Origin of the sequence: Paenibacillus nanensis, assembly GCF_003583765.1 — a bacterium.
Lineage (GTDB): Bacteria > Bacillota > Bacilli > Paenibacillales > Paenibacillaceae > Pristimantibacillus > Pristimantibacillus nanensis.
The window spans coordinates 1-57,671 of sequence record NZ_QXQA01000014.1; the positions used below are offsets into that span (position 1 = coordinate 1).

A 57,671-nucleotide genomic window follows, 5' to 3' on the forward strand; every position below is an offset into this window, starting at 1 on the left:
ACTACACACTAGAGTGCGTTGGCAGCGTCAGATGTGTATAGGAGACAGATGTGTATAAGAGACAGGGCTGCGCCCCTCTGGACACCTGCCGGAAGAACGCAGGAATGACAGAGGCGCGTTCATGATGTTGAGGAGGGCGGTTGCCCCTGAGGGGCAACTTGACCGAGTTACTGCGGGCAAGAAAACGAATGAGTGATACGAAACAAGCGTTTTGATCGTCTTAAATGTCTCTGAATGGGCAAAATGAGGAAAATAGGGCGTTGATTTGCGACTTATCGAACTTGTTTAAGGGAGGCAATCGGAATGGCTATTACTCGAAAGAAGATTACGGTTGTGGGGGCAGGATTTACAGGGGCGACGACGGCGCTTATGCTTGCGCAGAAGGAGCTTGGGGATGTGGTGCTGGTTGATATCGCGCCGCTTGAGAACCCGACAAAAGGCAAGGCGCTGGATATGCTGGAAGCGACTCCGGTGATGGGCGTCGACGTCAACATTGTCGGCACCTCGAACTATGAGGATACCCGAAATTCCGATGTGGTCATTATTACGGCGGGCGTTGCGCGCAAGCCTGGCATGAGCCGGGACGATCTGGTCAATACGAATGCCGGCATTGTAAAATCCGTCTGCGAAAACGTGAAGGCGACGAGTCCGAACGCTTATGTGATTATTTTGAGTAACCCGGTTGACGCAATGACCTATGTGGCGTATCAGACGCTAGGTTTCCCGAAAAACCGCGTGATCGGCCAATCCGGCGTGCTTGATACCGCCCGTTATTGCACATTTATCGCGCAGGAGCTGAACGTGTCGGTGGAAGACGTTCGCGGCTTTGTGCTCGGCGGACATGGCGACGATATGGTACCGCTCGTTCGTTACTCCAATGTGGCGGGCATTCCGATCGAGAAGCTGATTCCTGCTGACCGCATCGATGCGATTGTGCAGCGCGCCCGCGTCGGCGGCGGCGAAATCGTGAACCTGCTAGGCAACGGCAGCGCGTACTATGCGCCTGCGGCTTCCTTGGTTCAAATGACGGAAGCTGTACTGAAGGATAAAAAACGGATTATCCCGGTCATTGCGTACCTGGAGGGCGAATACGGCTACGACAGTCTGTTCATGGGTGTGCCTGCTATTCTCGGCGGCGACGGCATCGAGAAGGTTATCGAGCTTGAGCTGACGGCCGAGGAGAAAGCGGCGCTCGATAAGTCCGCTCAGTCTGTCCGCAACGTCATTCAAATTGTAACAGCGGGACAATAGCTATCGGCACAGCCGATGAAAGAGGACGGGAGGACCCTGACAGTACGCTGCCAGGGTTCTTTCTGTTTAGAGAAAGGAGGCGGATCAATCGATGGACAAGGCATTAAAATTGTTGAAAGACATCTATGGCTACGATTCGTTTCGAAAAGGACAAGAGGACATTATCGCCGGCATTGTAGCCGGCCATGATACGCTGGCGATTTTGCCGACGGGAGGCGGGAAATCGATTTGTTATCAGCTTCCCGCGCTGCTGCTTCCGGGAACGACGCTTGTGATTTCACCGCTTATTTCCTTGATGAAGGACCAGGTGGACAGTCTAAAACGGGTAGGCGTGCAAGCGGCATTCCTGAACAGCTCGCTTGGAGCGGCGGAATACCGCGAGGTACTCCGAAACGCGCTGCAGGGCGAATACAAGCTCCTGTATGTCGCTCCGGAGCGGCTCGACGCCCCCATGTTTCAAACGCTGTCGGAGCAGCTGCACATTCCTCTGATCGCCATAGATGAGGCGCATTGCGTATCGCAGTGGGGGCACGATTTTCGTCCAAGCTATAGGCAGCTGGCCGGGTGGATCGGCCGAATGCCGAACCGGCCGCTTGTGGCGGCCTTTACGGCGACGGCAACGGAAGAAGTAGCCGATGATATTGTGAAAATGCTGCAGCTAAAAGAGCCTCGCCGCTATGTCACGGGCTTCGCCCGGCCCAATCTTTCGTTATCCGTCGTCAGCGGGGTCGACAAGAAGCGGTTTCTCAAACAGCTGCTGAAGGAGCGAAACGATCAGTCGGGCATCGTATATGCCGCTACGAGGAAGGAAGTGGAGGATGTCTGCTCGATGCTTCAGCAGTTCGGAGTGGAGGCCGGCAAATACCACGGCGGCTTGTCCGATACGGAAAGAGCGGAGACGCAAGAGAAGTTCCGCTTCGATCAAATTCGCGTCATGGTCGCTACGAACGCCTTCGGAATGGGCATCGACAAACCGAATGTGCGGTTCGTTGTCCATTATCAAATGCCGGGCGACCTGGAGTCGTATTATCAGGAGGCCGGAAGAGCGGGGCGCGACGGCGAGGAGAGCGACTGCGTGCTCCTATTTGAACCGGCGGACATGCAGGTGCAGCGTTTCTTAATTGAGCAAGGGGCAGGCGATGCCGAACGGAAGTCCATCCAAATGTCGAAGCTGCATACGATGATGAACTACAGCCGGACACAGCGGTGCTTGCAGCAGTTTATCGTCGATTATTTCGGCGAAACCGGCGTTCAGCCTTGCGGCAAATGCAGCAGCTGCTTGGACAAAAGCGAAACCGTCGACCGGACCGAGGACGCGAAGATGGCGCTCTCCTGCGTCGGCCGGATGAAGGGACGCTTCGGCGTCACGATGGCGGCGAAGGTGCTGAAGGGCTCGCGCGATAAGCGCCTGCTGGAATTCGGACTCGACCGGCTGTCGACTTACGGGCTTATGCGCCATCTGCCGGAACGCGATATTGCGGACTGGTTATACTGGCTGGTAGCGGAAGGATATATGCGGCTTAGCGAGGGACAGTATCCGACGGTTTCGCTGACGGCGAACGCCCTTCCGGTGCTCGAAGGCAAAGCGTCCATCACGCAGCGCGTTAGAGCAACCGTTAGACAGACAAGCGAAGGGACGTCCTCCGGAGCATCCCCGCTCTTCGACGCTTTGAAGCAGTGGCGGCGCGAGGCGGCTTCCAAGGAAGGCGTACCGCCGTTTATGATCTTTTTTGACGCGACCTTGCGGGATATCGCGAACGCCAGACCTTCCAGCATCGATGAATTGCTTGAGGTAAAAGGCATAGGCACGGCGAAAGGCAACAAATACGGCCAGGATATTATTCGCATTATTTCCGATTATGCAGGGCAAGGGGACTCGGGCAGCCAGCCTCCCCGTTCGCCAATGCCTCCATTAAAATCGAAAGCGACAGCCCAAATAAGCAATAGCGGCGAGCAGGCCAGCCATCTCGTATCGCTCGAAATGTTCAATCAAGGAATGTCGCCAGCGGAAATTGCCGGGGAGCGCGGTTTCAGCCAAGTTACCGTGGAAGGCCATATTATTCGGGCGGCCGGGGAAGGGCAAGAGGTGGATTGGGACCGTATCATACCTCCGGGTCAGGAGTCACTGATTCTGGAAGCGATCCAGAAAGTTGGCGTTGAGAAGCTTAGACCGATCAAAGACGAGCTTCCGTCGGAAGTGACGTATTTCTCCATTCATGGCGTACTGTGCAAGCATGGAATGACAATTCGATAAAAAGACGTTCCACCGCCTGCCGGGCATCCCGGCAGGTTATCTTTTTTTTATGGCAAATGAGCGGGTTTGTGATCTTTTTTACAGTGGTTTGCACATGGGAGTGGTAAGCTGAAATCAACTTAAATCCATTTAAGTGAAAAAAATCACGTAGTAAGACGGAGGAGAACGTTTATGCTTGAAATATCGCTGACGGGATTATTGCTTCGTTTTCTATTTGGCGGTAGCGCGGTAGCTGCGGCTTCTCTCATCTCCAAACGGGTCGGCGGGCCGATCGGCGGCATATTTGCCGCATTTCCCGCCGTGTTCCTCGCAGCGCTGATGAACGTGAGGCTTGATCATACTGGGAACGAGCTCATTATGAAATCGATTGATTTGACACAAGGCGCAATGGCCGGGATGGCGATCAATGTCATATGCGCAGCAATGGTTGGCGTGTTAAGCGCCAAGAAAGGGTGGAAGAAGGGGTTAACCTTTTCGGTGCTGGGCTGGCTTATCGTGTCGGTTTTTGTATCTTATGTAATGTTTATGGTGTAGGGAGGTCTGATTATGAAAACGAAAGAGCTGCTGCTTCGTTTTTTGTTAGGCGGAGCATCTGTCTCGCTTAGTTATATAGCTTCCGTCTGGATACCTTGGAAAGCGCTCGGCGGGATGTTCGCCGCTTTCCCTGCCGTGATGATCGCAGCCGTCTTCATGGTTGGCGTTACGCAAGGCTCCGAGAAGGCGTCTGCAATCGCGAAAGGTTCCGTTTACGGTATGGCAGGCTGCGCGATATGCGTCCTCGCCGTATTGTTTATTTTGCAAGCGACGGGAGATTGGTGGTTGAGTTTAGGCATTGGCGTAATCGCTTGGTTCGTCAGCGCCGTTGCGATGTTGAAGCTGCGGGTGACAATCCAATCGAGAGTTAAAAATCGTACCTAATCGACGGATCATTCCATTTTGGAGGTGCTTAATCATGAAAGAAATGATGCAAAAACCAACATTGCTGGAGCCTTATCATTCGGCGCGTCCCAGCGTATATATGCAGTTTTTTATGCGGCTGCAGTCGGAGCATGAAGGCTTGAAACAAAAATGCGAAGAGTTGAGCGAGCTTAGCAGCAGAGCGGCTACCACATCCGGCTCCTTCGGCGCTCAGCATTCGCTTCACGAGCTGGTTGGTAAAGCAAAACATTTGCTGCGGGAGCTGGATTCTCATGTGAAATGGGAGGATGAAGAATTGTTCCCGTTGTTTTCGCGGTATTACAAGAGAAAGCTCGAGCCGACCATTCTGCCGTCCTTGTGGGTGCTTGAGAAGGATCACGAGCTTGCGCTGCAGTTTTTCGAATCCTTCTTACAAATGAGCAACGAGCTGCACGCGATGCTGCTGCTGGATACAAACCGCCAGGAAACGAAGTTTCGGGACAAAATGAAAGCATGCTGCGATTGTTTGACGCAAGGCTGTCTGATCTTAACGAGCCACTTCCAGATGGAGGAAGAGCTCATCTACCCGCTGGCGGATGAAATTTTGACAGATATGGACTACTTGTTTTCATAGGAAACAAATGAGAGGCCTGTTGTGCGATAGATCACAGCGGGCCTTTTGCTTCGCCTATACAATAAAACACGAGCAACCCGAAAGAATCCTCGCTGCCGTTAGCTTACGAAGCAGGTTTTGCTCCACAAAACCAAGCGAATGCTTACGAAGCAGGTTTTGCTCCACAAAACCTTTAAGGAGTGAAAAGTGTGAACTATCATAACAAAGATGAAGCCCCAAAAGACACCGACACCGTCACGCGTCAAGAGGAAACGTCCTTGAAGGGAACGTTCGTCAGCGTTATGCTGCTTGGCGCATTTATCCTCGTGACTTGGGCTCTAGTATTTGTTTTGTATATCGAGCGGCAATAGAACCGGAGGGAGAATTCAACCAATGCACATTCATCGATTAGAAAAAGTATGGCTGGCCATCGGCATTGCAATGCTGTTTGTCTTTTTAGGCGTTATCGGCATCTCCGCTTTTGCGCTCGGAACGCAGCCGCCAAGCGAACATCATCACATGATTGATCCGACTAAAGTGAAAGAAATCGCGCCGTTCGACCAGCCCGGCATTCACCAAGTGGGGCGGAAGGAATACGAGGCCGTTATTATATCCTTCGCTTTCGGCTATACGACAGGGCCGAAGGAGCAGCCTGTCATGAAGGTTCCGGCCGGTTCCACCGTCCATTTCACGGTAACCAGTACGGATGTTGTTCACGGCTTCGAAATTCCGGGTACGAACGTCAACATGATGCTTGTGCCGGGCGAAGTCAGCCAAGTGACCCATACGTTCAAGGAAAAAGGCGAGTATTTGATATTGTGCAACGAATATTGCGGTATTGCTCATGAAGCGATGATGACGAAGATTATCGTTGAATAACCTACATGAAAAGGAAGATGCTCACCATGAAACAAGGCTTTATTAGACAGCTCGACCCGAAAGACGGCGCGCTCGTTATGGCTCATATCCTGTTCGCCTTTTTCGCGCTGCTGCTCGGCGGGATCGCCGGCATGCTGCAAAGTGTCGTTCGCGGCGGGATGTATACGCTGCCTGGAGGCATCGGCTACTATCAGCTCTTAACAGCGCATGGCATACTGATGGCGATTGTGTTCACGACCTACTTTATTATCGGCTTCTTATATTCCGGCATTGCCCGCACGATGGGGGGAGCGCTGCTTCCGATGACGCGGCGTCTCGGCTGGGCGGGGTTTGCGCTGATGACGGGCGGAGGCCTGGTTGTTCTGGCTATGATTCTGCTTGATAAAGCAAGCGTGCTCTATACGTTTTACGCGCCGATGAAGGCGGCGCCGCAATTTTATTTTGGACTGGCATTTGTTGTCATCGGCAGTTGGCTGAGCGGCTTCGGTATCTTCTATCAATATAGAGATTGGAGAAAGACGCATCGCGGCAAGCTCTCTCCGCTGTTCGGGTTTATGGCCGTCGTCACGATGCTGCTGTGGCAAATAGCAACGATTGGCGTCGCGATTGAAGTTATCGTGCAGCTGATTCCTTGGTCCGTCGGCTGGACGGAGACGGTTAACGTCATGCTTAGCCGCACGCTATTCTGGTACTTCGGCCACCCGCTCGTTTATTTCTGGCTGCTTCCGACCTATATTTGCTGGTATGTGATCATTCCGGAAATAATCGGGGGGAAAATATACAGCGACGCGCTTGCGAGACTGTCCTTCATCCTGCTTCTGCTGTTCTCGATTCCCGTCGGCTTCCATCACCAATTGATGGAGCCGGGGGTAAGTCCTCTTTGGAAATATATCCAGGTCGTGCTTACGTTTATGGTTGTCATTCCATCGCTGATGACGGCCTTCTCCCTGTTCGCGACGTTTGAACAGAACGGACGCTTGAAGGGGGCGAAGGGATTGTTCGGCTGGCTGAAGGTGCTGCCGTGGAAGGATGTTCGTTTCTTTGCGCCGTTCATGGGGATGCTCGCCTTTATTCCGGCAGGCGCGGGCGGCATTGTTAACGCAAGCAACCAAATGAATGCAGTTGTCCATAACACCCTGTGGGTGACAGGCCATTTCCACCTTACGGTTGCGACGAGCGTTGCGCTGACGTTTTTCGGCATTACCTATTGGCTTATTCCGGTCATTACGGGAAGGGTGCTGACGAAGCGGGTGAATAAACTAGGCATCATTCAAACCGTGCTCTGGCTGGTCGGCATGCTGTTTATGTCCGGCTCGATGCATACGGTCGGTCTGCTTGGATCGCCGCGCCGCACAGCTTATACGACATACCAAGATCACACGGATGCCATTTTGTGGATGCCCTATCATGTCGCGATGGCAATCGGCGGTATTATTTTGTTCGTTGCGCTTGTCTTGATGATTATAAACGTGGTTGCGCTGCTTCGAGCGCCAAAAGGCGAAACTCTCTATCCGCTCGGGAAATCGAGCGCTCCGGAGGAAGCGACGCCGCGTTTCCTGGAGCGGTGGGGCGTATGGATTTCGCTTGTCGTCTTGCTCATCTTGTTTGCGTATACGATCCCGGTAATGGATATGCTCGGTCCTGATACGTACGGGGCGCCAGGCTACAAAACATGGTAGTCCTTTTCGAGCCTCCATTATGAGGCGCTATTCTCCGGCCAAACGTTCCATAGGACTTGTGCGGTTGCTTTTAGCCGTTTTAGCCATTGTAGCAGCGGAGAAATAAAGTGTTCGCATGTGAGAAATGTCATCGATTGCTAATTTGTATTCCCGTATGATGAGGTCAACAGGGAGATCAGCTTCTAAATCCGTCTCCTAAGGAGGAGAAAACGATGGCTGTAAAAGAGAACAAATTAGCAGCAGAACAGTCCGCTCAAACCGAAGTGAATTTGTTAGTCGCCCGTGCCAGGGCAGCTCAGGAAGCGTTCCTGATGATGAATCAGGAGCAGATTGACCGTATTGTGCAGGCGATGGCCCTAGCCGGACTGGATAAGCATATGCTGCTTGCCAAGATGGCGGTCGATGAGACAGGACGCGGCGTTTACGAAGACAAGATCACCAAGAACATTTTTGCGACGGAGTATATTTACCACAGCATTAAGCATGACAAAACGGTCGGCATCATCGAAGAAAACGCGTTTGAAAATTATAAGCTGGTCGCAGAGCCCGTCGGCATTATCGCCGGGGTAACGCCGGTGACGAATCCGACCTCCACAACCATGTTCAAGGCATTGATTGCAGCAAAAACGCGTAACCCCATCATTTTCGCATTCCATCCTTCCGCGCAAAGAAGCAGCGCGGCTGCGGCGCGGACGCTGCTTGAAGCGGCTGTCGCAAGCGGAGCGCCCGAGCATTGCATGCAGTGGGTGGAGACGCCGTCTCTGGAGGCAACGCAGCTGCTGATGAATCACCCGGACGTGGCTCTCGTGCTGGCTACAGGCGGCTCGGCCATGGTGAAGTCGGCTTATAGCACCGGCAAGCCGGCGCTCGGCGTAGGTCCAGGCAATGTGCCTTGCTTCATCGAGCAATCCGCCGATCTTAAACAAGCGGTAACGGATCTGATCCTGTCCAAGACGTTCGATAACGGCATGATTTGCGCATCCGAGCAGGCAGTTATTATCGAAGAAGCGGTTTATGATCAAGTCCGCAAGCTGATGAAGGATAACGGCTGCTACTTCCTGAACAAAACGGAAACCGAAGCGGTATCGAAGCTGGTTATTAACAGCGAGAAATGCGCCGTAAACGCTGTAATCGTCGGGCAGCCTGCTGTGAAAATCGCCGAAATGGCGGGCATCCAGGTGCCGCAGGATACGAAAATGATTGTGGCGGAGCTGGGTGGCGTCGGACCAGCGTTCCCGCTGTCGGCCGAGAAGCTGAGTCCCGTACTCGCATGCTATAAAGTGAAGACGGCGGAGCAAGGCATTGAGCGTGCGGCGGAGGTCGTCGCTTTTGGGGGCATGGGTCATTCTTCGGTCATTCATTCGAACAATGATGCCGTCATCCGCCAATTCGCGAACCGTCTGCAGACAGGGCGGGTTATCGTCAATTCGCCGTCTACGCACGGCGCGATCGGCGACCTGTACAATACGAATCTGCCGTCGCTGACGCTTGGCTGCGGCTCTTACGGGCATAACTCGACAACGTCGAACGTAACGGCAGTCAACTTGCTGAATATAAAGCGGGTCGCTTATCGGACCGTCAATATGCAGTGGTTCAAAATGCCGCCGAAGGTGTATTTCGAAAAAGGCTCCACGCAATATCTGGAGAAAATGCCGGACATCTCCCGCGTGCTGATTGTGACCGACGAAATGATGGTGAAGCTGGGGTATGTCGCGAAGCTGGAATATTATTTGCGGAAACGCGAATTGCCGGTCGCCATTGAAGTATTCTCTGATGTCGAGCCGGACCCTTCGGTTGAGACGGTTGAACGCGGCACGAAGCTGATGAACCGTTTCCAGCCGGACTGCATCATCGCCCTTGGCGGGGGATCGCCGATGGACGCTGCGAAGGCGATGTGGCTGTTCTATGAATACCCGGACACCAGCTTCCATTCGCTGAAGCAGAAGTTTCTCGATATCCGCAAACGTGTCTATAAATATCCGAGGCTCGGCGAAAAAGCGAAGTTTGTAGCGATCCCGACGACATCGGGAACTGGCTCGGAAGTCACTTCATTCGCGGTTATTACAGATAAGAAGGATGGACATACGAAATACCCGCTGGCGGATTACGAGCTGACGCCGGACGTCGCAATCATCGATCCGGAGTTTGTCTACAGTTTGCCGAAGACGGCCGTCGCGGACACAGGGATGGACGTGCTCACTCACGCCATTGAGGCGTACGTATCGGTGATGGCGAGCGATTATACGGATGGCCTTGCGCTTCATGCGATCCGTCTTGTGTTCCAAAACCTAGAAAAGTCGTACCATACGGCGGACCCTGTTGCCAGAGAGAAGATGCACAACGCTTCGACCATAGCGGGCATGGCTTTCGCGAATGCTTTTCTTGGCATTAACCATAGTTTGGCGCACAAGTGGGGCGGCGAATATCATACGGCCCACGGCAGAACCAATGCGGTCTTAATGCCGCATGTGATTCGTTACAACGCGCAGAAGCCGACGAAATTCGCTTCGTTCCCGAAATATACCCACTTTGTTGCAGATGTGCGTTATGCGGAAATCGCCCGCATGCTGGGACTGCCTGCGCGCACCGCAGAAGAAGGCGTGAACAGCCTGATAGAGGCTGTCCGCAAGCTGAACGCATCGCTCGGAATTCCAGAGAAGTTCCAGGAGCTTGGGGTTGATCCAGGCGATTTCGAAGCGAAGGTCGATTATTTAGCCGACCGGGCCTTCGAGGATCAATGCACGACTGCGAATCCGCGCATGCCGCTTGTGACGGAGCTTGCGGAAGTCTATCGCAATGCGTATTACGGCAAATTTTAACACGGAAGCTGCTAGAAATCTGCCGTTCAACCGATCGGCAGATTTTCTTTTTCTTCATTCAAGTCAATTGGAAAGGAGTGTTCCGTATGTTGTCCGGCGTTATATTGGCAGGAGGCGCTCACCGCGGCATGAAGGGCGACAACCGGGCTTTTCTCGTTGTGGACGGGCAGACCTTGATCGAGAGACAAATTCGAGAAATGAAAACCTGCTGCAGCGAAATTACGATTGTGACGAATGAGCCGCAGCTATTTCTCAAAACCGTTGACAGGGATATTCGCATCATCACTGATTATTATGCGGGCAAAGGATTGCTGAGCGGCATGCATGCAGGACTTGCTTTGGCAAAAAATCGCCATGTGTGGCTGCTAGGCTGCCATTTGCCGAGCCCCTCTGCTCAAGCGGCGAAGCTTCAGCTATCGTATATGCAGGAAGGTACGGATGCGGTTCTCCCTTTCATAAAGGAGACGGTCTATCCTCTTCATGGCATTTACGACCGATCCAATGCGGAGCGAATCGGCAGGCTGCTGGACGGCGGGATTACCGACGTCTCGTTATTTTTACGGCAGATTAACCGCACTCAGCTTGCCGAGTCGCATTTTGAGGAGCAAGGGATTAACCGGGAATTCGTCCGCTCGATCCATACTCAGGGAGACTTTCGAAACTCGGCGACACTGTGATGAAAGTCATAGCCGTAATTTTGTGAAAAAAGTAACATGGGAGTATAAACGGAGGTGTTCATGATGGCAATGACAGAAAAAGAAAGAGCCGACCTGACGAGCGTCCTCGATGCTTGGCGCGGGTTCGCGGACGGAAAATGGAAAAAAACGATTGACGTCAATTCCTTTATCGAACGCAACATTACGCCTTATGAAGGAGACGATCGTTTCTTGGCCGGGCCAACGGACGATACGGCATTGCTGTGGAAGCGCGTCAGCCAGCTGCTGAAAGAAGAGCGCGAAAGAGGCGGGGTACACGATATTGACGTGAATACGGTTTCGACGATTACCTCGCATGCTCCTGGCTATATTGATCAAGCCAAAGAAAAAATTGTTGGCCTTCAAACAGACGCCCCGCTCAAACGTTCCGTTCAGCCGTTCGGCGGCATACGAATGGCGGTGGATGCTTGTGAGGCTTATGGATATAAGCTTTCCCCGGAAATCGAAGGACTATTTAAGGAAATTCGCAAGACGCATAACCAAGGCGTATTCGATGCCTATACAACGGATATGCGCGCCGCTCGAAGAGCGGGTATCATTACCGGTCTTCCGGACGCGTACGGACGCGGACGGATTATCGGCGACTATCGCAGAGTCGCGCTGTACGGGGTAGACCGGCTGATCGCCGGCAAGAAGGCGGAGCTGCTCCAGCTCGAGGTCGATGCGATGAGCGAGGAAGTCATTCGGCTGCGCGAGGAGCTGTCCGAGCAAATTCGCAGCTTAAGCGAACTGAAGCAAATGGCGGCATCTTACGGCTTCGATATTTCCGCTCCGGCCCGCACGGCTGCCGAGGCGGTGCAATGGCTGTATTTTGCCTACCTTGCCGCTATTAAAGAACAAAACGGAGCGGCAATGAGCTTAGGGCGCGTCTCCAGCTTCCTCGATATTTATATCGAACGCGATCTGAAGGAAGGAAAGCTGACGGAAATGGAAGCGCAGGAGCTGATCGACCATTTTGTCATGAAGCTGCGCATTGTGAAATTCCTTCGCACGCCGGACTACAACGAGCTGTTCAGCGGCGACCCGACATGGGTGACGGAATCGATCGGCGGCATGGGGCTTAACGGCAAGACGCGAGTGACGAAAAACTCGTTCCGCTTCCTTCACACCCTGTACAATCTCGGTCCTGCGCCGGAGCCAAATCTGACGGTGCTGTGGTCGAAGCAGCTGCCTGAAAATTTCAAGACGTTCTGCGCGCGCGTATCGGCTGAAACCAGCTCGATCCAGTACGAAAATGACGATCTTATGCGGCCTTACTTCGGCGACGATTACGGCATCGCTTGCTGCGTATCCGCTATGCGGATCGGGAAGCAGATGCAATTCTTCGGCGCGCGCGCGAATTTGGCTAAAGCGCTGCTGTACGCCATTAACGGCGGTGTGGATGAGAAGCTAGGGGTTCAGGTCGGACCTGCCATCGCGCCGATCACATCGGATGTGCTCGATTACGAAGAAGTGCAAGCGAAGTTCGAAATCGTGCAGGATTGGCTGGCTAAGCTGTATATGAACACGCTGAATGTGATTCATTACATGCATGATAAATACTGCTACGAACGGATCGAGATGGCGCTTCATGACCGGGATATTCTCAGAACGATGGCTTGCGGCATCGCCGGCTTATCGGTCGTAGCGGACAGCTTAAGCGCCATCCGTTACGCGAAGGTTCGTCCGATCCGCGACGAGAGGGGCATTGCCGTTGATTTCGAAATCGAAGGCGATTATCCGCAATACGGCAATAACGATGACCGCGTAGACCAAATGGCCGTTCAGCTGGTCGACGGCTTTATGAGCCGTCTGCGCAAGCATAAGGCATACAGGGGCGCGACTCCGACGTTGTCGGTGCTGACAATTACCTCGAACGTCGTCTACGGCAAGAAGACGGGCAGCACGCCTGACGGCCGCAAGGCAGGGGAGCCATTCGCGCCAGGCGCGAATCCGATGCATGGCCGCGACCGCAAAGGCGCGCTCGCGTCGCTTGCGTCGGTCGCCAAAATTCCGTACGAGAACAGCCTGGACGGCGTTTCGAATACGTTCTCGATTATTCCAAAAGCGCTCGGCAAAGAAGACGGCGCGCGTTTCAGCAATCTTGCCGCATTGCTTGACGGATATACGGCAAGCGGCGGTCATCATCTGAACGTGAACGTCTTTAACCGCGAACAGCTGCTCGCGGCGATGGAGCATCCGGAGGACTATCCGCAGCTGACGATCCGCGTGTCGGGTTACGCCGTCAACTTTATTAAATTGACCCGGGAGCAGCAGCTGGACGTCATCAACCGCACGTTCCACGGTGAAATGTAACGACAACGAGATCTTCGCAAGCTTAGAGAGGAGCGTGGCCCGCATGAAAGGCCGAATTCACTCGATTGACACCTTCGGTACGGTGGACGGACCGGGCATCCGCTTCGTCCTGTTCATGCAGGGCTGCGCGCTGCAATGCCAGTTTTGCCATAATCCGGATACCTGGGATACGACCGCTGGCCGGCAAGTTACGGTGGATGAAATCTTAAAGGAGATAGAGCCGTATTTGCCCTATTACCAGGGTTCGGGAGGCGGCATTACGGTGACGGGCGGGGAGCCTACGCTTCAGGCTCCTTTTGTCGCCCAGCTGTTTAAAGCCTGCAAGGAGAAATTCGGGCTGCATACCGCGCTGGACAGCTCCGGCTTCTGCGATCCGACTCATATCGGCGAGCTGATGGATGATACGGATCTTGTGCTGCTTGATTTAAAGCAGCTGAATAAGGAGAGGCACGTAAAGCTGACGTCCCGGCCCAATGACCGGATTCTCCACTTTGCGAAATGGCTTTCGGAACGCGGGAAGCCTGCATGGATCCGGCATGTGCTCATCCCTGGCGTAACGGATCATGCGGAGGACTTGGCGTTATTAGGCGATTTTATCGGCAGGCTCAGTCATGTGACCAAGTTTGAATTGCTGCCGTATCATCGGATGGGCGTCTATAAGTGGCAGCAGCTTGGCAAGGCCTATCCGCTTGATGGTGTCGAGACGCCTACGGAGAAGGAGATTGAACGCGCCAAGAGCTTGATCGAGGCAGCGCGGTTAAGGGCGGAACCTGCCAAATGCGAATGACCCTGAGCCTACTCTCAGGGTATTTTCTTTCGGCAAGTGATTTACCTCACAGGAAATAGGGGGATTCCACCCGCAATAAATCCGTGCAGTCCCCGATGTTCCGATTCTGTCTGCCGGGTTATGATGAAGACAGAAGAAAGCTCGGAAGGGGATTACGAGAAATGGGAATGACACCTAACCAAATGGACGGAATTGTACCGGTATTGTCGCAGGATAGCTTTGAGAAGCTTGAAAGCATTATGTATAGGAAGCATGTCGAGAGAGGCAACTGCCTTTTCTGGGAAGGCGATGCGGCGGATAAAATGTTCTTTATTTTCGAAGGCCGGGTAAGAACGACGAAAACATCCGACAGCGGCCGTACGTTAACGCTTTATCTGCACCAGAAAGGCGATTTGATCGGACAAATGGATCCGTTCCAAGAATCGCAGCACAGCTTCACGGCGGAAGTAACCGAAGACGCGAAGGTCGGCGTCATCCAACGCAAAGACCTTGAGGTGCTGCTGTGGCAGCATAGCGACCTGGCGCTGGAATTTATGAAATGGATGGGACTCATGCACCGTCTGACGCAGACCAAATTCCGCGATTTGATGATGTTCGGAAAAACCGGAGCGCTTTGTTCGCTGCTCATTCGTCTTAGCAACTCGTACGGTAAAGAAAAGGATGGGGGCATCTATATCAGCCTGAAAATAAACAATACGGAAATGGCGGATATGATCGGCGCAACGCGCGAGAGCGTAAACCGGATGCTGAGCGACCTGAAGAAGGAAGACGTTATTGCTTACAAGGACGGACATTTTATCATTCATAACCTTCGTTATCTTCAGGACGTGTGCCATTGCGAGAATTGCCCTAAAGAAGTATGCCGCATGTAACCAACGGGATCCCCCGACCGCATCTTTGCGGTCGGGGATTGCTGCTATAGACCTGATTGATCCGGTTGATAACCAAATGATGATATAAGTCACTGCCCCGAGCCCAAACGGAAGGTATACTTCTGTACATAGGAGGGGAGTTCGTATGAGCTACACCAATCCATCGGAAATTACGCAAATGGCCGTTATGGCCGGGGTAAGGAAGGCAACGCAGCCGGTACGCAAACAAGTTTTGCTTGGCTTCGCCGCAGGAGCGTTTATCGCATTGGGCTTCATGCTGGCGATCAAGGTGAGCGCCGGCGTTCCCGCAGCTTGGGGCGGAATGAACAATTTCATCGGAGCCTTGGTGTTCCCGCTTGGTCTTATTCTATGCCTGGCGGCTGGGGGAGAACTGCTAACCGGCAACATGATGGCGGTTCCGATCGCTTGGTATGCCGGGAAAATAAACCTCCGTCAATGGAGCGTGAATTGGGCGGTTATTACGATCGGCAACATGGCGGGGGCGATATTCGTCGCTTATGTTTTCGGTCATTTAGCCGGTATAACGGAGCACGGCGAAGAGCTGGCTAGAACGGTTGCGCTTGCTTCGGCCAAGCTGGATGAACCGTTTCACGCCGCTTTTATATCCGGGATCGGCTGTAATTGGCTGGTCTCCCTTGCGGTATGGATGTCATATGGCGCTAAGGACGGGACGGGGTTTGCGATGTCGGTCTGGTTCCCGACAATGGCTTTTGTAGCGCTTGGCTTTCAGCATGTCGTAGCGAATATGTTCCTTGTGCCCGCCGCTATATTCGCAGGAGAGGCGAGTTGGTCAGCTTTTTTGGGAAATTTCGTGCCAGTCTTTTTAGGTAACGCTGTGGGGGGCGGCTTGTTCGTAGGGGGACTGTACGCTGCCGTATATCTTAAACATCAATAATGTACTGGAACGGGTAGAGAGGAGGAACGGCATTGATAGCCTCACGCAGGAAGGATCAAATGACGCAGATGCTCGAGCATCTTGGACGACTGAGCGCGAGCGATTTTGCCGCGCTGGCAATGCGCGCATCCGTATACAGCAAGCTGAAGTGGGACGTCATGGTCGGCAGCCGCAGTGAACGAATCGGCCAGATGATGCTGAAGCCCGGTATAGGGCTTGGAGGGATGGCGATCCGCCATGGCATCCCCTATCGCGCGAATCGGTTGGAGAATCCCGCTATGCTGACGGAATGTCCTGTCATGCTTGCCGAAAAGCTTGTATCCGGCGTCGCAATCCCGCTTGCCCTCGTGACGGCTGGCGGCATGGGCGGCGTTCTGCTGCTGGGCAGAAGAGAGGGAATGCCGTACGCCAACGAGGAGATGGGGATGATCGAGTCGTTTATTCCTCATTTTGTTGAAATCATGAATGCTGAGGCGTTATGATGTGGGAAACGTTTGTCGGAAATGAACGGAGGGTTACGATGATCAAGCTAATTATCGTGGATGATCATGCGATGGTCCGGTCCGGGCTGCGAATGCTGCTCAGCAGCAAAGAAGATATTGAAGTTGCGGCCGAAGCATCCGAAGGGGATGAAGGCATTCAAGCCGCGCTGGAGTATCGTCCGGATGTCGTGCTCATGGATTTAAGCATGCCGCACGGAAAAGACGGGCTTACAGCCGCATCGGAGCTCAAGCAGCAGCTTCCCGATGTGGCCATTCTTATTTTGACGATGCATGACGATGACGAATATTTATTCCGCGCCATTCATGCCGGCGCTTCCGGTTACGTGCTCAAGAACGCGCCGCATGAGGAGCTGCTTACCGCAATACGCTCGGTCGCAAAGGGCGACGCTTATTTGTACCCGACGGCAACGAAGCGGCTCATGAATGAATACGTGGACCGGTTAAGCCGGGGTGAAAGCACCGACCAGTACGATACGCTGTCGGAGCGGGAGAAGGAAGTGCTGGAGCTTGCGGCAAAGGGTTACTCGAACAAAGAAATAGCCGAGCAGCTGATCATCAGCGTGAAGACGGTCGAAACGCATAAAAGCAATGTGATGGAGAAGCTGGGCTTGAAATCAAGACCGGAGCTGATCAAATTCGCGATGAAGAAAGGGCTGCTGCAATTTGAATAACCTACCTCGTTCTTCGGACAAGGAAGTGATCGCCGCACATGTTGAGGCGCTATTGGCCCAAATGGATAAGCATGTGGAAGACGAACGGTTTAAGCATGACTTAAGAACATCGTTAAAGCAGCTGGCGGATGTTAAGTTTGCGCTCGACGAATCCTCGATCGTCGCGATGACCGATAGCAAGGGCAAAATCCAATATGTAAACGATAAGTTTTGCGAAATATCGAAGTACGATCGGGATGAGCTGATCGGCAAGGATCATCGGATCATCAATTCCGGGCATCATCCAAAGGCTTTTATGAAAGAGCTGTGGACCACCATCTCTTCAGGCAAAGTATGGAGAGGCGAATTGAAAAACAGGGCGAAGGACGGCACCTACTATTGGGTGAATACGACCATCGTGCCTTTTGTCGGGGAGGACGGCAAGCCGTATCAATACCTTGCCATTCGCAACGAGGTAACCTGGCTGAAGAAGGTGGAGGAAGAGCTGCAAGAAACGCTCGTCAAAGTGATGACGATCCAAGAGGATGAGCGGAGGAAGTTTTCAAGGGAGCTGCATGACGGCATCGGGCAAAGCCTCTTCTCCTTGCTCATTCAGCTCGACCGCGTCATTTCGGCGCCAAGCCCGGAGCGTGAGGAGCTTCAATTTATTCGCGACAATGTGTCCGGCATTATCGAAGAAGTCCGCGGACTCGCTTGGGAGCTGCGGCCTTCCGTCCTGGACGATATGGGCATCGTGCCGGCCATTCGGTCGTATATTGACAATTACTCCTCCCATTACGGGATTAAAGTCAAATTCGAGTGCCGTCTCGGAAGACGGCTGGATATTCAAGCGGAAACGGTCATCTACCGCGTCATTCAAGAAGCGCTTACGAACATTGCGAAATACGCGGATGTGGCCGAAGCCAAGGTAGCCATACAAGAAGACGAGACGGAGGTGCTTGTGCAAATCGCCGACCAGGGGGCAGGCTTCGATCCGCAGGTAAGCGCCAAAGGCGTTGGAAGGTTCAGCATGGCGGAGAGGGCGCGTATCGCCGGCGGGAGCTTGGACGTGAAATCCGCTCCTGGGGAAGGCACAACGGTCACGCTAGTTATTCCTAAGAAATAAAAAGATTGTCCAATTGTGATGTTTGTCACTTCATTCCTCCTTCTTGGCTAGTAAAATGGGAATCAAGAAGGAGGTTGAAGACCATGAGCGAAAAAGCTTTTGTCATGATCAAACCGGACGGCGTAGAGCGAGGCTTGGTCGGCGATATTCTATCTCGATTCGAGAAAAAGGGGCTGCGCCTTATAAAGGCGGAGCTGAAACGGATATCAAAAGAGACGGCTGAAGAGCATTACGGCCATCTGAAGGCAAAGCCATTCTTCGGCGAGCTTGTCGATTACATCACTTCAGGACCGGTGTTCGCCATGATCGTGGAAGGCGAAGCGGCCGTCCGGAACGCAAGAAGCTTGATCGGACCAACGAATCCCGCTGAAGCGGCCCCGGGTACGATACGCGGCGATTATGGAACGGGCGTGGAACGCAACGTCATTCATGGCTCCGATTCACCGGAAAATGCGTCGCAAGAGATCGAAAGATTTTTCAATTAATAAATAGCAACTGTGATTTACCTCACAGAAAAGCATCGGAAAAAAGGTTATCATAAAGATGTAGAAGGAAAGCAAGCAAGGGAATATAAAAAAAGCACGATTAACCTCCAGTGCAGGCGTTCCTCCTACAAATGTTTGTGAAATAATTCACATTAATAAACTGAGGAGTGAAAAAATCATGATGAAATTTCTTCGTGAAAATGTGTATGCGGCCGGTTTGCTGGTAATCATTAGATGGGTTGTCGGGCTTGCGTGGATTGAAGCGGGATTCCACAAGTTGAAGGACGGATTCGATGCCGCGGGATTCCTCAAAGGCGCAATCGCCAATCCGGTCTTGGATAAAGCGACAGGCGAGATGGTTTATCCGAACTTCGTGAACTTCATCGAGCATTTCGCTCTGCCGAATGTGAAGCTAATCAACTTTTTAATTCCAGTAGGCGAGCTGCTAGTAGGGATCGGGCTTCTTGTCGGCGGTCTAACGGCAATCGCGGCGTTCTTCGGGCTTCTGATGAACTTCATGTTCCTCTACGCGGGCACCGTAAGCACAAACCCGTGGCTGGTCATGCTGGGCGGCATCGTCATGATGGCAGGCGCTAACGCGGGCAAATTCGGTCTCGACTACTACCTGCTGCCGCTGCTCCGCAAAACCTTCGCTCGCATACGCAAAGGCGGGACCGAGAAAAAAGGCGGCACTCAAGCACCTAATCTGCCAAAGGCGGCACACTAACAAAGCGCGCTTATAAAGGAGAAATAGGCGATGAATGCAAAGCTAAAAGAGATGGATCTTACGACCTTCATGCTGCATTACTGCTACACCTGCAAGGATGCGCATCAATGCGATACCGAGCGCAAATGCATGGATTGCTTCGAAGCGAAGAGGGCGGAGCTGGAGAAGAAGCAGGCGGCAGACCCGACAACGAAACAGCTCTTAACCTACTACGCTCTGTAATATAAGCAAGCCTTAGGCCTTCCCGCCGCGAAGTTGCGGCGGGAAGGCTTTTTATGCTGCTTCTCGTTCTAACCGCGCGTTGTTTACATCCCGTTTAAATTGGCGGAGTACACTGTTATTATGGAAGCAGCGCCTCGGTCTGACGGAGGATAGGAGGAATATTAGATGGGCTATGTGTTGGTCGCGGACGATGATCCTCATATCCGCGAGCTGGTCAAAGTGGTTTTAACAAAGGAAGGTTATCTTGTCCAAGAAGCGGCGGACGGACGAGAGGCGATAGCGGCAATGGAAACGGCGCCTGCGGATATGGTCATTATAGACCTCATGATGCCGAACATGGACGGCTTTGAGCTGTGCCGCCGGCTTCGAGAAGACTACGAGATTCCTATTCTGATGCTGACCGCAAAAGGGGAGCTTCACGATAAAGTAAGAGGCTTCCATCTGGGCACGGATGATTATGTCGTAAAGCCGTTTGATCCGCCGGAGCTTGTCGTACGGGTGAAGGCGCTTATGAAAAGGTACCGGATCGCCGCTTCCCAGCAGACCTCCGCCGGCGGGATTACGCTGGACCGTTCCACCTACCGGATGACGGTGAATGACGAGCCGGTGTCGCTGCCACCCAAGGAATTCGAGCTGCTTTTTATGCTCATGAGCAATCGGGGGCGCACGCTCGCCCGCGGATTTTTGATCGAAGCGGTATGGGGCTATGATTTCGAGGGCAACGAGCGTACGCTGGATGTTCACGTCAACCGGCTGCGGGAACGATTTGCAGGCTGGGGCGTTGCCGTGAAAATCGCCACGATTCGGGGGCTTGGCTATCGGATGGAGGCGTCGGAATGAAACGGCAGCTGAGCATTGGAGAACTGATATGGCATGGCTTTCTGACGTTTACGGCCTTAATCCTAGCTTGCGGAGGCGCTTTTACCGGGGCGTATTTTCTGACGCGGTGGTATTACGAAAGCCATCCTGTTCCTTGGAGCGACTACGTGGTTCAGCTTGTCAACTGCGGTGTCGCCCTGCTGCTTATTATCCTGCTTATCCTTCTTGTGAACCTTTTCTCGCGTCCGAAGCAGCGGGTGTTCTGGAACGAGATGATGGATGCTTTTCGCCGGATAGCCAAAGGCGATTTCAGCGTTGTGATTGATCAAGAAGGCAAATACCACGGGCATATCGGGGAGTTTGTCGATTCCATCAACGAAATGACGCAGGAGCTCAAGCAGGTGGAGCGGCTGCGCCAGCAGTTCATTTCGGATGTTTCGCACGAGATCCAATCGCCGTTGACGTCGATTCGCGGGTTCGCAAGCACGCTGCAGCGTGAAGATTTAACGCGCGAGGAGCAGAGAAGATATCTTGCCATCATCGAGAAAGAAACGGTCCGTCTCTCGCGGCTCAGCGATAATCTGCTGAAGCTTGCCTCCCTGGACTCGGAAGACCAGGAATGGCCGATGGCAAGCTACCGGCTGGACACGCAAATCGAGCATATAATATTGGCATGCGAGCCGCAGTGGCTGCAGAAAAGCTTAGATATTGAGCTTGACGCGGTGCCCTGCGAGATTAACGCCAATGAAGAGCTGATGAGCCAGGTTTGGCAAAACTTGATCCATAACGCGATTAAATTTACGCCGGACGGCGGTAGCATAAGGGTCTTCCTTCGCCCAACGGATGAAGGGGTGCTGCTTGCGGAAATTTCCGATACGGGGATCGGCATTCAGCCAGAGGATCAAAAGCGGATATTTGAACGATTTTATAAAGGCGACAAGCAGCGGACGCGCACAACGGAAGGCAACGGGCTGGGATTATCGATCGTGCAAAAAATTGTTCGGCTGCATAAAGGAACGATCCGGGTGCAAAGCATCTTAGGCGTCGGCACAACCTTCGAGGTGCGTCTGCCGAAACCGTAAATAAGCCTCCCCAACCGCCGGCTGACGCGGAGGGAGGTTTGTTGCTTTTTTGTTCATTTGAAAAAGCTTTAGATTCTGATAAACTACTGATTATAGGAAATATGATACAGGAGGAAACGATAATGACCGATGCTATGTTTTTATTGCACGTGCTTGGAGCTGTAGGAATGGGGTTTTATATCGTATTGCCGATTATGCTGGGAGGGGCTTCCAAAACGGACGGATCGGGTCAAGCCGGTCTTGCGAAAGGTCTGTTGTCCGCGAATCGCATCGCGCAGTACTTTCTTATCGTACAGCTGCTTACCGGCGGTTACTTGATGTCCCAGGGCGACTATGCCGTCGTCTGGATGATCATCGTGACGCTGCTGTTCTTGGCTATCGCGGCGTTAGGCGGCATCGTGACGAAGCCGCTGAAGCAAGTGGTGTCGGCGATCCAATCCGGCCAAAGCGCGACTGCATCCATCAATAAAGCGAAAGTAATGAGCCTTATCATTCTTGTGCTATACGTCGCGATTATTTATTTCATGGTTAGTCCGATTTATGCGTAGTGCAAGTGACGATATCCGATAACCAGTAGGGGGATTATGCTGTGCGTGAAGTGTCACCTCATATCATAACGTTCGGAGAATCTATGGCGCTGTTTATGCCGGAGGGGCATAAGTCGATCGAACGCGCGGCGACTTTGGAGCAAAGCTTCGGCGGCGCAGAAAGCAATGTGGCCATCGGCCTTGCCCGTCTCGGCTCATCGGTCGGCTGGTTCGGGGCGCTTGGCGACGATCCGTTCGGCAAATTGATTTTAAAAACGCTGCGGGGAGAAGGCGTGGACATCTCCCGCGCGAAGCTAAGCGGAGAGGCGCCGACGGGCATGATGTTCCGCGAGCATGTCGCGGGCCGGCTTGCCGTTCATTACTTCCGCAAAGGCTCCGCCGCAAGCCGTATGAAGCCTGAAGATCTGGATGAAGACTATATTCGGGGGGCGAAGCTGCTCCACGTAACCGGCATCACATGCGCGATTAGCGAGGAAGGGCGCCGAACGGTGCGCCGCGCGGTAGATGTGGCGAAGGAAGCGGGCGTGCTCGTCAGCTTTGATCCGAATTTGCGGCTCAAGCTGTGGTCGATCGAGGAAGCGCGCGCGACGCTTTTGCCTTTGGCGGCGGATGCGGATTATTTCCTCCCTGGATGGGACGAGCTGAAGCTGCTCTACGATACGGATGATTACGCCGCCGTTAAGGAGCGCTTGAGGGAGCTTAAAGCTGTCAGCATCATTAAGGGAATGGGCGATGCAACGGTTGTGCTGGAGAAGGAGTCGGAGACGGCTGTCCCATTTTATCCTGCGGATCAGGTGGTAGACACCGTAGGGGCCGGCGACGGCTTCTGCGCCGGATTTCTGGCTGGCGTCATGAAAGGCATGTCTCCGGTTGAGGCTGTGCGTCTCGCGAGCATTAACGGCTCCCTGGTTGTACAAATGCGCGGCGACTGGGAAGCGCTCCCAGAGTGGGAAGCCGTGGAGCAGCGCATGTCGGCTAAAGCGTGGGTGGAGCGTTGATGATGATGGATGGAACCGGATCCAAAGGACAAAGACGCCGTGAGGCGATTCTTCAGCTGCTGAAGCAGCAGGGTCGGATTACGATTACGGAAATGGTGGAGCGCTTCGGATGTTCAGAGGCGACGGCGCGCCGCGATTTGGAGCAAATGGAAGGCGAATATCCGGTTATCCGGACGATCGGCGGCGCGATGTACGACGGCATGAGCACGATGAGAGAGCTGCATTTTGCCGAGAAAGAAGGGCTGTCGATTCTCGAGAAGGAGAAGATCGCGCAGCTGGCGGCTTCGCTTATCGTGGAAGGAGACGTCATCGGATTGTCCGGCGGCACAACCAACTTCCTGCTGGCCAAGCTGCTGAAATCCCGGAAAGGGATCACCGTCGTTACCAATGCGGTCAATATCGCGATGGAGCTGGCCGGCAGCCAGATTCAAGTCGTTGTGACCGGCGGTATAATGCGGCACAACAGCTTTGAGCTGTGCGGACCGCTCGGCGAAGGAATGGTGGCGCAGCTGCACATCGGCAAGATGTTTATTGGGGTTGACGGCATTTCGGCAGCCGGCGGGATCTCAAGCTATTCCGAACAGGAGGCGCAAATCGCCAAAGCGCTGATCGGCCGGTCGCAAGAGACCTATGCGGTATTCGACCATACGAAGACGAACCGCACCTCCCTGTTCTCGGTTGCGGCGCTGTCGGAGCTGAAAGCGGTCATTACGGATTCGGAGCTGACAGGCGAGCTTGCGGGCGCGCTGCAGCAGCATCAAGTATCCATGTATGTCACGGATTAGAGCACGGAGTTGAATAGGAAGACAGACGGCCGCCAGGTGGGATTCCTGGCAGGCCGTTTCTTTTTTTATAATGACAACTTTGTAAGATTTAGGACGGAATCTGTCACGCAAATCGATAGGTCGGAGCTTCCATTGAAGGTAGACTATCTTCATGAGCACAAGCCAAAGATAGAGTGATGGAGGAGAAGCCCTGTTATGAAAGGATTAAGACGAGCTTGCAGGACATTGCTCTGCGCCATTATCGGAATAACCGCTATGCTGAGCGGTCTCCCTTCCTCAGCGGAGGTTCGGGCGCAAGCTAACGTACGAGAGTTCGACACCCAAAAGCTGGATGCCTTCATGGAAACGTCCATGCAGAGCTTAAACATTCCCGGCGCGGCAATAGCTGTTGTGAAAGGAGATCAAGCGGTGTACTGGAAGGGGTACGGCGTCTCCGGCCCGGATAAAAAGCCTGTAACGCCTCAAACCCCGTTTGTGCTGGGCTCTACCAGCAAATCATTTACAGCCGTTGCTGTCATGCAGCTGGCCGAGGAAGGCAGGATCGATCTCGACGCTCCGGTACAGCGTTACCTGCCTTGGTTTAGAGTCGCCGATGAAGAAGCCTCTGAAAAAATAACAGTGAAACATTTGCTCCACCAAACGAGCGGCCTATCCACCTATTCCGGCCAGGTCTCGCTGGCCAAAGGAAACAAGACGCTCGAGTCGCATATCAGAGGCTTAAAGGATACGGCGTTGACCGAGCCGGTAGGCTCCGTGTTCCAGTATTCCAATACAAACTATGATATTCTTGGAGCGATCATTCAAGAGGTTTCCCATATGCCTTATACCGAATATGTGAAGCAGCGCATTTACGAGCCGTTGGATATGCAGCACAGCTACGCTTCACCTGAAGAGGGAGAAGGCGGGGGACTCGCGACCGGGTATCAGCCTGTGTTCGGATGGATGGTGCCGACCAAGCAGCTGGAGCATCAAGGCACCGTTCCTTCGGGCTACCTGATCTCGAGCTCGGAGGATATGTCGAAATATTTAATTGCCCATATGAACGGCGGCCGATACGGCGATACCGCGCTGCTATCGGAGCAGAGCGTCGGCCTGTTGCATAAGCCTGCTGCTTCTATGTGGGGAGATGCCTTTTACGCGATGGGCTGGACGGTCGAACACGACAAGCTGTATCATGACGGCTCAACCGAAAACACCTATTCCAAAATGGTCATTGACGGCGAGTACGGAGTCATTCTGCTGATCAACGCGATGGATTTTTTTCATATCGATTCTTATGACAGCATTATGACTGGGATTGTCGGAATGCTACAGGGACAGGATCCCCCAAAGCTTGAATCCTCCGAGTACAAACAAACGTATATGGTGCTGGATATTGCGGCAGCGGCCGTGTTGATTTATCTCGCTTTCTCCATTTACCGGCTGTTCAAATGGAGAACCAGGTTTCACGCAACCGCTCTTCGTATCGGCTTTCATTTCTTGTTCGTCCTGCTTATCAATTGGCTGGTGCCTATAGGCCTGTTATTGGCAGTGCCTAAATTGCTCGTCCCTTGGCCGGTTGTCATGGCATTTTTGCCCGGCTTTGGACATTTCATGTTTGTCATTCCGGTCCTGCTAATAAGCGTGGGATTGATCAAAGTCATACTCATCCTTCGCAGCATTGCGGGTAAAAGAAAAAAAGTGTTCGCGCATTAAGGCACCGCGCATTCGTCATCATACAAAGAAGGCGTTCCCGAAAGTCATCACTGACTTTTAGGAACGCCTGTTTTCGGTTATCCGTTAAATTTCATCCTTGCAGAATACCGACCGGCCGCGCACCCACGTCTGCTCCACGCTCAGTTCGGCGTTTGTTAAGACAAGATCGGCATATTTCCCTTCAGCGATGGAGCCGGTCTGATCAAAGATGCGCAGCTCTCTAGCAGGGTTGCCGCTTGCCAGACGGCTGACGTCTACTATATTCAGCTTCGTATGTTCCAATATATAACGGAACGCTTTAATCATCGTTAAGCTGCTTCCCGCGAGGTTATTGCCCTCACGCAGCCTTGCCGTTCCGTTCTTTACAACGACGGCCAATCCGCCAAGCTCATAGGTTCCGTCAGGCATGCCTGCAGCTTCGATCGCATCGGTTACCAGGATCACTTTGTCAAGCGGCTTTGAGGCGAGCAGGATGGCAATAGCAGCAGGATGCACATGCTCTCCGTCGGCGATAATCTCCGCATAAATTCGGTCGTCCGACAATACCGCGCCTAGCGTCCCTGGTTCGCGGTGATGCAAGCCGCGCATGGCGTTATACGTATGAACCGCATGCGACAGCCCCGCGTCTGCGGCGGCGATGATATCTTTATAATAGGCGTCGGTATGGCCGGCAGCGGCGATAATGCCGTTCTCGGCCATCCAGGCAATCGCTTCGACAGCGCCTTGCCGCTCCGGCGCCAGCGTCAGCATCTTAATGAGGCCGGGATGTGTCGCTTTCCAGCTCTTCAGCCAGTCAAGCTGCGGATCGATAATATACGCAGGGTTCTGGGCGCCTGGCCATTTCTCGCTTATGAAGGGGCCTTCCAAATGAACGCCGATCAAGGCCGCATAAGGCATCCCGGCTTCTTGATAGGAGGTAACGGCGTTCAGAACAGCCTCGATCGCTTCCTTAGACGCTGTCATCGTAGTCGCCAGCATTCCTGTTGTGCCATTCGACGCATGGAAACGCGTGATCCGGTCATAGCTTTCCCGGTCGGCGTTCATGAAATCGCCGCCGAAGCCGCCGTGGACGTGCATATCGATAAAGCCGGGAAGCAGCCAGCCGCCCTTGCCGTCAATTCTCGCGACATCCCCTTGCAGGACTTCTCCGCTCTCCGAGTCCTTCGGAATAATCGTATCGATATTACCGTCTTTGACAAGCACGCCGCCTGCAACAACCTGTTCTTCCAGCACAAGGTTTACGTTATGAATGTACCAAGACGAGTTTGTTTGTGTCATTTACTCCAGAAACCTCCCTGCTTCCCGATCTACCAGCACGATTAACCTCGGGTGTGTCTGCAGCAACGAAGCGGGAACCTGAGTCGTAATGGGACCCGTCAAAGCTTCTTTTACGATCCGGGCTTTATCCGAACCGCGCACAACCAGCAGAATCGTATTTGCCTTCAATATGGAGCCTACGCCCATCGTTACCGCTTCTCTCGGCACCTCGTCGATCGAAGCGAAGAAGCGGGCGTTCGCTTCGCGCGTCTCTTCCTTGAGCTTCACGACATGCGTGCCGGCTGTCAGCTTATCGTCCGGCTCATTAAAGCCGATATGGCCGTTGTGGCCAAGCCCGAGCAGCTGGATATCGGCCGGACGCTCATTCAGCATGGCATCGTACCGCTTGCATTCCGCTTCCGGGTCTTCCGCCATTCCGTTAGGCAGATGGGCCTGACCGGAGGGAATATCTACGCGGGAGAAGAGATGCTTATTCATATAATAGGCATAGCTTTGATCGTTATCCGGCGTAAGGCCGACATATTCGTCGAGATTGTATGTCGTGACGCCTTTGAAGCTCACTTTTTTTTGATGATAGCTTTCTACCATTTTCTCATATATACCGATAGGTGTCGATCCTGTGGCAAGTCCCAGCACAGCGTTCGGTTTTTCGTTAATCAGCTTGGTGAAGAGCTCCGCTGCGTACACATCAAGCTGCTCCGACGTTTCAAAAATTTTAAGCTCCATGGTTAGGCCTCCCAATGTTTGGTGTTCTCACGCATTCCTTATGATTTAAGTGTATATGAAACGAAGAGGATAAACAATAATTATGATTAAAAAAATCAAACAAATGATTGTAAAGATCATCATCAAACCGTATTTCTCCTCGCCATGGGGCAGAAGAAAAAGTTTCAAGAGTATGCTATGCTTATCCATATCATGCAGAGGAACGGAAACAGGAGGAATGGCATTGAAGGAACGGCATGAGCCATCGGGCGAGACAGCTAAACGGAAAGGCGAGCATATTCGAATCTGCTTGCAGGAGGACGTGGAAGGCAAAGGCGGCGGCACGGGGCTTGCGCAATACCGCTTTATCCATAACGCGCTTCCTGAGCTGAGCTTCACTGATATCCGGCTGGACACCGAATGGCTGGGTTGTCTCATGAAGGCGCCTTTGCTAGTCAGCTCCATGACCGGGGGAACCGATGAAGCGGGAGCGATTAACCGGCGTCTTGCGATTGCGGCGGAAGAAAGGGGCTGGGCGATTGGCCTCGGCTCGATGCGCGCGGCGATTGAGAAGGAAGAGCTGGCGGAGACATTCCGTATTAGACGTGAAGCGCCAACGATTCCCGTTATCGCGAATGTAGGCGCGGTGCAGCTGAATTACGGATTCGGCGTGGAGAACTGCCGGCGCGCGGTGGAGCTGGCGGAAGCGAACGCGCTTGTCCTGCATTTAAATGGATTGCAGGAGGTTTTTCAGCCGGAGGGAGATACGAACTTCTCCGGGCTGCTGAAGAAGATTGAGGCCGTCTGCGCAAACAGCGCCGTTCCGGTAGGCGTGAAGGAGGTCGGCTGGGGCATCGACGGCGAAACGGCATACAGACTAAGTGAGGCCGGCGTTTCCTTCATCGATGCGGCGGGCTCCGGCGGCACGTCATGGAGCCAGGTGGAGAAGTTCCGCGTGAAGGATCCCATTCGCAGGGAAGCGGCGGAGGCGTTCGCAGACTGGGGTCTTCCGACCGCGGAGAGTGTTCAGGCGATTCGAAGCCATCTGCCGGGCATAAGCTTAATAGCTAGCGGCGGGCTTGTCACCGGTGTGGATGCGGCGAAGTCTTTGGCGCTCGGCGCTAACTTGGCAGGGTTCGGACGGGCGCTGCTGCCTCAAGCCGCAGGTCCTGCAAAGGACATATCCCTTGATCTTCTGCTGCGCCAATTCGAAATTATAGAGTTCGAGCTTCGCACTGCGATGTTCGGAATCGGCGCGGGCACAATCGAAGAGCTGCGCAGTACGGCTCGGCTTGTTAAGAAAACGAACTAGGCTTTTCTAATGTAGAGAACGGACTTCCCTGCTTTCGGGCGGAAATGAAGGAGAAGACAACAGCAATGAGAACAATAGGTGAGAGAAGCGGATGGACGGAAGCGATAGCGAGGCTGGACCGGGGATGGGTGCAGGTGAAAGTGCCGCTGCCCTTTTCGCTTCGCTGGGTGAACAGCTATATCGTGCCGGAAGCGGACGGCTTCACCGTAATCGATCCGGGGCTTGGCACCGCGGAGGCCAAAGCGCTATGGGAGGATGTGCTGGCAGGCCTCGGCATCGAATGGAAAGCGATAAAACGGGTATTGCTGACGCATCAGCATCCCGACCATTACGGTCTTGCGGGGTATGTTCAACAGAAGAGCGGCTGCGAAGTATGGATGAGCCGGCGTGCCCATGCTTACGCGAGACGCTTATGGGGCCCGGGAAGCGACTTCCCTTCCGCGCTTCGCGAGCTCTACTTGGAGCACGGAATGCCAGGTGAAGTGATGGATTCGATCGAAGCGAATCTGGACAGCTTTATCGCCCGCGTGCTGCCGGAGCCGCAAGTTACCTACATGGAAGCGGGAGAGACGATCAGGCTCGGAGACTTAAACTGGGAGATGATTGACGCGCCGGGGCATGCTTTCGGCCAGCTTTGCTTTTATCAGAGAGACATTCGGTGGATGATTTGCGGAGATCAAGTGCTGCCGCGCATAACACCGAATGTCAGCGTCGTGCCGGGGGAAGAGAAGGATCCGTTGGCCGCGTTCCTTAACAGCCTAGAAACGCTGAAAGCCTATGAAGTGGACTATGCGCTGCCGGGACATCGCGATCCGTTCGAAGCGTTTAGGACTAGAATCGACGAGCTGATCCGTCACCATGATCGAAGGCTGAAGGAAATGGAAGAACTGCTCGCGCAAGAGCCCCAAACCGCTTTCGACCTATGCGAGAAGCTGTTCGGGGCTCGTCTGCGGGAGAATCCGCATAACCTGCGGTTTGCCATGTCGGAGACGCTGGCTCATTTATATTATTTGGAGCAGCGCGGACGGGTCCGCGCCGTTCGGGCTTCCGGCAGCGCGGTTGTCTTCCTTGCGGACGCGGCTAACGGTCGCGGAAATCCTGAGGCGTGATGCCGTACCGGTCCTTGAACACTTTAATGAAATAACTTGTTTTCTGATACCCGACTTTGGCGGCGATTTCGTATATCTTATCAGAGGATGACCGCAGCATGTGAGCGGCCGCCTCCATCTTGAGGCGGGACAAATATTCGCTGATGCCTTCCCCGGTCTCGAGCTTATACACTTTGGACAGGTAGGAAGGGTTCAAATAGACATGGTCCGCAATAGATTGCAGGGATGCGTCCGCCAGGTGGTTCGAGACGTATTCCTGCACCTTCTGAATAAGTCCCGTCCGGGAATCCTGCGTACGGTCCGTCATGCAGGCTTTATAGGCCGCAATCGCATCGTTTATCCACGATCTTAGCTGAGCGATCGTATGAAAGCGGGGGCCGCTTAGCAATTGATTAAATTCCTGTCCGAGACATTCCGACAGCCAAAGCTTGTTCTTATGGACCGCATAGCTGAGCGAGCTGACGACCGCGTAATACGTCTCCAGGATGTGCTCGTGGGAATCGCCGCGTTTCCGCTCTAATTCCTCGAATATATCGTCGAGCTTCCGGCTCACACCGTCCCACTGGCCGGCCTCAAGCAGATGGTTAAGCAGCGGCGGATGATAAAGCTGGGTAAGAGAGTTCGCCTCTCCTTCGCCGTGTTGCTGTTCCTCGCTGAGCGTCAGCAGGAAATCCCTCTCTCCGCCGATACGCTGGCGGAAGCTTCCAAGCAAGCTTTCATAATAGGCAGACAGCTTCTCCGGGAACGTTCCTTGCTTACTTAGAACAAGGGAGACCGTTCCTTTCAAATAAAGCTTCACATAGTGCTGAAGATGAGCAACCTTCTGCTCAATCGTTTGCGGGACCATCGCTTGCGCCATGCGGGCTTCAGGCAAATTCGGTCTCGGCAGAATAAGAAACACATAATAGCCGTATTCGTCCTTCACATACCACAGCTGATGGTCTTCGAAAATTTCCTCCGCGATATTGCATACCGCATATTCAAGCAGAGAGCTGTCGCTCTCGGATTGCTCGTAGAAATAATCCTCCATCCGAAGCAGCATCATACAGTAGGGCGAGTTCCATCCGATGCTGAGCTCCATCATTGAGAGCTGCTGCATCAGCTCGTCTTCCCGCACCCGGTCATTGCGAAGCAAGGAGCTTAGCAGGTGCGAACGAAGGGTTGGCAGGTTGTCCCGAAGCGTTGCGAGTGCGCTCTGATGCGAGCTGACCTCGCGCCACCGGTTCTCCAGCTCGCCGATCGCACGCTTGACCGCTCCAAGCAGCTCTTCGTCCTCTACCGGTTTCAGCAAATAGTCGCTCGCTTGGCTTTTGAGCGCGCGCTGCGCGTATTCGAAGTCGTTGTAGCCGGACAGAAGAATACATTTGATATGGTTCCACGTCTCCCGGACCGTCTCGATCAGGTCCAGTCCCGACAGGCCGGGCATCCGGATATCGGTAATCAATATATCAATTGGCGTAGCTTTCATAATGTCGAGCGCCTCCGCGCCGGAGTGCGCCTGATAGACGTTCCCGATTCCGATGCCGCTCCACGGCAGCATCGTCGCCAGATCCTCGACCAGATCCGGCTGGTCGTCCACAATCAGTAATTGATACATATCGCTTACAGCTCCTCTATGTTGGTCTCATTCGTTATGACGCCTGCTGCTGTCCCTTATCCGGCCAAGCCAGCTGTACCCTTACTCCGCCTTCCGGCCGGATGCGGAAGCTGATCGACGCTTCCGGGCCGAACTGGAACAGCATCCGCTGCCTAATGTTCCACAGCGCGCATCCGGTATTGTCATCCGGCGTATCCAGCAGGTCGCGCTCGAGCTTCTGCAGCGCCTCCTCGCTCATCCCGACGCCGTTATCCTCGACGGTCAGCGTGTTCCAGCCATCGGACGAGGCGCCCGATATCGTAATCAAACCGTCGCCGTCGTATTGCTCAATGCCGTGCAGGACGGCGTTTTCGGCGATCGGCTGCAGCAGCAGCCTTGGGATTTCAAGCGACAGCATCGACTCCGGGACATCGATTCGGTACGTCATATGCTGAATATGGAAACGCTGGATTTCCAGGTAGCTCTCGAGCAGCTGCAGCTCCTCTTGAAGCGTGGCGGTAAGCTTCTCCACTCGTGTTGTGTAACGGTAATACTTGGACAAATGCATGCTCAGCGTCATGACGGATTCCTTCTTATCGAGTCTCGCCAAGCTTCGGATGAGCGCGAAGCAATTGTATAAGAAATGCGGATTGATTTGCGATTGCAGCTGCTTCACATTGGCTTCGCGGCGGCGCAGCTCCTCGACATACACTTTTCCGATCAGCCGCTCCGTCTCGGCGGCCATATCGTTGAACCGCTGGAACAAATAGCTGAATTCGTTCTTCGGATCGACGTTGATCCGCGCGGAGTAGTTGCCGTCCTGCAGCCTCTTCACATTGCGGATCAGCAGTCCGATCGGCCGCTGCACGTTGCGGTACAGCAGATAGCCGGCTAGCAGGCTCATGATGAGCAGAAGCGTAACGGAACCGTAAAATAAAACCTGGCTTTTGACGATCGGCTGCAAAATATTTTCAATAGGAACGTAATCGACCAAATACCAATCGAGCGTCTCGATATGCGCGAAGGTGACCAGGTAATCGCTTTTTTCAAATTTGACAATTTGATTGCTTGAGCTCGGCTGCAGCTCCTTCGAATGGACAAGCTGTCCGATATAGCCGGCCATCTCTTTATTCGCGCTTTTGTTCCGGATCGTCCGGCCATCGGGTCCCAGCAGGAACGGGTCGCCTTTGCCTGTTTCCTTGAACGTGTCCAAATCTTTGATAATATGCTCCTCGGGAAACGAGATTTCGACGATGATGCCGGCTTCCTCCAATTTGTCCAGCTTGTTGCGGGGCTTCACGATATGGCGGACGAACCGCTGCTGCTTAAAGCCTTGAACGGTCATCTCCTCGTAACGCCAGTTCGGAGCCAGCAGCTTTTTGACGGTTTCCAGATCGTAGGACAGGTACGTATTGGTCGAGACGAACTGCTGATTCGCGGGAGCAAGGATGCTGTACTGGGTATCCCAGCGCTGGGATACGTTCAGCAGGCGAAGCCGCTCCATAATGCGAAGCCGTTCATCGTTTCGTTCGTAAGCGCTTTCGATTAAATGGAGCGTCTGCAGCTGCTGGATATGAATATCTTCGCTAAGCAGGAAGCCAAGAGAAGTGAGCGTCGTTACGCTCCGGTCGATCTCGGTTGCCAGATAGGTAATATCCTTTTGCTTCAGCGAATGCATCTCTTCTTTGATGACCTGAATGCTTGTCCGAATAGAAAGCGTATACAATAAAATAATGGGAATTAATAGCAAAATAATAAGAGACATAATTTTAGCGAACGTGTTTTCTCTTAACCGCATAGATACTCCTCGCTCTCGGTGGTAATAAACGTCTGCAGGAGACAAAGAAATTGGCATCGTTCCAAAGAACGTGGTCTATAAGCCTAGGAGAGAGTGCTGATAGAATTATATTACAGGAGAGAATCGAAATTACAAACCAATTTTTTGGAAAGGGGCGGAACACAGTGGAGAGTGCGATCAACGAACCGCTGCAGCAGCAAAGCCAAATCAGCCGAAATAAAAAAGAGCGGAACAGAGAGAAGTTCAGTCGCACTTGGCCTTTGCATCTCATGCTGCTGCCGGCGGCTATCGTAACGCTTATTTTTGCGTACGTGCCGATGGGCGGACTTGTGATGGCGTTTCAGGACTTTAAGCCTTACGACGGAATATTCGGGTCGAAATTTATCGGGCTGGAGCATTTCCGGTTTATGTTCGAATACCCGGACAGCAAGGAAGTTATCGTCAATACGCTTGTCATTTCCGGATTAAAAATCGTGTTTGGCTTAATTGTGCCGTTTGTATTCGCTATATTGCTGAACGAGATTCGTAAAATGTTTTTCAAGCGCGTCGTGCAGACGCTTGTTTATTTGCCGCACTTTATCTCGTGGGTTATACTCGGCGCGATTCTGACCGATATGCTCGGCAGCAAAGGCATCGTGAACACGACGCTGAACTCGCTGGGCGTGGAGACAATCCCTTGGCTGGCGGACGGCGATTGGTTCCGGTTTACAGTCGTCGTGAGCGATATTTGGCAAAACTTCGGCTTCAATACGATCGTATTTCTAGCCGCGCTGGCCGGCGTCAATCCGGCGCTGTACGAGGCGGCCGAGGTGGATGGGGCCAACCGCTGGAAGCAGACGATCCATATTACGGTGCCGGCGATGATTCCAATCGCTGTCGTGGTGGGCACCTTGTCGCTGGGCAACATCCTGAACGGGGGCTTCGACCAAATCTTCAACCTTTACAATTCGCTTGTCTATGATAAGGGCGATATTATCGATACGTTCGTATACCGGACGGCTATCTTGAACGGACAATACAGCTTCGGTACGGCGGTCGGCATGTTCAAATCGGTGATCGGTTTGATTCTGATCGTAATCGCGTACCGGTTGGCTTACAAATTTGCCGGATATCGCATTTTCTAAAACGAGACAAGAGAAAAAGGGTGAAAAAGCATGTACTATAAGACGACAGGGTATAAATTATTTTCCGTATTCAATTATGCGCTGCTGGCCGTCATCTGCGTGTCCTGCATACTTCCGCTCATTCATATTCTTGCGGTCAGCTTCAGCGCCAGCGCGCCGGCCAACTCGAACCTGGTCGGACTATGGCCGATCGGCTTTAATTTCGAGGCCTACAGCAAAACGCTTAATAATGATAACTTCCACAACGCATTGTGGGTCGGCGTAGAGCGGACGGTGCTCGGAACGGTGATCGGGATGGGGCTGATGACGCTGGCGGGCTACGCGCTATCCAAGGAAGGAAGAGGATTCCGCAGCCGCTCCATCTATATGTGGTACTTCCTGTTCACGATGCTGTTCAGCGGCGGAATCGTGCCGTCCTATATGCTGATCCGCAACTTGGATCTGATGAACACGATGTGGGCGCTCGTGCTGCCGCTTGCGATTAATGTCTTCAATATGGTGCTGATGATGAACTTTTTCCGCGCTGTGCCGAAGGAGCTGGAGGAAGCGTCGCTCATCGACGGCGCCGGCCAATTCCGCACGTTAATCAGCATTTATTTGCCGGTATCGATGCCTGCAATCGCGACGATCTCGCTGTTCACGATGGTGATGCACTGGAATTCGTGGTTTGACGGCTTGCTGTATATTACCGATTACCGAAAATATCCATTATCTACCTTTTTGCAAACCGTTATCGTGCAACAGGATTTCAATAAAATTAATCCCGATGTCAACGAGCTGAAAAACATTTCGCAGCGCACGGTGAAGTCGGCGCAAATCTTTATCGGCACGCTGCCGATCCTGCTTGTTTACCCGTTTTTGCAGCGTTATTTCGTAAAAGGAATTATACTTGGAGCTGTAAAAGAATAAGCGACAAAATGGCATCAATGACAAAAAAGTGGTCTTTCAATGGTACATGCACGGAATTATGATTACATTATAACGAATATGAAAAATTCGTTATTTATAACATTATTTAACTTACAGGGGGTAACAAAATGAAAAAATGGCTATCACTGCTGTTGACGTTGTCCTTTGCGGTTGCAATCGCAGCATGCTCGGGCGGCAACGGCAACAACGAACCGGCGCCAAGCAGCTCGGCTAACTCGGGAAGCAATAACAGCGCTTCCGAGGCTCCAAGCGGCGATAACGGTTTCGTAGACGGCAAATACACGACGCCGATCACGCTGACGACCGTATGGGGTCTTAACGAAAACGCGGCAATCTTCAAGGAAGGCGAAAGCATTGAAGATAACGTGCTCTCCCGCACGATCAAAGAACGCCTCGGCATTGAAGTGAAATACAATTGGGTAGTAACGAATACGAATGACGCTTATAAAACAAAGCTGCGCCTGATGCTTTCTTCGGGCGAAAAAATGCCGGACGTCGTCGTATACCGCGGCGACTTGGAAACGGTTAACATGCTGATCGACTCCGGCCAGTTCATGCCGGTCGGGGATCTCGTCGACCAATACGCGAATGAGACTTACAAGAAAGGTCTCGAGCTGGACCCGGCAATTTGGTTGCCGATTACCCGCGACGGGCAAAAAATGGCGCTGCCGATTCTGGACTACGCGTACAACGGCGACCATGTCATGTGGGTACGTCAAGACTGGCTGGATAACGTAGGTCTTGAGGCGCCTAAAACGATTGCCGAAATGGAAGCGGTAATGGACGCTTTCGTTAACGGCGACCCGGACAAGGACGGTCAAAAGAATACAATCGGTCTGGCTACGGGCTTTAAAAACGGCTTTAACAACTGGATGACGGACATCGGCTTCTTATTCGGAGCGCACGGCACAATGCCAGGTCAATGGAATTTGACGGCAGACGGCAAGCTGGAGCACGGGTCGATTAACCCTGCTGCCAAAGACGCGCTGGCTAAGCTGAAGGAATGGATGGACAAAGGCTACATTTCGCAGGATGCCGCACTGTTCGACGAAACAACGGGCTCCGAGCTGTTCACGAAAGGCGAAGCAGGTATTATTTTTGGACCAAACTGGCTGCCGGCATGGCCGTTCCCGGATCTGCAAGCCAACGTTCCAGGCGCGACTTTCAAAGCGTATCCGGTTCCTGCAGGCAACGACGGCAAAATCGGTTCCGCAGGCGGCAACCCGCCGTCCAACGGTTATATCTTCATCAACAAAGATTCCAAGCATCCGGAAGCGATTCTGCACTACTACAACTGGTTCTTCGATAACACGGCGAATCCGCAGCCAGGCAGCGAATTCGCGAACGGCTTCGCGGAAGGCTATGACTACGCGCTTCTCCCTGACGGCACGCTGACGGCAGACGCGAAGAAATATCCGGAGCTGTTCCCTGGTCTGAAGGAGCAAACGGCGCCGCCGCTGTTCTACTCGCTCACGTACGAAGGCGCGCGCATTCCGACCTTGTATGCGGATACGCATGTGAAGCTGGCAAGCGGCGCAGCGCCGGAAACGCCGTACGAGAAGCAAGAGTTTAATACGCGTACCAAAGAAAACATCGACGCGATGAAGGTCGTTGTGGATCAGAAGGATATCCGCATGAAGAACTACTACATGGGACCGCTGACCGAAACGATGCAAAGCAAAAACGAATTGCTCAACAAGCTGCTGAACGAAACCTACAGCAAAATCGTGTATGGACAACAGCCTTTGGATTCCTTCGACACGATGGTCGATAACTGGCTGAAATCCGGCGGCGAGCAAATTACGAAAGAAGTTAACGAATGGTACGAAAAAGCTAAATAAAGGCTAAACGGTTTAACGGCCTGCCAACTGAAAGTTTCAACATTGGACTCTAAGAGGCGGGCCGTTTTTTTTATGCCAATGTAAACGATTACATTCGATAAAAGTCGACAGCTTTCATAAATGGAAGGGAGAGTTCTGCACGTATGATGAAAAAAAGGTTATCCGCGATACTGGTCGCATCGATGCTGTTTTCCATGATGCCAGGCTGGGCGAATGGCGCGGCTGCAAATGCCTCAAGCACGGCCGCGAGCGTCGCGGAAGAAAGCCATTGGGGCATAGAGACGATGAAGGATTGGGTTGAAAAAGGGCTAATGGCCGGTTATCCGGACGGATCGCTTAGGCCGAATGAGCCGGTTACGCGGGCGCAATTCGCTCATTTAATCAACAGCGTATTCCGTTATCCTGCCAGCGCGGCTCCCGCCTTTTCGGACGTGCCGGAGACGGCTTGGTATTACGCCGATGTTGCGGCGGCGGCGGGCGCCGGCATCATTAACGGTTATCCGGACGGCCAGTACAAGCCCGGCGCTTATGTCCGCAGACAGGACGCCGCGAAAATGGTGGCCGGAGCGTTTAAGCTGATGGCCTCGGAAAAGGAGCTGTCGGCCTCTCCATTATCGCGCTACAAGGACGCGGACGAGGTGCATGCCTATGCCGAGAACGCTCTTGCAAAGCTGACCACTGACGGCAGCATGAACGGCTATCCGGACGGCACACTAAGGCCGCTTAAACCGGTTACGCGCGCGGAAGCCGTAGCCCTGCTCAGCGAATTGGCAGGCGAGGTCATCCAAGCTCCGGGAACGTATAAAGATATGAAGCTGGACGGCAATCTTGTCGTCAACACGGCAGGCGTGAAGCTGGAAAACGCCGTTGTAAACGGAAATATGTATGTGACGGCAGGCGTCGGAGAAGGCGATGTGGAGATTGCGGATTCCGAAGTTCTTGGCGCTCTTCACATTAACGGGGGCGGCAGCGAAAGCGTTCATATTCTTAAATCCCGTATCGGCACGTTGATCGTCAACCGTCTGGAGGGAACCGTAAGGGTCGTTCTTGGCGAGCAGTCTAACGTAACCGAGATGGCGGTAGAGAATAAATCCATAATTGAATTGGAGGAAGGAGCGTTCGTTAAACTGCTTCGTTTCCTCGAAAGCGCGGAAGGCAGTACGCTGCGGTCCAAGGGCAGCATCGAAGAGATTTTGAATGAGGCGGGAGTTGAAGTGACTGGAGTTTCTCCGTCGCCGACACCTACGCCAAGCGCGCCGAGCGGTCCGGTTATTACGCCGGCTCCCACGACGACTCCAAGTCCGGGACCAACCGATCTGCCTGACGCTGACGATTGGAAGCTCGTCTGGAGCGACGAGTTCGATAAATCGGGAGACAATTTGGATCCGAACGGCGTCGATAAGGACAAATGGGGCTATCAGCTCGGAACGGGCGCTCAATACGGCTTGGACGGCTGGGGCAATAATGAGCAGCAATATTACCGTTCCGAGAATATTGCCGTGGAGAACGGAATGTTAACGATTACCGCCAGGAAAGAGGCGCATGAAGGAAAGTCGTACACATCCGGCAGGTTGTTTACGGAGCCGACGTTCTCCCAAACCTATGGCAAATTCGAAGCCCGCATCAAGCTTCCCGAAGGCGAAGGTCTATGGCCCGCATTTTGGATGATGCCGAAGGACAGCGCATATGGCGCCTGGGCAGCATCCGGCGAGCTGGACATTATGGAAGCAAGGGGCCGTTTGCCGGAAGAGGTCGGCGGAACGATCCACTTCGGCAGAAATTGGCCAAACAATAAAGCGACCGGCGATGTGTACCGCTTCGAGGAAGGCGAAAATATTACAGACTTCCACGTGTACGGCGTAGAGTGGGAGCCGGGTGAAATTCGGTGGTATGTGGACGGCGAGCTGTACCAGACCATCAATAATTGGGATAGCTGGGGCGCGGGGCAGCCTGCGAAATACGCTTATCCGGCACCGTTCGATAAGCCTTTCTATATGATTTTGAACTTGGCGGTAGGCGGCAACTACGACGGCGGCAGATTGCCGAAAGATTCCGATCTTCCGGCCGAAATGGTTGTCGATTACGTCCGCGTCTACGAGCTTGACGGCCAGCCTTACCGTACGCCGGTCGAGCCGGTTATAGACGCGGAGCCGTATCCGGCGGATTATAAAGAGCCGATAAATGGCAGCTTTGTTTATGACACTTCGTTCCAGCAGCCCGTTGCGGATATTACGACAGCAGGGGCTTTGAATGAGGACTACTGGAACTTCGTCCGCGTACCGGATTTCGGGGGAGCGGGTGAAGACAGCATCGACGTAATCGATGGGACGCGTTACTTTAAAGCCGATATTACAAACGGCGGAAACGCGGCGCACGCCGTGCAGCTGATCCAGAACGTGACACTTGGCAAAGGCAGATGGTATAAACTCAGCTTTGACGCCAAATCGAACGCGAATCGTGCGATGACCGTTAAGCTTGGCGGCGGAGAAAGCCGCGGATGGTCCGTCTACTCGGACAGTCTTCAGGCGAATCTTTCGAGCGAGCTGCAAAGCTATGAAATGACGTTCCAAATGGCAAGCGAAACCGACACGCTGGCTCGCCTCGAATTTAACATGGGTCTCAGCACGCAGCCGGTATGGATCGGCAGCGTGCGCCTTGAAGAAACGACGGCGCCGGATCCTTATGCCGAAAATGTCGATAAAGAGCCGCTTGAAGACGGCAACCATGTTTATAACGGAAGCTTTGACCTCGGTTACATGCACCGGATGACATACTGGCAGCTGCAAAACGAAGGCGACGCTTCATCGCAAGGGTCAGTAGACCAAGATGATAGGGAGCTTAAAGTTGCCGTTTCATCGCCAGGCTCATCCGCAAGCGATATTGCGCTGGTGCAAAAGGGACTTACGCTGGTTGACGGCAATGAATACCGATTGACCTTTAAAGCAAGAGCGTCCGGGGAAAAAACGATCGCGGCGGAGCTGCGCAAGCAGGACGGATCGGTCTATGCTGAAGCGAAGTCGGTAACGATCGGCACGGAGATGGAAGAACACGCCTTGACGTTCTGGGTTGAAGGCGGCGAAGGGGCATCCAGCCAGCTGGCGTTCCTCTTAGGCGGCGCAAACGGCGATGTCTATGTGGATGATGTGCGGCTCGTGCGCACAACCGACAACAATATCGGGGAGCTGCCGCTGTCGGATCAATTCCCGCTTAAAAACGGCGATTTCTCGAACGGCAAAACGAGCTGGAGCGAGCATGTTCAAGGCCGGTACGACGGCTGGGACCAAGTGACCGGCTTCAGCGTTCAGGACGAAGCGATGGTCGGCCATATTTCCAGCGTCGGCAACAATCCATGGGATGTCATGCTGATGCAGACGGACTTTGCGCTCAAGAAAGGCCAAACCTATGTCATTAGCTTGGATGCGAAAGCTTCGTTAAACCGGGAGACGGAAATCGTGCTCGATATAAATAACGGCGCGACAAGACTATTATCGAAACGCGAGGCGTTAACGGAGAATTGGAAAACCTTCAACTACGAGCTTGAAGTAACGGCGGACGCGACGGCTTCCTTTAAAATGCTGCTTGGCAAACTGGCGGATGCTGCTTCGATTACCGTCCCGCATCAGGTTTGGGTCGATAATGTGAAGGTGGAAGTCAAGGATGCGAGGAAGGACGCGTTCTTGGCGGTCAATGGCTATTTCGACAACGGCATGACGGATTGGCTGACTCACGTGCAAGGAGTATACGACGGGCCGTCCAGAGCGGTGTTCGCTGAAGAAAACGGCGGGCTTCGCGCATCCGTTCAGCACCCGGGCGTAAATCCTTGGGACATTGTGCTCTCCCAGCCCGCAGTAAATCTGAAGAAGGGCCAGACGTATATCGTATCGTTTGTGGCGAGGGCCGCGACGCCTCGTTCCATGGATCTGTCGGCCGAAAATACAGCCTATTTCCGCTATTTGGATAAAAGGCTGAAGGTTGAGGACTATACGCAGGCCTACAGCTTCGAGTTTACGATGCCGAAGGATGATTCGGTCAGCCTGAAGTTTTTGTTCGGCAAGCTGCCGGACGATGCAGAAGCGGCCAACGACATTTTTATCGACAACGTTCGGTTCGAGCTGAAAGGCGCGCAGGAGGCGACGGGGGAGAAGACGCGAGCCGGCCATAACATTGGCCTGACTGCGCCTCCAGTCGTCTCGCCGGACGCAAGCAATAACGTCGTGGGCGGGGAGATCGTGCTGACGTTCGCGCCAAACGCGGCATGGGCAGCCGGCATCAATAAGGTTTTTGTGAATGATATCTTATTAACTGCGGACCAATACGAGGCTGCTTCCACGCAGCTGTCGATAGACGGCGAGGTGTTCGGCGAGGCGGGGACCTACACGATTACGATCCGGGCGGCAGGCTTCGAGCCTGCCGCGGTGACGCAGGAGATCGTAACCGAGTCGATGTGGACTTTAGTATGGAACGATGAATTCGACGGTTCGGGCGTTAGGCTTGACACGAACGGGGTCGACCTCGAAAAATGGGCTTATCAGGAAGGCACCGGCGTCGAGTATGGCGTAGCCAACTGGGGCAATAACGAGCTCCAATATTACTCGAAAAACAATATATCGGTCGAAGACGGAAAACTCGTCATCGAAGCGAAAAACGAAAGCATGGGCGGCAAAGCGTATACGTCCGGCCGCTTGTGGACATCGCCGACCTTCGCTAAAAAATACGGAAAATTTGAGGCGAGAATGAAGCTGCCGGCCGGAACGGGCTTATGGCCCGCGTTCTGGCTGATGCCGAAGGATTCCGAATACGGCGGATGGGCCTCTTCCGGCGAGATCGATATTATGGAAGCGCGCGGAAGACTTCCGCACGAGGTGGACGGTACAATCCATTATGTGAAAAACTCTCCGAATAATAAATTGACAGGCTCCAGCTACGAGTTCCCGGAAGGACAGGACTTTACGGCTTATCATACGTATTCCGTGGAATGGGAGCCCGGCGAGCTGAGATGGTATGTGGACGGCAATCTGTATCAGACGATTAACGACTGGCATAGCTGGGGAGCGGGCCAGCCGGACAAATACGCTTTTCCCGCGCCTTTTGACAAGGAGTTCTACATCATCATGAATCTGGCTGTCGGCGGCAATTACGACGGCGGACGCGCGCCCGACCCGGGCGTAATCCCGGCGGCAATGGAAGTCGATTATGTTCGCGTATACGAGTTGACCGGGCGCGAGTATAAGGAGCCGGTCGAGCCGGTTCTTGTAAAAGACGATTTTCCGCAGGACGGCAAGCCGCCTGTTAACGGCAGTCTAATCTATGATGCGGGTTACGCGGAGGGCATTACGGATGTAACGGCAGCCGCTCCGGATATGAATATGACGTATTGGAACTTCCTCCATGACAATGAGTTTGGCGGGAAAGGTTCGGCATCCGTCGAGACGATTGACGGCGGCACCTTTGCCAAGTTCTCGTTGACCGAAGGGGGGAACGCGGTTCACGCGCTGCAGCTTATTCAATATTTGACGCTGACCAAAGGCCATTATTACAAGCTTACTTTCGACGCGAAAGCGGAAGCGAGCCGCGGCATGAGCGTCAAATTCGGCGGCGACGCCAGCAGCAACTGGGCGATTTATTCGGATAACTTCAATGTCGCGCTGAAGGAATCGCTCGAATCCTATGAGTTCCGCTTCCAGATGACGGGCAGCACGAACCCGCTGGCGCGGTTAGAATTCAACATGGGTCAAAATATTAGCGACGTATGGATCGGCAACGTAAAGGTTGAAGAGATCGATATGCTCAGCTCGCCGGATGATCCGAAGTCCCCGCTTAATAACGGTAACCACGTTTACAACGGGGCCTTCGATTTAGGCACGATGGACCGGATGAAATATTGGCATGTCGATGCGGCGGAAGGAGCTGCGGTAACGGCGGCCGTCGATCCGGATGAGCGCTGGCTGACGGCGGACGTGACATCCGGCGGAGCAGGCGTCGGCGATATAACGCTGACGCAGAAGGGTATTCAATTGCTGCAAAGCGACACGTACCAGCTAAGCTTTGACGCATGGAGCGAAGCCGGGCGCTCGATGGCCGTTCGATTGGCGAGTAAAGACGGCGGTACCGTATATGCGGGACCTTTTGCGGAAGAGCTCGGTTCAACGAAGGAACGCTACACGCATACGTTTACGATGCCGGAGGGCGTTACGGATCCGGAAGCGCAGCTGCAGGTGCTGCTTGGCGGCGCGACGGGAGACGTTCAGCTTGACAATGTGGAGCTGATCCGCACATCGAACCGTAACGTTGACTACACGGGCGTTGACTTGTACCCGGTGAAAAACGGCGATTTTTATTTCGGCTTAAATGGCTGGGAGCCGTTCACGCAAGTCGGAGCGGCGGCTTTCGGCATGGAGGACGGAGCGGCAAGAGTTCATGTCACGAATGTAGGCACGGAAGGCTGGAACGTGATGCTGAACCAGTCCAGCCTTCAGTTGACAGGCGGATTGAGTTATGAGCTGGCGTTCGATGTCCGGTCAAGCGTTGCAAGAGATATTGAGGTATCGATTGAAAACGGCGCTTACGAACGCAGATTTTTCTCGGGATCGCTGGCTGTTACGCCGGAGACGAAGCGGTATACCTTTGTGTTCCGCATGCCGATCGACGAAACAACGGCGCTCAAATTTATGATGGGCAAGACGCCGAACAGCGTTTCGGCTGCTCACGATATTTTCGTCGATAACGTAACGCTTAGCGTGCAATACGCGCCGGCATTACGTCCTGCGACCGTTATTCCTGACGAAGACGGCAACTTCGCGGGAGCGGATGCCGAGCTGGCTTATTCGCCACATGAGGCTTGGGCAAGCGCAATTTCAGGGGTTCTGGTCAATGATATCGAATTGGCGGCTGACGATTATACGGTCAATGATGGGCATATCACGATCGCTGGAACGGTTTTTCCGCAAGAAGGCATTTATGCGATTGTGATTAAAGCGGACGCGTACGCGGACGTAACGGTCCGTCAAGAGATGCTGGCTGCCGACGGCAACCTTGTGCTGAACGGCGATATGACTCAAGGACTGGCTAGCTGGGAGACATGGGAAGGCGAAGGCGGCGATTCGACGGTTACTGCGGAGAACGGAGCGGCCAAAGCCGTCATTCATTGGCATGGCGGTATGCACCCGCAGTGGAATGTGCCAATCAGCTGGTCGACGCAGCTGAATCAATCCGGCATCGAGCTTAAAGCAGGCAGGATGTATGAGCTTAGCTTCAACGCTTGGAGCACCGCCGACCGCCCGATTGCGGTCGAGCTTGGCGGCTATAACGGAGCTGCGCAGGTTCTGTTCAACTTAAGCTCGAACAGCGAAGCCGCGCATAAAACCGTGCTTCGTCCCGGCGGCGACATCACGCTTGCGCTGAAGTTTCTGCTCGGCAATGTCGTCAATGGCGATCTGAAGACGCCGGACGCGGAGCACGCCGTCTTTATCGATAACGTTGCGATTCGCGAAGTCGCCGCGCCTCCAGCCCTGACGGCCGACGCGAGCGAGAATAAGGTTGGCCAGAGCATAACGGTCACATTCCCGGATTCGGAGACGTGGCGTTCTTCGGTCCAATCCATCCGCGTCAATGGAACGCCGGTCAGCTCGGACCTGTACATCCTTGAAGCAGGCCGTCTGACGCTTGATGCAAGCGTATTTCCGTCCAAAGGAACGTACGCGATCGCTATAGAGGCGACGGGATACGGGCTGAACGAAGTGACGCAGGAAGTGAAGACGGCCGCTGCTAATATCGCGCTGAACCGATCTGCGGACGCCTCTACCGGCAAAGCTTCGGCCGGTCTAGCCTTTGATGGGAATACGGGAACAAGATGGGAATCCGAGTTCGCCGACCCGCAATGGCTGACGGTTGACCTCGGCGGCTTGTATGAACTGGAGGAAGCCGTTCTTCGTTGGGAAGGCGCGTTCGCGAAAAATTACAAGCTGCAAGTCTCCACTGCATCGGTGCCGGGTGAAAGCGATTGGGTTGATGTCCACGCCGACGCGAACGGGAACGGCGGAATCGATACGATTGCGCTGAATGGAGCGGATGCCCGCCACATTCGAATATGGGGTGCGGAGCGCGGCACGCCGTACGGCTACTCCTTGTGGGAGGTTGAAGTGTACGGCACGCTGATCGAAGCAGGCGGGGCGGACGGTTCGGGAGAATGATTCGGACTCCCAACAGAGAATCGTGAAACGATAACAAATAAGCATAGTAACAGGCTGTCTACTCCTGTCTTGAAGACGAGGAATAGACGGCCTGTTTTCTTTCTATAAGGATATTTTATTTGTTTGTTTAGAACTCATTATAGCGAATTATGCATCCTATATATTGCGTCATATTTAATTATATGTTACATATTAAATGAATTAATACGCACTAATTTCATCTTAGTTAGACGAACAAATAGGAGAGGGAGAAGGACAATGGAGAGAGAACTTGCTTTAGAGATCGTACGGGTAACGGAGCTGGCCGCATTGGCGTCGGCGCCATGGATGGGACGCGGGGATAAAAACGGCGCCGACGGCGCAGCTACGTCAGCGATGCGCGCGATGTTTGATTCCGTATCCATTCGAGGCACGGTCGTTATTGGGGAAGGGGAAATGGACGAGGCGCCGATGCTATATATCGGAGAGCAGGTCGGCAGCATGAACGGCCCTGAGGTGGATGTGGCCGTCGATCCGTTGGAAGGAACGGAGATCGTTGCCAAAGGGCTGAACAATGCGCTCTCCGTCATTGCCGTCGCCGGCAAAGGCCAGCTCCTCCATGCGCCGGATATGTATATGGAGAAGCTGTCGTACGGTCCCTCGCTTGTCGGGAAGCTGAGCATTACGGATCCGATGGAGACGACGCTGCGGAAAGCCGCGGACGCGCTTGGCAAGAAGGTAGCCGATTTAACCGTTATGATCCTGGATCGAACGCGTCATGAGTCGCTGGTGAAGACGCTGCGCAAGGTTGGCGTCCGCATCAAATTTTTGTCGGACGGCGATGTGGCCGGCGCCATGGCCCCGGCATTCCCTGAGGCGGGCATTGACTTGTATGTCGGCTCCGGCGGAGCGCCGGAGGGCGTATTGGCTGCGGCTGCGCTCAAGTGTATGGGCGGCGAGCTGCAAGGAAGGCTGATGCCCGCGGACGCATCGGAATACGAGCGCTGCATCGGCATGGGAATTGCGGATCCGTATCGTGTTCTCACGATGGAGGATATGGTCGGCACGGAGGATGTCATCTTCGCGGCTACCGGCGTAACGCCAGGCGAATTCCTTGGCGGGGTGCGTTACTTTCCGGATGAACGGGCAGAGACCCATTCCATCGTCATGCGCGCGAAGACGAAGACGATCCGGTTCGTCCGTTCCCTCCATTACCTCCCGAACAAGCCGCTGCTTCGGCAAGCGGAATAATCTTCGCATTACCCCTTCTCATAAGCGAACGCATGTTCTATAATGGATATGGAATTGGCGGATTCAATTGCCGGATGGGGTTCAGAGGAGAGTGGAGCATTGAGCGAATTGGCGGCATTTATTACGGAACGAATGAAGCATCATCAAGTGATCGGCTTTAGCGCGGTTATGACGGGAAATGATGAGCTTCGGGAGTCGGTTTGTCTTGGCAAGCTTGATGCAGTCGAAGAGGGCGAGGTTAGGCGCGATACGAGATTTGCAGCCTGCTCGATCAGCAAGCTGGGGACGGCTGTGCTCGTATTAGCGCTTGCCGAGCAGGGCCTTTTTCAATTGGATAGACCAATCAACGACTACTTAGCCGCATGGAAGCTGCCGATGCATTCGTCCCTAGGAGGCCGTGAAGCTTCGCTCATGGACCTTCTTAGCCATCAGGCCGGTATCGTTGATCGGGAAGGAAGCTTCGATATTCACCGGCAGGACGAGAGGCTTCCACCCATGGCTGAGATTCTTGCGGGCGGAACCCGGTATCATCCGGCCCCCGTCCAGGTGACCGAGGCGCCCGGCACTGCTTTTCGTTACTCGGATGCGGGGTATTGCGTCATTCAGCAAGCGATCGAGGATCGGTGCGGCAAAACTTTTGAGACCGTTATGGATGAAACGGTATTCGGGCCGCTCGGGATGACGGAAAGCTTATATTGCTCCCCCGATAGGATAATGCCAGCGGACCGTTTCGCATCGGGGCATGAACGGTCCGGAGCTCGGACGCGGGAGCGATTCCCTGTTTATCCGTTCCCGGCTGCGGCGGGATTATGGTCGACGCCGGCAGATCTGGCCAAGCTTTCGATTGAAATCATGAGGGCGTACAGAGGGGAGAGCAAGCTCGGACTGTCGCGGTTAAGCGCCAAGCAAATGCTGACGCCGCAGGGGAACAGCAATTTTGCGGGGCTGGGATTGTTTCTCGGCCAGGCGAAGGATGACATACAAGCGGCGTCTTATGGCTGGGGAGTCGGCTTCCAAAGCATGCTTGTTTTTCACCCGGCGAAGGGAGAAGGGATTGTGCTTATGCACAATACGGAAACGGGACGTCACCAGCTGGAAGGATTAATCGGAGACGTGCTCATGAAGCTGGGCTGGAGATAAATTTTAAAGAGAAGCCTCGCGGACCGATTGGGGTCTGCGAGGCTTTTTGCGTCCTTGTTTTAGTCGAGCGGGGGCGTCGTAACGCCTTCGCGCTCCGCTTGCTTGCGGTGGGCGATCCGGCTTGCGGCCGATGCCGCAATCGCGCCGACGATATCGTCCAGGAACGTATGGATCTCCCCGTCGTCTTTGCTGTTGAGCTTCACAAGGATGCCTGGCTTCATCTTGTCGATATAACCGAAATTGGTGAAGCCGATGCTTCCGTACACATTGACGATCGAAAGCGCCAATATTTCGTCGCAGCCATACAGGCTCTCATCATGCTTGATCATGTCCTGCAGCGGTGCCAGCAGCTTGCCTTCCTCCGCCAAAATATCGAGCTGAATGCCGGTCAGCACCGCATTCTGCACCTCGCGTTTGGACAAGACGGCATCGACATGCACCATGCAGTCCTCCTGCGTCAAATCCGGGAAATAATCCTTCTGCAGGAAATGGACGAGCTCGGCGATCGCCTCTCTCGTAACGCCTCGTTTGGCAAGCCATTCCTGCGTCGCGGAAGCTACTTTGCCGCTGTTCAAGCTGTATTTTTCGGGATTGTCGCTCATTCTTGTTCCCCCTTGCGATTTTTGGACAAAACTGGTCTAAAACAGGGAAGGGCTCGTATACATATTACTACAAATAAGGAGTTGTACAAAGTTGCCGTCAGGCCAAAAACCGATTGGGGAGGAATTATCAAAATGATTCAAAAAAATTGGATCCGCAATACCGCATACGTCGCGCTCATCGCGCTGCCCGTCATAACCACGGGGTGCGGATTGTTCTCGCAGCAAACGAGCAAATCGATCGATCCGCCGCAGCAGGTGGAGGAAACGGACGGCATTGATGGCGAGCCGACCGGACAGGCTGTACTGGAAGGGGAGCAAGAATCGAGATTGACCGTGTATTTGCAGGATGGCAACGGCTACCTGGCGCCGGTCGCGGTGCCGTATACGCTTGCCGAGAATGAGACGGCTGCCCAGAAAGCGCTTGAGATTATGGTGGAGAACGGGGCGTACGCTTCGCTCCTGCCGGAACAATTCCGTCCGCTTATTCCGCAAGGCACGCAAGTGCTTTCTTATTCGTACGACAATGAGCGGAAGGTCGCGAAGGTTGATCTTTCCGCCGATTTCAATGACTATAACGAGCAGGACGAGCGCGCGATCGTAGAATCGATTACATGGACGCTCACAGCGATGCCTGGTATCGAGGGCGTTGAGCTGTCCGTAGCAGGCCAGCCGCTTCAAGAGATGCCGCTTGCAGGATTCCCGATCCAAGGCGCGCTGACTCGTGATATCGGCATCAATATCGAATACGGAGAAGGGGTCAACGTGGCGAATTCTTCGCCGGTAACGCTCTATTTCGCGGCGCAAACGGTTAACGAAGAGCCGTACTACGTGCCTGTCACACGGCTGATCGACCGTTCCGATTCGAAGGAGCATGCGGCGATCGAGCAGCTGATTCAAGGGCCTCTCGATAAGAAAAAGCTCACGGGCCTCATTTTGCCGGATGTAGAGGTGGCCAGCATCGAGAAGCTGGAGGACGGCGTTGTCAAAATCGACCTGGAGGACCCGGCGTATGAGCCAGGCCAAGTGATCCCGGCGGAGATGCTGGAGTCGATCGTGCTGTCCCTGACCGAAAACACAGGCGCATCCGAGGTGCAAATCAGCATCAACGGCGACACAAATCTGACGGACGATGCGAACAAATCGTACAGCGAGCCGGTTGGCAGACCGCATCATGTCAACGCTCTTAAATCTTAAGAACGAAGCTGCCAAGCGGGAAGGGAAGAACGAATCGGGCATACGTCCGGCTCGTTCTTTTTTCTTTTCGCTTCAGGGCGGGGCGGCTTTAGATGCATTCCGGCTTTCACTTTGCTAAAATAGGAAGGGTTAAAATGGCAAGTAACGTTCAGGAGGCATTCAATGATGAGAAATGACAGTCGCGAACCGAATCAGCTTCGGCCGGTCAAAATAACGACAAATGTAAATAAACACGCGGAGGGCTCGGTTCTGATTGAGGTCGGAGATACAAAAGTGATCTGTACGGCCACCGTCGAGGAACGCGTTCCGCCTTTTATGAAGGGACAAGGCAAAGGCTGGGTGACCGCGGAATACGCGATGCTGCCGCGCGCGACGCATTCCCGCAACCAGCGCGAAGCCGCCAAAGGCAAGCTGACCGGACGCACGATGGAAATTCAGCGTCTGATCGGCAGAGCGCTTCGCTCCGTCGTTGATTTGAGCGCGCTGGGCGAGCGGACGATTACGCTGGACTGCGACGTTATACAAGCGGACGGGGGCACGCGCACCACATCGATTACGGGCGCTTTCGTCGCGCTTACGCTTGCGGTTGAACATCTGTCCAAAACGGTCTCGTTCAATAAATATCCGATTCGCGATTATTTGGCCTCCGTCAGCGTTGGCGTTATCCAGGAGAAAGCGATGCTTGATCTGAACTACGAAGAGGATTCCAAGGCGAAGGTCGACATGAACGTTGTCATGACCGGGCAAGGGAAGTTCGTTGAAGTGCAAGGAACGGGAGAAGAATCTCCGTTCTCGCGCGAAGAGCTGAACCAGCTGCTGGCGCTTGCCGAGTCGGGCATTGCGGAGCTGATCGGGAAGCAGAAGGAAGCGCTCGGAGAATCCGCTTCGCGCATCGGGGGATAACGATATGGCAGGGAATGTGTTATCGGGACAATCCGTTATCGTCGTAGCGACGAAAAATAAAGGCAAAGTGAAGGAGTTCGCCCACGCGCTGGAAAAGCTGGGCAAAGGCGTATCCAGCCTGCTTGACTATCCGGAAATACCGGATATTCCGGAGGACGGGGACACGTTCGCGGCGAATGCCCGGATCAAAGCGAAGGCGGCGGGGGACGCGCTCGGCGTTCCCGCTCTGGCGGACGATTCGGGGCTGCGCGTAGAAGCGCTTGGAGGCAGGCCGGGCGTTTATTCCGCCCGTTACGCAGGAGAAGGCGCGACCGACAGCGATAATAACGCGAAGCTGCTAAGGGAGCTAAGCGGTATTGGCGCGACGCTCGGGGAAGAACTGCCGGACGGCTCCAAGCTGCTGAGCCGCGCGCAATTCGTTTGCGCGCTTGCGCTTTACGATCCTGCGACGGGCGAGTTTGTGGAGGCCGAAGGAACGGTGGACGGCGTCATTACGGACCGTCCGCACGGCGACGGCGGCTTCGGCTACGATCCGCTGTTCTGGCTGCCGCAGCTGGGCAGAGGCATAGCGGAGCTGACCAAAGAGGAGAAAGGCGCCATCAGCCACCGCGGCGAGGCGCTGAAGGCTTTGCTCGTTAAGCTGGAGCGGTAGAAGCGCTCCGGTCTACACAGCGGGCTCTGCCCTACGAAGCGCCGCGTGGCTGAAGACTCTGCTTGTTAAGCTGGAGCGGTAGAGGCGCGCCGGTCTACACAGCGGGCTCTATCCTACGAAGCGCCGCGGCGTCCAGCCTCCAACTATTAGCGACAAAAATGCACTTATTTTCATCGAAATGAAGCTGTAGTTAAGGAATAGCGACAAAAATACACCTATTCGTTTGCGCCCTAACAGAAAAAACGGTAAAGCGAAGGAATAGGGGTACTTTTGTCCTTATTTCCGGCAAAACGCTTTGTATTTCTTTGAATAGGTGCACTTTTGTCGCTATTTCTTTTTTGCCGTCCTTGCAGCGGCGAGTTCCACTGTGGAATCCCCACGTACGCCTCCAAATACAACATCTTCCCCACTCAATAATAAACGTCAATATAAAAAGAGTAGTTGCGTACGAATAGCGCAATTACAAGAAAACCGCCCCCCAAGACAAGCGTCTTGAAAAGGCGGCTTTATCTTGAACCGCGGACGGTTCCCGTTCGTTAGCCAATCGAAACCTTGTATTCTTTCAGCCACACATTAACCTGATACAGATAAGCGAACAATTGCGGGCCCGACATCAGCTGGCCGAACCAAGGGATGTTGGAGCTTGCGGAATCGGCTTCCGCGAGCTCACGGACTTTTTTCACGTTAATGAGGGGCAGCAGAGGCGAGCTTGGGTCGTTCAAGACGTCCAGAAGCAGACCTCGGACTGCGGTCAAATAGTTCGGGTTATGCGTTTTCGGATACGGACTCTTCTTGCGCCACAGCACGTCATCCGGCAAAACGCCTTGCAGCGCCTTGCGCAAAATGCCTTTTTCGCGGTCGCCCGCCGTCTTGATCTCCCAAGGAATGTTGAATACATATTCGACGAGACGGTGGTCGCAGAACGGAACGCGGACTTCAAGGCCCGCCGCCATACTCATCCGGTCCTTGCGGTCGAGGAGAGTAGGCATGAAGCGGGTAATGTTCAGGTAGGACATGCGGCGCATCCGTCTGCGCTGCTCATCCTCTCCGTCCAAGTGCGGCACCTCCGCGACGGCGTCCGCGTATCGGTCTCCGATATACTCCTCCGGCTTAATCCATGCCGCGATGTCCGGGGACAACAAATCCGCCCGCATCGCCGTTGCCAGCGACCAGGGGAACGTGTCGGCGTTCAGCGCCTCATCGCGGTGAAACCAAGGGTACCCGCCGAATATTTCGTCCGCGGCTTCCCCAGAAATCGCGACAGTCGCTCCCTTTTTGATCTCGTGGCAGAACAGCAGCAGGGAGGCGTCAACATCGGCCATTCCCGGCAAATCCCGCGCCAGCGTCGCGTTATAGAGAGTGGCGACAAGCTCCGGCGTATCGAATTGAATCGGGTGGTGTACGGTGCCGAGATGGGAGGTCATACGCTCGATCCACGGCGCGTCGCTGTTCGGCTGGAACGCGTGCGCCTTAAAATGCTTGTCGTTATCGCGGTAATCGACAGAATACGTATGGACGTTGCCTTGCCCCGTTTCTTTGTAATACTCCACCGCAATCGTCGTCAAAGCGCTGGAGTCGAGTCCTCCGGACAGCAGCGTACAGACCGGCACATCGGAGATGAGCTGGCGTTCGACGGTGTCTTTCAGCAGCTCTCTGACATGTTCAGCCGTTTCCTCCACGGTATGTTCATGCGTCTGGCTGCGAAGCTGCCAGTAGGTAATGGTTTTGACTCCGGCGTGATTGACCACCATGCATTGTCCGGGCCGGAGCTCGCTCATGTTATTGTATACACCGTGGCCCGGTGTTCTCGCGGGACCGATGATGAAAATTTCAGCGAGTCCCTCTGCTCCGACTTCGGCTTTCACTGCGGAATGCTCCAGAATGCATTTCGGCTCGGAGCCGAAGATGAACAAGCCGTCCTTTCGGTAAAAGAACAACGGCTTGACGCCGAGCCGGTCTCTTGCCAGGAACAGTTCTTGGGCTGTAACATCCCATATCGCAAAAGCGAATATGCCGTTGAACCGTTCCACGCATGCGCGGCCCCACTCCATAAAGGCGACCAGCAGCACCTCCGTGTCGCATGTTGTCGTAAAGGTTCGGCCGCGGCTCTCAAGCTCTCTCTTCAGCTCGGGCGCGTTATAAAGCTCGCCGTTATAGACGACTACATATTTGTCGTCGCCGGTGTAACGAATCATAGGCTGGGCGCCGTTCTCCGGGTCCATGACCGAGAGACGGCGGTGGCCGAGCGCACAGTGCGCCGATATCCAAGTTCCCGCAGCGTCCGGGCCGCGGGGGGCGAGCGTGTCTGTCATTCTCTCCAGATTGTCGCTTTCTTTGGTCAGGTCACTGTTCCAATCAATCCAGCCGGTAATTCCGCACATGTTTCTCATTCCTCTCTTTGCTGGACTCCAGTCGCGATAATAACAGTTATATGCTGAAAAAAGGGATAAAATGTCTGTCCGACGGGGGAACCTAGTGGAGGTGAAAGGCTTGAGTCGCATTTCGAAGACGGAAGGAAGGGATAACGAACGATGGAGAATGACAGCCAAACCTATGTCAATGGAGGACGGAAGCGGTTTTACGTATCGGTTCAGGCGGGGCAAATACTAGCCGACCCCGAAGCGGCGGCTTATGAGCTGGCCATTGACGCGAATGACGAAGAAGTCGCCCGCTTGCGCGAGCTGTTCGAGGAGCTTTCGTCGATGGATGAGGCGGAGATCGGACATTTTGCAACAACGCCTTATGAGACGAACCATGACGAATCGCTGAACAGCGGTTCGGATGAGCTCGTCAGCCAAATCTACCGGCTGCTTTACGAGTGCGGAACGGGAGAGACGAGACGCCATATTGAAACGATGGGCATTTTGTAAGAGAGGAGCAATGCGATGAATCCGCTTGATGCTCATGTAAGAGGAATGGTTGATCGCGCCGGGGCCGCGTGCGCTGAGGTGGAGGTGCGGACGGACGACGCCAAGGCGCCTGTTGTGTTAGCCTATTTCACAAGCGTTGGCAGCGAGCCGGCGTTAAAGGAAGTGCTGCGCAATGATGCGGACACGGATATCGATTGGTTTGACAATAATATGCATCAAGCCTTCAAAGCCATTACGGACGACGCGGCTTCTTCACCGGAGTCGGATCACAGCGCGCTGCAGCGGTTCGGGGACCGGGTCCTGGCGATGGAAGGGGTCAGGGAGCGCATCCGTTCCTTATTTCAAGAATCATAAGCTTCCGCGGGATCGGCTTTAGGCTACGAAGGAGCTATGGCCGATCTTTTCATGCGGAAAACTTTTTTTCGCGGCAATTCATGGTATAATTTGTCCAAAACGTTTATGGGGGCGTCTACGATGCAGAAGCTGATATTTTTTGTAGGAGTAGCCGGAACGGGGAAAACGACGGTTGCCAAAAAGCTTAGCGCGGTCATGCCGGCTGCTTTTCTTGATCGCGATACGATCGGGGGACGGTTTGTGGAAGCGATTCTGGAAATGAAGGGGCTCGACAAAAACGACCGCGACTCTGACTTCTACAAAGCGAATTTGCGCGATCTCGAATATGATACCGCTAAAGATGTGTGCATTGAAAATTTGGCGGCTGGCCAAAACGTCTTTATGATTTCTCCTTTTACCGCCGAGCTGAAAAATAAGCAGTGGATCGAAGAGGTTATTGCTGCCGCAGGCCTCACGAAAGACCAGGTTGATGTCAAAGTAATCGTCGTGACGCTGCAGAACATGGAGCTGCAGAAGGACCGCATCGTCGGCAGACAGACCGAGCGCGACCAATGGAAGCTGGAGCATTGGAGCGACTTCCAAAAGCGGGTCGATTTTGTGCCGGAGATTAATTGGGATATTCCGCAAAGCCATATCCTTATTTTCGACAACAGCGGCGAATTAACGGAAGAAAAGGTGGCGCAGCTGCAAGAGTTTGCTGCCCGTTAAACAAAAGAAACAACCGGTCAAGGCTTTGTGCCAAGACCGGTTGTTTTTTGATTTGCGAAGCTTCCCGTTTACGAACGGGAACGAATTTCCTGCCGCATGAAGAGCAGGTACGACAAGCCGAAGCAGATCATCGTTGCGGCGATCATGCCGGTCAGCTGCGGCCAGACGAGGAGAAGGCTTTGCCCCAGCGGAAGCGGGCTCGGCAATGCGCCGACGACCTGCTCCATCGTAAGCGGTCCGAGCGAGCGGACGCTCGGCATTAGAAGCGTCATATTCGCCTCGTTGAACAGCTCGGAAGGGGAGAGGCGATTAAGCATCATCATCAGCCGCTGGTAGTCCATCACTTCCTCCGTTCCGGCAGTTGAAGAGGGCGCGGCGCCTTTGGCGATGAGATTCAGGATCATGCTGTAGAACACCGAGAAGAAAATCCAAAGCGAAATGCCGGCAAGCGCCGAAGTGGTCGCTTGGCGGAACCGCACGGAGAACAGAATGGAGAGGTTCAGCCAAAAACCGACGTACACGATCGCCGTAAGCAGGAACAGAAGCACCCGCCACACTTCCTCCGCCGTAGGAGGATAGCCGATGACGATTAAGCTGAGCCCCATCACAAGCAGCCCAAGCGCGAGGATCGCGACGGCTATAACCAGCAGGGTGGAGACGAATTTCGCTTTCAAAATGTCATCCCGGTATATCGGCTGAGAGACGAGTCTGCTCAGCGTGCCTTTGCTTCGTTCCGTATTAATGGCGTCGAAGCCCAACGCGATGCCCATCAGCGGCCCCAGAAACGTGACGAAGGAGATAAAGCTGGGGAGCGTTCCGTCCGAAAGCGTAAAGACTTGAAGAAACCGGAAGCCTTCCTCCGCTTGTTCGGCGGCGCTGCCGCTGCGCAGCGCCGTTACCGCCGAATAGACGGAGCCGATGCAAGCGAGCAGAATAATGCCCATCAATATCGCAAACCGCCAGCTGCGGATGTGGTCGCCGAATTCCTTCTGCACCATAATCCAGAAGGCGGATGACGAAGAAGCGGGCTTCTCCTCTTTTTTGGCATAGGTTTGGAATGCGGAGGTTATCGTCCCCGACAGTTTAGTCCGTAAAGCTTTAATGTCCATAAGTGTCGCCTCCTTCGAAATAACGGCGATAGACGTCGTCCAGGCTGTACGACCGCCTCCGAATGCCGAGAAGGCCGGCGCCTTTCGCCACGACCGCACCGGCGATCTTCGCCGTCAGATCGGAGCTGCACGCCACCTCGGCGGCAGTCTGCCGCCCGTTCGGATGCTCCGCCACATGTCTAATAGACGCGACGCCTTCCAGCGCTTCAAGCTCGCGGCGCAGCTCCTCGGTCCATCCGTCGACCTCCACTTCGACGATAACGGCATGCTGCTCTTCCAGCGACTTGGACAGCTCCTCCAGCCCCCCGCAGGCAACGAGCCTGCCGCTTACAAAGAGGCCAACCCTGTCGCAAATTTGCTGGACTTGCTGAAGATGATGGGACGAGAGCAGCACGGTTATCCCTTCTTCTTTGCTTAACCGCGTGATCAGCTCCAGAAGCTCGGATACCCCTTTCGGGTCGATACCAAGCGTCGGTTCGTCCAAAATAATCATTTCGGGCCGCTTGATCAGCACGTCCGCGAGCCCAAGCCGTTGGCGCATGCCTCGGGAATAAGCGCCGACTTTTTTGCCGCCGGCGGCGGACAAGCCGACTCTCTCCAGCAGGCGCTTCGCGCTTTCTCTCGCGGCCTCCCCGGAGAGGCCGTTCAATCTGGCGGTATAGATGAGATTGTCCAAGCCGCTACGGTCCTCATAGAAGCCCAGATCATCGGGCATATAGCCAACTCTCCGTTTGATTTCCAGCGCGTTCCGCGCCGGATCGAGCCCGAGCACGCGCACGACGCCGCTTGTTGGCTCCGTTAAGCCAAGCATCATGAGGATCGTCGTCGTTTTACCCGCGCCGTTAGGACCGAGCAAGCCGAAAATTTCGCCCTTCGGAATGGTCAAATCCAATTTATTGACGGCGAGATGGTCGCCGTAGGCTTTGGAAAGTCCCGACAACTCCACTGCCAGTTCTGCGTTCTCGATATGCGGAGCCACGATTAACGCCTCCCGTATTTCCGGAACAGCCAGTATACGCCGGCGGCGACGCCCACAATGATAAGGAGTCCGATGTAGCCCCAAAGCGAGGACGATTTAACGGCGACTCGAATCGCGGCGTCAGCCGATTTCTGAGCGGATTGCGCTTGCAGATTCAGCGCGTAATCCCCTGGCAGCGAATCCTCGGCGGAGCGGATGACGGCTTGCACGCTGGCGGTTTTGCCCGGCTCCAGGGATCGGATCGTTTTGGGCTCGAAGGTGACTTCCCAATCGGTCGGCGTCTGGGCGTTCATGCTGATATCTTCCAGCTTGGCGGTGCCGGTGTTCGTCACCGTAAGCTGCAGCGATTTCGTGCCGCCGGCTTTCACTGTAGCGTTAAGCCGCTCGTCGGCGGTTGTCAGCCCGATGCCGTAGCTTCCCGTTATTACAGCTTCAAGCTCGGCCTCCGCT

Annotated in this window: 49 protein-coding genes (1 of these 49 running past the window's edge); 40 read left to right on the forward strand and 9 right to left on the reverse strand. The window is 54.0% G+C overall.

Features of this window, described 5'->3' with window-relative positions:
- The first annotated feature begins 303 nt into the window (after positions 1-303).
- From mdh to D3P08_RS19600, 26 genes are all read left to right on the forward strand, one after another.
- Positions 304-1,251 carry a malate dehydrogenase gene (gene mdh, locus D3P08_RS19475; RefSeq protein WP_119601658.1) on the forward strand — a complete coding sequence of 316 codons (948 nt, stop codon included), beginning with the start codon at positions 304-306 and terminating at the stop codon, positions 1,249-1,251.
- A 91-nt stretch (positions 1,252-1,342) separates the two neighbouring features.
- Positions 1,343-3,505, forward strand: coding sequence for a DNA helicase RecQ (gene recQ, locus D3P08_RS19480; RefSeq protein WP_119601660.1), 2,163 nt, complete (start codon positions 1,343-1,345; stop codon positions 3,503-3,505).
- Between the two features lie 171 nt (positions 3,506-3,676).
- Entirely contained in the window at positions 3,677-4,039 is a 363-nt protein-coding gene (locus tag D3P08_RS19485) for a DUF3147 family protein (protein ID WP_119601662.1), read from the forward strand.
- A gap of 12 nt (positions 4,040-4,051) precedes the next feature.
- Entirely contained in the window at positions 4,052-4,423 is a 372-nt protein-coding gene (locus D3P08_RS19490) for a DUF3147 family protein (protein ID WP_119601664.1), read from the forward strand.
- 34 nt (positions 4,424-4,457) lie between these two features.
- Positions 4,458-5,036 (forward strand): hemerythrin domain-containing protein, encoded by a 579-nt coding sequence (locus tag D3P08_RS19495; protein WP_119601666.1) that lies wholly within the window; start codon positions 4,458-4,460, stop codon positions 5,034-5,036.
- 188 nt (positions 5,037-5,224) lie between these two features.
- On the forward strand, positions 5,225-5,386 hold the full coding sequence (locus D3P08_RS19500; RefSeq protein WP_206098983.1) for a cytochrome c oxidase subunit 2A: 162 nt from the start codon (positions 5,225-5,227) through the stop codon (positions 5,384-5,386).
- A 22-nt stretch (positions 5,387-5,408) separates the two neighbouring features.
- The gene (locus tag D3P08_RS19505) at positions 5,409-5,894 is read left to right on the forward strand and encodes a cytochrome c oxidase subunit II (RefSeq protein WP_119601670.1); all 486 of its coding nucleotides are present in this window, start codon (positions 5,409-5,411) and stop codon (positions 5,892-5,894) included.
- 26 nt (positions 5,895-5,920) lie between these two features.
- Complete coding sequence (locus D3P08_RS19510) at positions 5,921-7,573, forward strand: b(o/a)3-type cytochrome-c oxidase subunit 1 (RefSeq protein ID WP_420819049.1); 1,653 nt, start codon at positions 5,921-5,923, stop codon at positions 7,571-7,573.
- Between the two features lie 212 nt (positions 7,574-7,785).
- On the forward strand, positions 7,786-10,392 hold the full coding sequence (gene adhE / locus D3P08_RS19515) for a bifunctional acetaldehyde-CoA/alcohol dehydrogenase (RefSeq protein ID WP_119601674.1): 2,607 nt from the start codon (positions 7,786-7,788) through the stop codon (positions 10,390-10,392).
- 86 nt (positions 10,393-10,478) lie between these two features.
- Positions 10,479-11,069, forward strand: coding sequence for a molybdenum cofactor guanylyltransferase (gene mobA, locus D3P08_RS19520; protein ID WP_119601676.1), 591 nt, complete (start codon positions 10,479-10,481; stop codon positions 11,067-11,069).
- A gap of 63 nt (positions 11,070-11,132) precedes the next feature.
- Positions 11,133-13,403, forward strand: a complete 2,271-nt coding sequence (gene pflB / locus D3P08_RS19525; RefSeq protein ID WP_119601678.1) for a formate C-acetyltransferase — start codon at positions 11,133-11,135, stop codon at positions 13,401-13,403.
- 43 nt (positions 13,404-13,446) lie between these two features.
- Entirely contained in the window at positions 13,447-14,190 is a 744-nt protein-coding gene (gene pflA, locus D3P08_RS19530; protein WP_119601680.1) for a pyruvate formate-lyase-activating protein, read from the forward strand.
- A gap of 167 nt (positions 14,191-14,357) precedes the next feature.
- Positions 14,358-15,062 carry a Crp/Fnr family transcriptional regulator gene (locus tag D3P08_RS19535; protein ID WP_240647672.1) on the forward strand — a complete coding sequence of 235 codons (705 nt, stop codon included), beginning with the start codon at positions 14,358-14,360 and terminating at the stop codon, positions 15,060-15,062.
- Positions 15,063-15,207: 145 nt separating this feature from the next.
- Positions 15,208-15,978 (forward strand): formate/nitrite transporter family protein, encoded by a 771-nt coding sequence (locus D3P08_RS19540; RefSeq protein ID WP_119601684.1) that lies wholly within the window; start codon positions 15,208-15,210, stop codon positions 15,976-15,978.
- 32 nt (positions 15,979-16,010) lie between these two features.
- Complete coding sequence (locus D3P08_RS19545; RefSeq protein ID WP_147381826.1) at positions 16,011-16,460, forward strand: hypothetical protein; 450 nt, start codon at positions 16,011-16,013, stop codon at positions 16,458-16,460.
- A 38-nt stretch (positions 16,461-16,498) separates the two neighbouring features.
- Complete coding sequence (locus D3P08_RS19550) at positions 16,499-17,152, forward strand: response regulator (protein WP_119601915.1); 654 nt, start codon at positions 16,499-16,501, stop codon at positions 17,150-17,152.
- Positions 17,153-17,213: 61 nt separating this feature from the next.
- Complete coding sequence (locus D3P08_RS19555; protein WP_119601688.1) at positions 17,214-18,257, forward strand: sensor histidine kinase; 1,044 nt, start codon at positions 17,214-17,216, stop codon at positions 18,255-18,257.
- Positions 18,258-18,340: 83 nt separating this feature from the next.
- Positions 18,341-18,742: a nucleoside-diphosphate kinase gene (gene ndk / locus D3P08_RS19560; protein ID WP_119601690.1), complete on the forward strand. Its 402-nt coding sequence runs from the start codon at positions 18,341-18,343 to the stop codon at positions 18,740-18,742.
- Positions 18,743-18,917: 175 nt separating this feature from the next.
- Positions 18,918-19,469 (forward strand): DoxX family membrane protein, encoded by a 552-nt coding sequence (locus D3P08_RS19565; RefSeq protein ID WP_119601692.1) that lies wholly within the window; start codon positions 18,918-18,920, stop codon positions 19,467-19,469.
- 30 nt (positions 19,470-19,499) lie between these two features.
- Positions 19,500-19,691 carry a hypothetical protein gene (locus tag D3P08_RS19570; protein ID WP_119601694.1) on the forward strand — a complete coding sequence of 64 codons (192 nt, stop codon included), beginning with the start codon at positions 19,500-19,502 and terminating at the stop codon, positions 19,689-19,691.
- 165 nt (positions 19,692-19,856) lie between these two features.
- The gene (locus D3P08_RS19575) at positions 19,857-20,531 is read left to right on the forward strand and encodes a response regulator transcription factor (protein WP_119601696.1); all 675 of its coding nucleotides are present in this window, start codon (positions 19,857-19,859) and stop codon (positions 20,529-20,531) included.
- Positions 20,528-21,592: a HAMP domain-containing sensor histidine kinase gene (locus D3P08_RS19580; protein WP_119601698.1), complete on the forward strand. Its 1,065-nt coding sequence runs from the start codon at positions 20,528-20,530 to the stop codon at positions 21,590-21,592. Before D3P08_RS19575 ends, D3P08_RS19580 begins: the two co-directional genes overlap by 4 nt.
- A 122-nt stretch (positions 21,593-21,714) precedes the next feature.
- Positions 21,715-22,140 carry a hypothetical protein gene (locus D3P08_RS19585; protein ID WP_119601700.1) on the forward strand — a complete coding sequence of 142 codons (426 nt, stop codon included), beginning with the start codon at positions 21,715-21,717 and terminating at the stop codon, positions 22,138-22,140.
- 41 nt (positions 22,141-22,181) lie between these two features.
- Positions 22,182-23,138: a sugar kinase gene (locus D3P08_RS19590; RefSeq protein WP_119601702.1), complete on the forward strand. Its 957-nt coding sequence runs from the start codon at positions 22,182-22,184 to the stop codon at positions 23,136-23,138.
- Positions 23,139-23,140: 2 nt separating this feature from the next.
- A complete protein-coding gene (locus D3P08_RS19595) occupies positions 23,141-23,923 on the forward strand; it encodes a DeoR/GlpR family DNA-binding transcription regulator (RefSeq protein WP_119601917.1) in 783 nt (260 codons plus the stop codon).
- A 195-nt stretch (positions 23,924-24,118) separates the two neighbouring features.
- Positions 24,119-25,618: a serine hydrolase domain-containing protein gene (locus D3P08_RS19600; RefSeq protein ID WP_119601704.1), complete on the forward strand. Its 1,500-nt coding sequence runs from the start codon at positions 24,119-24,121 to the stop codon at positions 25,616-25,618.
- Positions 25,619-25,702: 84 nt separating this feature from the next.
- Here the strand turns inward: D3P08_RS19600 and nagA are convergent, their stop codons facing one another.
- Positions 25,703-26,896: an N-acetylglucosamine-6-phosphate deacetylase gene (gene nagA / locus D3P08_RS19605; RefSeq protein ID WP_119601706.1), complete on the reverse strand. Its 1,194-nt coding sequence runs from the start codon at positions 26,894-26,896 to the stop codon at positions 25,703-25,705.
- Positions 26,897-27,622 (reverse strand): glucosamine-6-phosphate deaminase, encoded by a 726-nt coding sequence (gene nagB, locus D3P08_RS19610; protein ID WP_119601707.1) that lies wholly within the window; start codon positions 27,620-27,622, stop codon positions 26,897-26,899. It abuts the gene before it with no gap.
- A gap of 217 nt (positions 27,623-27,839) precedes the next feature.
- Here nagB and fni point away from each other — a divergent pair, with 217 nt between their 5' ends.
- Together fni and D3P08_RS19620 are read left to right on the forward strand one after the other, a co-directional pair.
- Entirely contained in the window at positions 27,840-28,913 is a 1,074-nt protein-coding gene (fni, locus tag D3P08_RS19615) for a type 2 isopentenyl-diphosphate Delta-isomerase (protein WP_119601919.1), read from the forward strand.
- A gap of 65 nt (positions 28,914-28,978) precedes the next feature.
- Positions 28,979-30,022 (forward strand): MBL fold metallo-hydrolase, encoded by a 1,044-nt coding sequence (locus tag D3P08_RS19620; RefSeq protein WP_119601709.1) that lies wholly within the window; start codon positions 28,979-28,981, stop codon positions 30,020-30,022.
- Here D3P08_RS19620 and D3P08_RS19625 read toward each other — a convergent pair.
- Positions 29,994-31,619 carry a response regulator gene (locus tag D3P08_RS19625; RefSeq protein WP_119601711.1) on the reverse strand — a complete coding sequence of 542 codons (1,626 nt, stop codon included), beginning with the start codon at positions 31,617-31,619 and terminating at the stop codon, positions 29,994-29,996. The genes D3P08_RS19620 and D3P08_RS19625 overlap by 29 nt on opposite strands.
- A 34-nt stretch (positions 31,620-31,653) precedes the next feature.
- Positions 31,654-33,396, reverse strand: coding sequence for a cache domain-containing sensor histidine kinase (locus tag D3P08_RS19630; protein ID WP_162848537.1), 1,743 nt, complete (start codon positions 33,394-33,396; stop codon positions 31,654-31,656).
- 269 nt (positions 33,397-33,665) lie between these two features.
- Here D3P08_RS19630 and D3P08_RS19635 point away from each other — a divergent pair, with 269 nt between their 5' ends.
- The 6 genes from D3P08_RS19635 (at position 33,666) to D3P08_RS19660 (ending at position 47,850) form a co-directional block, all read left to right on the forward strand.
- Positions 33,666-34,520: an ABC transporter permease gene (locus D3P08_RS19635; RefSeq protein WP_119601922.1), complete on the forward strand. Its 855-nt coding sequence runs from the start codon at positions 33,666-33,668 to the stop codon at positions 34,518-34,520.
- A gap of 30 nt (positions 34,521-34,550) precedes the next feature.
- Entirely contained in the window at positions 34,551-35,429 is an 879-nt protein-coding gene (locus D3P08_RS19640) for a carbohydrate ABC transporter permease (protein ID WP_119601715.1), read from the forward strand.
- 128 nt (positions 35,430-35,557) lie between these two features.
- Positions 35,558-37,291, forward strand: a complete 1,734-nt coding sequence (locus D3P08_RS19645; RefSeq protein WP_119601717.1) for an extracellular solute-binding protein — start codon at positions 35,558-35,560, stop codon at positions 37,289-37,291.
- 143 nt (positions 37,292-37,434) lie between these two features.
- Positions 37,435-45,480 carry a carbohydrate binding domain-containing protein gene (locus tag D3P08_RS19650; RefSeq protein ID WP_119601719.1) on the forward strand — a complete coding sequence of 2,682 codons (8,046 nt, stop codon included), beginning with the start codon at positions 37,435-37,437 and terminating at the stop codon, positions 45,478-45,480.
- Between the two features lie 258 nt (positions 45,481-45,738).
- Positions 45,739-46,710, forward strand: coding sequence for a class II fructose-bisphosphatase (gene glpX, locus D3P08_RS19655; protein ID WP_119601721.1), 972 nt, complete (start codon positions 45,739-45,741; stop codon positions 46,708-46,710).
- A gap of 99 nt (positions 46,711-46,809) precedes the next feature.
- A complete protein-coding gene (locus D3P08_RS19660) occupies positions 46,810-47,850 on the forward strand; it encodes a serine hydrolase domain-containing protein (RefSeq protein ID WP_162848538.1) in 1,041 nt (346 codons plus the stop codon).
- 59 nt (positions 47,851-47,909) lie between these two features.
- Here D3P08_RS19660 and D3P08_RS19665 read toward each other — a convergent pair whose 3' ends face one another.
- Positions 47,910-48,452, reverse strand: coding sequence for a phosphatidylglycerophosphatase A family protein (locus D3P08_RS19665; RefSeq protein ID WP_119601725.1), 543 nt, complete (start codon positions 48,450-48,452; stop codon positions 47,910-47,912).
- 132 nt (positions 48,453-48,584) lie between these two features.
- On the opposite strand from D3P08_RS19665, the gene D3P08_RS19670 reads away from it, so the two are divergent.
- The 3 genes from D3P08_RS19670 (at position 48,585) to rdgB (ending at position 51,201) form a co-directional block, all read left to right on the forward strand.
- Positions 48,585-49,646: a GerMN domain-containing protein gene (locus D3P08_RS19670; RefSeq protein WP_119601727.1), complete on the forward strand. Its 1,062-nt coding sequence runs from the start codon at positions 48,585-48,587 to the stop codon at positions 49,644-49,646.
- A gap of 162 nt (positions 49,647-49,808) precedes the next feature.
- A complete protein-coding gene (gene rph / locus D3P08_RS19675) occupies positions 49,809-50,549 on the forward strand; it encodes a ribonuclease PH (protein ID WP_119601729.1) in 741 nt (246 codons plus the stop codon).
- Positions 50,550-50,553: 4 nt separating this feature from the next.
- Positions 50,554-51,201 (forward strand): RdgB/HAM1 family non-canonical purine NTP pyrophosphatase, encoded by a 648-nt coding sequence (rdgB, locus tag D3P08_RS19680; RefSeq protein WP_119601731.1) that lies wholly within the window; start codon positions 50,554-50,556, stop codon positions 51,199-51,201.
- Positions 51,202-51,737: 536 nt separating this feature from the next.
- On the opposite strand, the gene asnB is transcribed toward rdgB, so the two are convergent.
- Complete coding sequence (gene asnB / locus D3P08_RS19685) at positions 51,738-53,582, reverse strand: asparagine synthase (glutamine-hydrolyzing) (protein WP_119601733.1); 1,845 nt, start codon at positions 53,580-53,582, stop codon at positions 51,738-51,740.
- Positions 53,583-53,732: 150 nt separating this feature from the next.
- Between asnB and D3P08_RS19690 the strand changes: the two genes are divergently transcribed.
- The 3 genes from D3P08_RS19690 (at position 53,733) to D3P08_RS19700 (ending at position 55,133) form a co-directional block, all read left to right on the forward strand.
- Positions 53,733-54,071 carry a hypothetical protein gene (locus D3P08_RS19690; RefSeq protein ID WP_119601735.1) on the forward strand — a complete coding sequence of 113 codons (339 nt, stop codon included), beginning with the start codon at positions 53,733-53,735 and terminating at the stop codon, positions 54,069-54,071.
- 15 nt (positions 54,072-54,086) lie between these two features.
- The gene (locus D3P08_RS19695) at positions 54,087-54,425 is read left to right on the forward strand and encodes a hypothetical protein (protein ID WP_119601737.1); all 339 of its coding nucleotides are present in this window, start codon (positions 54,087-54,089) and stop codon (positions 54,423-54,425) included.
- Between the two features lie 120 nt (positions 54,426-54,545).
- Positions 54,546-55,133 carry a P-loop nucleotide/nucleoside kinase family protein gene (locus D3P08_RS19700; RefSeq protein WP_119601924.1) on the forward strand — a complete coding sequence of 196 codons (588 nt, stop codon included), beginning with the start codon at positions 54,546-54,548 and terminating at the stop codon, positions 55,131-55,133.
- A gap of 68 nt (positions 55,134-55,201) precedes the next feature.
- Here the strand turns inward: D3P08_RS19700 and D3P08_RS19705 are convergent, their stop codons facing one another.
- The 3 genes in view from D3P08_RS19705 to D3P08_RS19715 are tightly spaced (at most 2 nt apart) and all read right to left on the reverse strand, a layout consistent with a single transcriptional unit that may run on beyond the window.
- A complete protein-coding gene (locus D3P08_RS19705) occupies positions 55,202-56,242 on the reverse strand; it encodes an ABC transporter permease (protein ID WP_119601739.1) in 1,041 nt (346 codons plus the stop codon).
- Positions 56,232-57,221 (reverse strand): ABC transporter ATP-binding protein, encoded by a 990-nt coding sequence (locus D3P08_RS19710; protein ID WP_240647660.1) that lies wholly within the window; start codon positions 57,219-57,221, stop codon positions 56,232-56,234. The genes D3P08_RS19705 and D3P08_RS19710 overlap by 11 nt, the downstream gene beginning before the upstream one ends.
- 2 nt (positions 57,222-57,223) lie before the next feature.
- Positions 57,224-57,671, reverse strand: the 3' portion of a protein-coding gene (locus D3P08_RS19715) for a COG1470 family protein (RefSeq protein WP_119601741.1). 713 nt of this gene lie beyond the right edge of the window; the window shows 448 of its 1,161 coding nt (coding positions 714-1,161); its start codon lies off the right edge, out of view — the gene reads right to left on this strand; the stop codon is at positions 57,224-57,226.

Excerpts from the sequence above, each read along its gene's own strand:
- mdh (WP_119601658.1), top strand. The coding sequence starts at position 304 with ATGGCTATTACTCGAAAGAAGATTACGGTTGTGGGGGCAGGATTTACA.
- recQ (WP_119601660.1), top strand. The coding sequence starts at position 1,343 with ATGGACAAGGCATTAAAATTGTTGAAAGACATCTATGGCTACGATTCG.
- D3P08_RS19485 (WP_119601662.1), top strand. The coding sequence starts at position 3,677 with ATGCTTGAAATATCGCTGACGGGATTATTGCTTCGTTTTCTATTTGGC.
- D3P08_RS19490 (WP_119601664.1), top strand. The coding sequence starts at position 4,052 with ATGAAAACGAAAGAGCTGCTGCTTCGTTTTTTGTTAGGCGGAGCATCT.
- D3P08_RS19495 (WP_119601666.1), top strand. The coding sequence starts at position 4,458 with ATGAAAGAAATGATGCAAAAACCAACATTGCTGGAGCCTTATCATTCG.
- D3P08_RS19505 (WP_119601670.1), top strand. The coding sequence starts at position 5,409 with ATGCACATTCATCGATTAGAAAAAGTATGGCTGGCCATCGGCATTGCA.
- D3P08_RS19510 (WP_420819049.1), top strand. The coding sequence starts at position 5,921 with ATGAAACAAGGCTTTATTAGACAGCTCGACCCGAAAGACGGCGCGCTC.
- adhE (WP_119601674.1), top strand. The coding sequence starts at position 7,786 with ATGGCTGTAAAAGAGAACAAATTAGCAGCAGAACAGTCCGCTCAAACC.
- mobA (WP_119601676.1), top strand. The coding sequence starts at position 10,479 with ATGTTGTCCGGCGTTATATTGGCAGGAGGCGCTCACCGCGGCATGAAG.
- pflB (WP_119601678.1), top strand. The coding sequence starts at position 11,133 with ATGGCAATGACAGAAAAAGAAAGAGCCGACCTGACGAGCGTCCTCGAT.
- pflA (WP_119601680.1), top strand. The coding sequence starts at position 13,447 with ATGAAAGGCCGAATTCACTCGATTGACACCTTCGGTACGGTGGACGGA.
- D3P08_RS19535 (WP_240647672.1), top strand. The coding sequence starts at position 14,358 with ATGACACCTAACCAAATGGACGGAATTGTACCGGTATTGTCGCAGGAT.
- D3P08_RS19540 (WP_119601684.1), top strand. The coding sequence starts at position 15,208 with ATGAGCTACACCAATCCATCGGAAATTACGCAAATGGCCGTTATGGCC.
- D3P08_RS19550 (WP_119601915.1), top strand. The coding sequence starts at position 16,499 with ATGATCAAGCTAATTATCGTGGATGATCATGCGATGGTCCGGTCCGGG.
- D3P08_RS19555 (WP_119601688.1), top strand. The coding sequence starts at position 17,214 with ATGGATAAGCATGTGGAAGACGAACGGTTTAAGCATGACTTAAGAACA.
- ndk (WP_119601690.1), top strand. The coding sequence starts at position 18,341 with ATGAGCGAAAAAGCTTTTGTCATGATCAAACCGGACGGCGTAGAGCGA.
- D3P08_RS19570 (WP_119601694.1), top strand. The coding sequence starts at position 19,500 with ATGAATGCAAAGCTAAAAGAGATGGATCTTACGACCTTCATGCTGCAT.
- D3P08_RS19575 (WP_119601696.1), top strand. The coding sequence starts at position 19,857 with ATGGGCTATGTGTTGGTCGCGGACGATGATCCTCATATCCGCGAGCTG.
- D3P08_RS19580 (WP_119601698.1), top strand. The coding sequence starts at position 20,528 with ATGAAACGGCAGCTGAGCATTGGAGAACTGATATGGCATGGCTTTCTG.
- D3P08_RS19585 (WP_119601700.1), top strand. The coding sequence starts at position 21,715 with ATGACCGATGCTATGTTTTTATTGCACGTGCTTGGAGCTGTAGGAATG.
- D3P08_RS19595 (WP_119601917.1), top strand. The coding sequence starts at position 23,141 with ATGATGGATGGAACCGGATCCAAAGGACAAAGACGCCGTGAGGCGATT.
- D3P08_RS19600 (WP_119601704.1), top strand. The coding sequence starts at position 24,119 with ATGAAAGGATTAAGACGAGCTTGCAGGACATTGCTCTGCGCCATTATC.
- nagA (WP_119601706.1), bottom strand. The coding sequence starts at position 26,896 with ATGACACAAACAAACTCGTCTTGGTACATTCATAACGTAAACCTTGTG.
- nagB (WP_119601707.1), bottom strand. The coding sequence starts at position 27,622 with ATGGAGCTTAAAATTTTTGAAACGTCGGAGCAGCTTGATGTGTACGCA.
- fni (WP_119601919.1), top strand. The coding sequence starts at position 27,840 with ATGGCATTGAAGGAACGGCATGAGCCATCGGGCGAGACAGCTAAACGG.
- D3P08_RS19620 (WP_119601709.1), top strand. The coding sequence starts at position 28,979 with ATGAGAACAATAGGTGAGAGAAGCGGATGGACGGAAGCGATAGCGAGG.
- D3P08_RS19625 (WP_119601711.1), bottom strand. The coding sequence starts at position 31,619 with ATGTATCAATTACTGATTGTGGACGACCAGCCGGATCTGGTCGAGGAT.
- D3P08_RS19630 (WP_162848537.1), bottom strand. The coding sequence starts at position 33,396 with ATGCGGTTAAGAGAAAACACGTTCGCTAAAATTATGTCTCTTATTATT.
- D3P08_RS19635 (WP_119601922.1), top strand. The coding sequence starts at position 33,666 with ATGCTGCTGCCGGCGGCTATCGTAACGCTTATTTTTGCGTACGTGCCG.
- D3P08_RS19640 (WP_119601715.1), top strand. The coding sequence starts at position 34,551 with ATGTACTATAAGACGACAGGGTATAAATTATTTTCCGTATTCAATTAT.
- D3P08_RS19645 (WP_119601717.1), top strand. The coding sequence starts at position 35,558 with ATGAAAAAATGGCTATCACTGCTGTTGACGTTGTCCTTTGCGGTTGCA.
- D3P08_RS19650 (WP_119601719.1), top strand. The coding sequence starts at position 37,435 with ATGATGAAAAAAAGGTTATCCGCGATACTGGTCGCATCGATGCTGTTT.
- glpX (WP_119601721.1), top strand. The coding sequence starts at position 45,739 with ATGGAGAGAGAACTTGCTTTAGAGATCGTACGGGTAACGGAGCTGGCC.
- D3P08_RS19665 (WP_119601725.1), bottom strand. The coding sequence starts at position 48,452 with ATGAGCGACAATCCCGAAAAATACAGCTTGAACAGCGGCAAAGTAGCT.
- D3P08_RS19670 (WP_119601727.1), top strand. The coding sequence starts at position 48,585 with ATGATTCAAAAAAATTGGATCCGCAATACCGCATACGTCGCGCTCATC.
- rph (WP_119601729.1), top strand. The coding sequence starts at position 49,809 with ATGATGAGAAATGACAGTCGCGAACCGAATCAGCTTCGGCCGGTCAAA.
- rdgB (WP_119601731.1), top strand. The coding sequence starts at position 50,554 with ATGGCAGGGAATGTGTTATCGGGACAATCCGTTATCGTCGTAGCGACG.
- asnB (WP_119601733.1), bottom strand. The coding sequence starts at position 53,582 with ATGTGCGGAATTACCGGCTGGATTGATTGGAACAGTGACCTGACCAAA.
- D3P08_RS19690 (WP_119601735.1), top strand. The coding sequence starts at position 53,733 with ATGGAGAATGACAGCCAAACCTATGTCAATGGAGGACGGAAGCGGTTT.
- D3P08_RS19695 (WP_119601737.1), top strand. The coding sequence starts at position 54,087 with ATGAATCCGCTTGATGCTCATGTAAGAGGAATGGTTGATCGCGCCGGG.
- D3P08_RS19700 (WP_119601924.1), top strand. The coding sequence starts at position 54,546 with ATGCAGAAGCTGATATTTTTTGTAGGAGTAGCCGGAACGGGGAAAACG.
- D3P08_RS19705 (WP_119601739.1), bottom strand. The coding sequence starts at position 56,242 with ATGGACATTAAAGCTTTACGGACTAAACTGTCGGGGACGATAACCTCC.